Raw genomic sequence first — 57,034 nt, forward strand, 5'->3', positions numbered from 1 at the left:
TCGAGACCCTTTATCTAAGGTTCGGCTTAGTAGCTGCCGAACTTGTAGTTCAGGCCGGCGCGGACGACGGCGAAGTCGTTGTCGCGGCGGACGGTGTTGTTGAAGATGGTCGAGGTCGAGGTGGCGACGCCGTTCACGATCGGGGTCGCGCTGATGATGGTGCCGCCGGCGTTGGCGTAGCCGTAGCGGCTGTTGTTGCCATCGAAGTTCACGTACAGACCTTCGACCTTGAGCGTCACCGCCGAGGAGCGGAAGAAGTTCAGGAACGAGTCGGTCGGGAGCGCGTACTCGACGCCGCCACCAGCGGTGTAGCCGGTCTTGAAGTCGTCGGCGTCGACGGCCTGGCCGCCACCGAAGCTGCCGTAGGCGAAGCCGCCGGTGCCGTAGAACAGGACGCGGTCGAAGGCGTAACCGATGCGGCCGCGAACGGTGCCGAAGAAGTCGAGGCCCTGGAGACCCGTCGGGTTGAACAGGGTCACGCCCGGCAGCGGAGCGGCGCCGGCGCAGGCGATGCCGCGCGAACCGCAGACGCCGTTACGGCCGAAGCGGCCACCGAGGTCGGCGTACTGGGCGTCCGCCTCGATACCGACGACGACGCCGGAGCCCGGGGTGAACTGATAGTTGTAGCCGATCTGGCCACCGCCGACGAAGCCGTCGTTCCGGCTGCCGTTGCCGAAGGCGAACAGGCCGACATTGCCGCCCGCGCCACCGACGACGCGCGGGTCGTTGGTGCCGACGAGGGTCGAGCCGATGGAGTCCTCGACGCCGAAACCGTAACCGGCGTTGAGACCGGCGTAGAAGCCGGTCCAGGTGAACACCGGGATGGGCGTGAAGACCGGCGGCGGAGCAGCGCGGCGCGGCAGGTCGGCGGCGGAGGCCGCAGCGGTCAGCGCCGTGAAGGCGGCAAGAGAGGTCAGAAGCTTTTTCATTTTTTGATCCCCAGCAGAAACCCGATCGCCCAAAAGCTAGACCATTTCCTTGGCCCGAGATGTAGCGAGCAGGACACACCCGCCGCGCGACAATCAGGCTGACGAGCGGTTGCAATCCGTTTGCGGCGATGCCGAAACCAGATTTCGGGCCGAGGCGGACGACTTTGATGGGCCGTGAACAGAGCTGAGGGCCCGGGTGACTTGTCGAGCGACCGCGTCGAACGGGTTCCGGCCGGATGATCCAGCTTCAGGACGAGCCTTCGCCGGGCGGTGACCCGATGCGGGCACACCGTCATGAGATCCGGGCAAGTCGATCCCGGCTTTCGCCATCCGCGCGCGGCCGCCTTGCGGCGCGGATGTCCTGTCTCTGGTTCCGCGGCGGGATGCGTTCGTCTGCCGAGTGCCCGCTCTTGGCGAGCCAATAGCCTGTCAGACCGGTATTGTGCCGTTGGCCTCGAGCACGGCGCCTGCCAGGTAGAGCGAGCCGCAGATCAGGACGCGCGGCGGACGCTCGAAGATCGTGTCCGACAGACCTGCCAGCGCCGCCTCGACACTCGGGGCAACCTCCGCCGGAAGGCCGACCGAACGGGCAATTGCCGCCACTTCCTCTGCGGGCCGCGCCGCCATCTGCCCGGTGATCGGCACCGCGACGAGCGAGCGGGCGAGGCCGGCGAAGTTCTTCAGGAAGCCTTCCGCGTCCTTGGTGCCGAGCAGCCCGACGATCAGGACCAGCGGCGCGTCGCTGCGCTCGCCGAGATCGGCCATTGCGGCGGCGAGGATGCGACCGCCATCGGCATTGTGGCCGCCGTCGAGCCACAGCTCGGCGTCCCTGGGCATCCGATCGGCCAGCGCGCCGCGTACGAGGCGCTGGAGCCGGCCCGGCCAGTCGACGTTGCGCAGGCCCGCCTCGAGCGCCGCCGTGCCGATGTCGCCGAAGCCCGCCGCGCGAAGGGCCGTGATGGCGGTACCGGCATTGGTGAGCTGGTGGCGCCCGGCGAGCCGAGGACGGGGCAGGTCGAACAGGTCGGTTTCGTCCTGGTAGACGAGCCGCCCGTTCTCCTCGTGGACGGAAAAATCCTGGTTGCCGACGCGTACCGGCACCGCGCCGATTCGCTCGGCCTGGCCGCAGAGCACGGCATCGGCCCCAGCGTAGTCCTGGGCGGCGATCACCGCCGGGCAGCCGCGCTTGAAGATGCCGGCCTTCTCCATCGCCACTGCCTCGACGGTGTCGCCGAGATACTCGGCGTGGTCCCGCCCGATCGGCGTGACCACGGCGCAGGCCGGACGGTCGATGACGTTGGTGGCATCGACCCGTCCGCCGAGACCGACTTCGAGGAGCAGCACGTCGGCGGGGCTTTCCGAGAACAGCAGCAGGGCCGCCGCCGTGGTGATCTCGAACACGGTGATCGGATCACCCTTATTGGCCGCCTCGCAGCGGGCGAAGGCGTCGGCGAGCCGGTCCTCGGCGACGTAGTGGCCGCCGCCGATGCCCCCTAAGCGGATGCGCTCGTGGAAGCGCACGAGGTGGGGCGAGGTGTAGACGTGGGCGGCCAGCCCCCCCGCCTCCAGGATCGCCCTCATGAAGGCGATGGTCGAGCCCTTGCCGTTGGTGCCGGCGACGTGGATCACCGGCGGCAGGCGCCTCTCGGGATGGTTGAGGGCTGCGAGCAGACGCTCGATGCGCCCGAGCGACAGGTCGATCGTGCGCGGATGCAGGGCGAGGAAGCGCGCCATCAGCGCGTCTGAGGATTCCATCTCGCGCGAAGACCTTCTGTCGCGGATTGATCTCAGGCCGCGTCCGGCAGCGGCTCAGGCGCGGCCGGCACTGGCGGCGTTCCGGCAGGGGCCTGCCGCACGTCCATCAGCAGGCCGCAGAGCCGGCTGATCGTCTCTTTGAGCTGATGCCGGTGCACGACCTGATCGACCATGCCGTGCTCGCGCAGATACTCGGCCCGCTGGAAGCCGTCGGGCAGCTTCTCGCGTATCGTCTGCTCGATGACGCGGGGGCCGGCAAAGCAGATCAGCGCACCGGGCTCGGCCAGATGCACGTCGCCGAGCATGGCATAGGAAGCGGTCACGCCCCCCGTGGTCGGATTCGTCAGCACTACGATGTAGGGCAGCCGCGCAGCCCGCAGCCGGCGCACCGCGACCGTGGTGCGCGGCATCTGCATCAGGGAGAGGATGCCCTCCTGCATCCGCGCGCCGCCGGAGGCCGCGAACAGCACGTAGGGAGTGCGCTTTTCCAGGGCCGTCTCGGCGCCGCGGACGAAGGCCTCGCCGCCGGCCATGCCGAGCGAACCGGCCATGAAGCTGAATTCCTGCGCCGCGACAGTCATCGGAAGACCGCCGACGCGGCCGAAGCCGATCTTGAAGGCGTCCGCCATGCCGGTCTTGGCCCGCGCCTCCTTGAGGCGGTCGGCGTAGCGCTTCTCGTCGCGGAACTTCAGCGGGTCGGCCGGAACGTCGGGCAGCGGCACGTCGATCCAGGTGCCCTCGTCGAACATCATCTTCAGGCGCGCCGTCGCGCTCATCTTGAGATGGTGCTCGGAGCCGGGAATGACCCAGTGGTTCTGCTCGACTTCCTTATGGAAGACCATCTGGCCGGTGTCGGGGCACTTGATCCAGAGGTTCTCCGGCGTCTCGCGCTTGAACAGCGTCTTGATCCGGGGCCGCACGACCTCCGAGATCCAGTTCATCGGCTCGACCATGGCGTCGGACTCCCTGTCTGACCGCGTACTCTTGCCGCGTTCTCTTGCCACGCTGATATCGGATCGCCGCCCCCTCGATGCCAAGGGACTCTTCGAAGGGACTCTTCGAAAGGTCGTCCTGCAACGAGGATGGCGGAGTGAGGAGCGCTCAGACCTCAGTCGGCGCCTTCGTGGTGCTGCGCACACCCTCTGCCAGTTCGCGCACCAGGGCGGCGACCGCCTCCACCGTGCCGCTGCCCGCGCGGTCCCCCGGTTCGAGGCTGCGGGCCAGCGCATCGACCAGGGCCGAACCGACCACGACGCCGTCGGCGCCGCGGGCGATCTCGGCGGCGTGCGCGCCGGTCTTCACCCCGAAGCCGACCACGACGGGCAGGTCGGTATGCGCCGTGATCCGTCCGACGGCCTGCGACACCTTACCGAAATCGGGGGTCGCGGTGCCGGTCACGCCGGTGATCGACACGTAGTAGACGAAGCCCGCCGTGTTCGCGAGCACGGCGGGCAGGCGCTTATCGTCGGTCGTCGGGGTCGCGAGCCGGATGAAGGCGAGGCCCTTCTCCAGGGCCGGCAGGCAGAGCTCCTCGTCCTCCTCCGGCGGCAGGTCGACGACGATCAGACCGTCGATGCCGGCGGCCAGCGCATCGTCCAGGAAGTCGGGCACGCCGTAGGTATAGATCGGATTGTAGTAGCCCATCAGCACCACGGGCGTCCGATCGTCGCCCTCGCGGAAGCGACGGACCAGGGCGAGGGTGCCGCGCAGATCCTGACCCGCCTTCAGAGCCCGCAGACCCGCCGCCTGGATCGCCGGCCCGTCGGCCATGGGATCGGTGAAGGGTAGGCCGAACTCGACGATGTCGGCCCCGGACTTCGGCAGGGCTTCGAGCACCTTGAGCGAGGTTTCCGGATCGGGATCGCCCGCCATGACGTAGGTGACGAGGGCGGCACGTCCTTCCGCGCGGCAGCGGGCGAAAGCGGCATCGATGCGGGCGGTCATGGTTCTCGCTCCCGGCGGCACGTCCGGCCTTTAAGGCCCGGGGGATGGTGTCCCCGGGACCGGGCCGCCGCGCAGGGCTCGGCTTCCCCGGCCCATTCCCCGGCCAAGTGGGGGCGCCTACACCATCCGCTCGCGTCCGTGAAGCGGGAGCGCGTCAGGCTTACGCTTCACGGACACGGCGCTGACGCAACGACACCGTCCACCCAGTCGCGCAGCAGCAGGTGGGCGATGGCGGTGGCCGGCGGCACGGTCAGGCCCTCCGGGTGGTTGCCCGCGATCATCCGCATCACCTCGGAGCGCGTGAACCAGCGCGCATCCTCCAGCTCGTCCGGATCGATCCGGACCGCGTCCGTGAGCCCCTCCGCCACGCAGCCGATCATCAGCGAGGCCGGAAAGGGCCAGGGCTGAGAGGCGTGATAGGCAACCGCGCCGACCGCGACGCCGGTCTCCTCACAGGTCTCGCGGCGCACCGCGTCCTCGACCGTCTCGCCAGGCTCGATGAAACCGGCGAGGCAGGAATACATCCCCGGCTTGAAATGCGGGCCGCGCCCGAGCAGGCAGGCGTCGCCCCGCCGTACCAGCATGATCGCCACCGGATCGGTGCGCGGGAAGTGGTGCAGCCCGCAACTCGCGCATTCCCGTCGAAAGCCCCCGGCGGTGATGGCGGTCGGGCTGCCGCAATTGGCACAGAAGCCGTGACGCGCGTGCCACGCCAGCAGCGACTTGGCGGTGGCGATCAGCCCCTGCTCCTCTCGGGCGACGGCGCCCTCGGCGGCGAGCGCCCGCAGGTCGAGGGCCCGGTAGTCGGGCGCCGGGAACAGGGAGGCGGCCTCCTCCGAAACCGTGCCGGCAAAGACCGGCCGCCCCTCGGCCCGGCCGAGGAAGATCTCGACGGCGGGCTCGCCCGCCCGCTTCGCTTCGTCCGGTCCGAGCAGGGCCGTCCCGGCCTCCGCCGGGGCAGTGCGCAGGATCACCACCTCGCCCGCCATCAGCACGAGGCGAGCATCAGGTCCGGCCCCAGCGAGGGAGGGCGCCGGGCCGGACTCGGCGGAGTGGCGCACGAGGCGGCTCGCGGCGTAGGCGAGCGCATCCCGGCCGGTGATGTCGGGCGAGCCGGTCATGGCAGGCGCCTCACGCGGCCACGAACAGGGCGGCGGCCCGTTCGAGCAGGGCGGCACGGGCGTGCGGCGGATAGGGCTTTTTCTCGCCGACGCCCCAGACCGGTCCGGGCCAGGCGGGGTCGGAGCGGAAGCGGGCCACGACGTGGATGTGAAGCTGCGGCACCACGTTGCCGAGAGCCGCGACGTTCACCTTGTCCGGTCGGGCGAGCGCCTGCACGACCCCCACCGTCAGGCGGATTTCCTCGAAGGCGATCGCCGCATCCTCCGATGTGAGGTCGGTGAGTTCGCTCAGGGCCGGCCGCCGCGGTACGAGGATCAGCCAGGGAAAGCGCGCATCGTCCATCAGCAGGACGGAGCAGAGGGCGAGATCGCCCACGGGGTGGGTGTCGGCGGCGAGCCGCGGATCGAGGGAGAAGGCGTCGGTCATGCCGGGGATCTAGAGCACCGGTCCGAAAAGTGGTGGCCGGCTTGCGGCTTGCAGGGCGGATACGACCGCTCGAAGATCGGTCGTATGAATTCAAGATCGGTTAACCATGTTCAGGCACGCAAGGGGCAGCGATCGAGATTCGGCGCGCGGTGGGCCGCGTCGGGATCGCCGTGGATGACGCGATGACGGGCGGCGCGGAAGGAAGCGGAAACGCGGTCGTCGCCATCGTGGCGGCGCGAACTCCGGCCCCGCTCGTTCTTGCCCTGCGTGGCCAATCCTTCAGCGCCTGCATCGTCGCCCTCTCGGGGCGCGTCGTCGAGGATCTCGTCGCCGAGGCGCCTGCCGTCATCGTGGTCGAAGCCGAGCCGGAGCGCTTCGACGCCCCGGCCCTGATCCGCGCCCTGCGGGAGCAGGACAGCCTCGCCCGCACGCCGGTCCTGCTGGTGGCCGGCGGCGACGCGGGGACCCTGCGCCGGATCGGTCGGGAGGCCGGCGCCACCGACATGCTGTCCAAGCCCGTCGACGCTGTGGAATTGCAGGACCGGGTGGGTGTGCTGATCGAACTCGCCCTGGCGCGCCGGGAGAACGATGATCGGGCACAGGCGATGCGGCGCGACGCGGCGCGGGCGGCGGCCGACGCCACGGCCCAGGAGCGCGAGATCATCCGCCGCCTGATGCTGGCCGCCGAGTTCCGCGACGACCGGGCCGGCGACCATCTCACCCGCGTGGCCGGCTGCGTCATCGCCGTGGCCGAGGGGCTCGGCCTGTCCTCCGCGGAGGCCGATGACGTGGCGCTCGCCTCGACCATGCACGACATCGGCAAGATCGGGGTTCCCGACCACATCCTGATGAAGGCCGGCCCTCTCACCCCCGAGGAGTGGGAGGAGATGCGCCAGCACGCGCTGCGCGGCTACCATATGCTGCATGACAGCTCCTCGCGCCTGCTTCAGATCGCCGCCGAGATCGCGTTGACCCACCACGAGCGCTGGGACGGCACCGGCTATCCCCGGGGGCTCAAGGGCGAAGAAATCCCGTGCTCCGGCCGGATCGTCGCGGTTGCCGACGTGTTCGACGCGCTGATCTCCGCGCGCAGCTACAAGCCGGCCTGGTCGCTGGAACGGGCGCGCGCGCACCTGGAGGCGGAGGCCGGTCGGCATTTCGATCCGGCCTGCGTCGCTGCCTTCCTCTCGCGCTGGGAGGACATCGTCGCCCTGGTGGAGGAGCGGGCGGCGTAGGGGCTCGCCCCGTCAGCTTTGCAAACGATGGCGGATTGTCAGAGCGGCTCTACGCCGGTCGGTGCAGCGTCTCGACGGGGTGCAATGCAGTAGAGGACCGTCTCTCCCTCGCCGGCCGTATAATTTTCGAGAAAGAAGCGATAGCCCAGATCCAAGTTGGCAATAAAGTCAGGGATTTCGAAGTAATCGTCCCAACGATGATAGAGTGAGATCGCAAGCTTGGGTTGGAAGGTGCGGAGCGTCGTCTCTGCTCCCCGTAGAGCCGGCAGTTCAGACCCTTCGATGTCCATCTTAATGAAGTTCACTCGCGGGACGGCGCCCGCTGCCACGAGATCGTCGAGCCGCCGGACCGCCATGATCTCGCTGTCCGCGAAGCCGGGATCGACGCGGTCCGGCACGGGCGGAGCCTCGAAGGTGTGATCGCTTAAGCCGCTTTCAAACACCGTCACGTTCGAGAGGTTGTTTTGCCGGACATTGTGGTTGACGATCTTCACATGCGTTTCGAGGGGATCGAAGGAATAGACGTGGCCGGCCTCGCCGACGACGGTAGCGAAATCGATCGCTGTATCGCCGAAGCAGGCGCCGGCATCGACCACGTGGTCAGCCGCCTCGGGCTGCACCCTCACACCGTCGCGCTCGAAGATGTATTGCCGCAGGAAGAAGGTGAAGAAGATATTGGCACGCAGGCAATCCACGGTGAGAGTGTGCCCGGCATGCTCTATCGAGAAATGATGGAGCACGGCGGCACCGGATACGGCGGTGAAAGTCGATGGCGTGGCGGGGAAGATGTTGGAACGCTGACGGGCGTTCCGGTAGTCCTGCGTATGGCTGGCTAGCCGCACGTGATGGCAACCCAAGAACCGGAAAAGGATCAGATCGACGAAGAGGCGTCGCGAAGCGTCGTCCTCGAACCGGCCGTAGCTACGAGCCGTGCGCTCCCAGTTGCCGGTCAGGAAGGCGAGGAAGCGGGCGCGCTGGACGTCGAAGGCTTCCTTTCCGGCCACGACCTCGAACGGCGGGTAGGCGTGGTCGATGTTGTCCTCCTCGTTCCGGCCCGATGCCTCGACGAGTCGCTGGCAGACATGAAGCCGGAATGCTTCGACATCGTCGGATCGGAGAATCGGCTCGGGCAAAAAGTCCTCCTTGATCAACAGCGGAGTCGATCGTCCTATTCGTGCGATGACCTATTGTCGAACTGATGATCAGCTCGGCGAGCCGGGGCATATCCTCTCATGAAATCGGTCAAGAGTGTCGAGGGCCCGGAAAGGCGGGACGTCAACCGGTTGAGTCACTTCTGAACATGTACCTCCGGCGACCGATGGGCGAGTGTCCGCAGATCGAGGAGGGCGTAGCGCTGTGAGGTCCCGCCCCCGCGCAACGCCCCCGCGCGGCCGGCGTAGTGGTCGGCGCGCCCGAATAGGGTTAGAAGCGGCGTCCGATTCCGATCCGGCCGATCACCGCCGGTCCGAATTCGCCGACCTTTAAGGCGCATCTCCCTTGCCATTTCCGACACTGCCCACTCCCCTCGCGCGGGCGCTCACCGAGCGCAACTATGCCGAGCCGACCCCCGTCCAGCAGGCGGTGCTCGATGCCGCGCCGGACCGCGACCTGCTCGTTTCGGCCCAGACCGGCTCGGGCAAGACCGTCGCCTTCGGTCTCGCCATCGCCGGCACGCTGCTCGGACCCGACGAGACTCTGCCGCCGCCGGCCGCGCCGCTGGCCCTCGTCATCGCGCCGACCCGCGAGTTGGCGCTCCAAGTGCAGCGGGAGCTGACCTGGCTCTACGCGCAGACCGGGGCCCGCGTCGTTCCCTGCGTCGGCGGCATGGATCCGCGCCGCGAGGCCCGTGCGCTGGAGGCGGGCGTCCACATCGTCGTCGGCACTCCGGGGCGCCTGCGCGACCACATGGAGCGCGGCCGGCTCGTCACCGAGGGGCTTCGCGCCGTCATCCTCGACGAGGCCGACGAGATGCTCGACATGGGCTTCCGCGAGGATCTCGAATTCATCCTGGCGGCGACCCCGGAAGACCGCCGTACTCTGCTGTTCTCGGCCACCCTGCCGAAGGCTATCGTCGCGCTCGCCGAGAGCTACCAGCGCGACTCCGTGCGCCTCGCGGTCGCCGGCGAGACCCGCGGCCATGCCGACATCGTCTACCGCGCCGTGCGTGTGATGCCGCGCGAGATCGAGCACGCCGTCGTCAACGTGCTGCGCTACGTCGATGCGCCCGTGGCGATCGTGTTCTGCAACACCCGCGACGGCGTGCGCCATCTCCAGGCTTCGCTGACCGAGCGCGGCTTCTCGGCCGTGGCGCTCTCAGGCGAACTCGGCCAGGGCGAGCGCAACGCCGCGCTCCAGGCCCTGCGCGACGGCCGCGCACGCGTCTGCGTCGCCACCGACGTCGCCGCCCGCGGCATCGACCTGCCGGGCCTCGACCTCGTCATCCATGCCGACCTGCCGCACGATGCCGAGGTGATGCAGCACCGCTCCGGCCGAACCGGCCGCGCCGGCCGGAAGGGGACCAGCGTCGTCCTGGTACCGCCCGCCCGGCGGCGCCGGGCCGAGCAGATGTTCGCCATCGCCAAGCTGAGCCCCGATTGGAGCGGCCCGCCGAATGCGGACGAGATCCGCACCCTCGACCGCGAACGGATGATGTCCGATCCGCTGCTCGCCGAGCCCGAGACGGAGGAGGAGCGCGAGTGGGAGCGGGATTGGGCCGAGGCGCTGATGGAGCGCTGCCCGCCCGAGCGTCTCGCCGCAGCCTTCGCCCGGCTCTACCGCTCGCGCATTCCCGTGCCGGAAGAGGTGAGCGATCCCGCCTACGAGACCAGCCGGCGCCCGGATTCCCGCGGCGTCCCGGTCGGCGCTTCGCGTGTCGGCGAGGACGAGCCGGCCGCCTGGTTCCGGCTCAATCTCGGCCGCCGCGACCGGGCCGAGCCGCGCCGCCTGCTGCCGATGCTGACCCGTCGCGGACAGATCAGCCGCGGCGATATCGGTGCGATCCGGATCTTCGACAACGAGACGACCTTCGAGGTGCGCGCCAGCGCCGCGGAGGATTTCGCCGCGGCCTTCGCCCGGCGCGGGCCGGCGGATGTCCGCGTCGAGCGGATGCAGGGGGATGGACCTGCTCCCGCCAAGGCGCAGAAGAGTCCCCGCGCCCAGCGTCACCGCCGCGAGGCGACCAAGGTCGGGCGGAGCGGCTGAGCCGCGCCGCCGTCGCTCGGGCGACGAGCGGACGCTCTCCCGCGATGGAGTGAGGCGGACGACCGATCGCAATGTTCCGAGGTGGCCACCGACTTTCCCGAACGAGGTGGCGCGCTGCGGTCCCACACCCGGCTCGCTCGAGCCGGATCGCTCCACGGAAGGCGGCTACTCGCCGCCGGACTTGCCGCCGAGAAGGCCGTTCACGGCCGCATCCCAGCCTTCGCGGATCTGGCGGCCGCCCGGAATCCTGACACCGAGCAGTTCGGGCTCGTCCGCCGCATCCTGCGCCGGGTGGGCAGTGGCTGCCTGTGCGGTCGCGGTCTGCGTCGGCTTCGCATCCGCAGTCCGGCTGCGGGCGGCTGGCGCGGCCTTGCGGGCAGGTTCGGACCTTGCTTCGGCTTTGGCCTCACTCTTGACCGCTTCCTTGACCGCCTCGGGCTTCGCCTTCGGTGCGGGCAGCGAGACGAACTTGGCCGGCTGCTCCGCCTTGGCCCGGACCGTCTCGCTCCGGCTTGGAGGCAGCGGGACCGTGACCTTGGCGGGCGTCAGGGCCGTCGCGGTACGGGCTGCGGCTGGGACCGTGGCGGCGGGTTCGATCGGCAGGCTCGCCCGACTGGGCGCCGGCGGGGGCGGCGCAGCCTGGAGGGGCGCTGCGACTTGGTCGCGTGCTGCACCTTGGGTCTGCGCCGCGACAGGAGCCGGCGCCACGACTTGGGCGGGCGTCTCGGCCTGCACCGATGCAGCGGACGGAGGCGGTGCAGGTTCGGCGGTCGGGAGGCTCGCTTGGCGCGATTCCAGCGGAGATCCGACCGTGGCCGGCGCCAGCGCAGGAACACCGTCCTTCAGGTCGGGCCATTGCGAGGCGACGGGTGCGATCCGCGTCGGCCGGCTCCGAGGATCGGCGAGATCGGAGAAGAACGAGAACGCCCCGACGGCGAAGACGAGAAGGGCCGCACTCCCGCCTGCAATGCCCGCAATGACGGGCAGGCGGAACCGAGCGTGAGCCCTCACCTCGGACGGGCGGGTTTCGGACGGATGAATCGCAACCGACATGCGGTCGGCCTCTTGCACGTTGTACCCCTGCAACAACACGGCCTCGGCAATGCGGCGGCAAGATGTCCGTACGCCCTGAACAGAATTCAGGCGCCGTCCATCCACACGAATCTGGCGGAATTTGCGAGGCGGCTAAACCTGACCGGAAGGCGTGCGCCGCGGACAAGTCTCGCCCCGATCTGTTCTCGCAAACGTCCTTAACGGATGCGGTTTAACGGAGCGTGTAATTGGGACGGGCCCTCGCGCTGTTTTCGCGATCGGCGATCATAAGAGAAACATCAGTGGGCTGTGTGAGCCGGCGGCGCTGCCCCGGCATGGACTTTCCGCCGGGGATCGGCCACGGTGCCGCTCGTGCCGAAAGAGTAGAGATCTGAGACTTTTATCCGATGTCGGCTTGCCGAAAGATCCCGGACCTTGCCGGTCTGCGGCGCCCTCGGCGGACGGTGGCCTGATCGACCGCGAGGGCCCGTGCCAAATCCCGCCGCGACGCATTCCGTTCTGCCGCCGATGACGGCGCAACCGACGACCGATTCCAACGCTGACGAGGCTCGGGATCGGGCCGGTGGCGCGGCCGTTCCGTTCTGGGCCGGCTGGCCGACGCGTACGCGTCTGATCCTGATCGTGCTCGCCATCGATGTCGTCGCCGCCCTGGTCTCCTGCGGCGTGATCGTTCTGACCGCGCGCAGCGCCGTCCAGGTCGAGATGGCGGCCAGTCTCGCGACCGTCGAACCCTTGGTGGCCGATACCATCCGCTCCCTGCGCAGCCCGAGCCCCGAGAGCGTGCTCCACACCCTCGACCTGCGCTTTCAGGCCCTGCGCCACGTGCGCGTGACGATCCACGATGCGGAAGGGCGGCGCGTCGGCTTCGGTCCGTCCGAGCAGGGGCGCGAGCAGCGTACGGTGCCGCGCTGGTTCGTTAGGCTCATCGCTCCCGAGCCGCGTCAGCACGATCTGCCCATCGTCGTGAGAGGCGAGCGGATCGGCACCGCCGCGATCACGACTCAGCCCCTCGACGAGATCGAGGAGGTCTGGGGCTATGCGCGCTCGCTGGCTTTGGCCAGCCTGATCCTGAACCTCGCGGTGCTTGCCGCCCTCACCCTGGCGCTCGGGCGCATCCTGCGGCCGCTTGGGCGTCTCGCCGACGGGCTGACCCGACTGGAGCGGCACGACTACACCGCCCATCTCGACCCGCCCGCCTCCCGCGAGCTGGCGGTGATCGCCGAGCGCTTCAACCGCGTGGCCGGGGCGCTCTCCGAGGCGCGGGCCGCCAATGGCCGCCTCAACCGTCAACTCCTGACGGCTCAGGACGACGAGCGTGCCCGCATCGCCCTCGAACTCCACGACGAGTTCGGCCCGTGCCTGTTCGCGCTGGAGGCGAACGCGGCCTCCGTGGCGCGGCTCGCTGCCAGCCCTGGCGAGATCGACCGCGGCCGGCTCGCGGCGCGGGCCGGCGACATCGGCAGCATCGTCGGCCAGGTTCAGGTCCTCAACCGCGACCTCCTCAACCGTCTGCGCCCGCACGGGCTCGGCGAGGTGCCGCTCGCCGATTGCCTCAGCCTCCTCTTGCGCGACTTCCAGCGGCGCCACCCCGACACAAGCTTCGAAGGTGCGTTCGAGGGACTGGCGCGGGGCTACGGCGACATCGTCGATCTCACCGTGTTCCGTTGCATCCAAGAGAGCAGCACCAACGCCGTGCGCCACGGCGGCGCCCGCCACGTCCGAGCCCGGGTGGCGCAGGAGACCGACGCGGCCGGCCTGACGCTCCTGCGGCTGAGCGTCGAGGATGACGGCACCGGCATCGCGCCCGACCACCGCGTCGGCCTCGGCCTGTCCGGTATGCGCGAGCGGGTCGAGGCGCTGGGCGGCCATTTCGGCCTCGACACGGCTTCTCTTGACAACGGCGCTTCCGGAACCGTTGTCCGGATCACCCTCCCGATCGATCCCGAGCGTGACGGCAGCGAGGTTCCGCCTCCGCCCGCGCCGCAACCCAAGTGATGCGTGTAAGATGAACGCGCCGGTCAGCAGCCCCGTGATGAAAGCGGCGTCGAGTAAGGGCGGTCCTGTCCCCGTCCTGGTCATCGACGATCACCCGATCGTCCTGCAGGGCTGTCGCCGTGTGCTGGAGGATGCCGGGATCGAGACCGTGGTGGAGGCGACCGGCGTCGTCTCCGGCTACCGCGCCTTCCACCGCCTGCGCCCGCCGGTGGTGATCTGCGATCTGACCTTCCAGGGCAGCGGGCTCGCCGGCCTCGCTCTGATCCGGCGCATGCGCGCCATCGAGCCCGAGACCCGTGTTCTCGTCTTCTCGATGCACAACGATCCGGTCATCGTCTCCCGCGCACTGGAGGCCGGAGCGCTCGGCTACGTGCTCAAGGACCATGCCTCGAACGAACTGTTTCAGGCCTTCGATCGGGTGCGTGCGGGCGAGGTCTACCTCGACCGTCGTCTCGCCACCGAGGTCGCCATGCTGCGCGCCGATCCGCGCCGCACCCCGGAGACCCAGCTCACCCCGCGCGAGCAGCAGATCCTCGCCCGTCTGGCGCAGGGCAAGTCCTACGGCGCCATCGCCGCCGACCTCTCGGTCAGCTACAAGACCGTGACCAATGCCTGCTCGCAGATGCGCCAGAAGCTCAAGGTGCGCACGCTCGCCGAGTTGATCCATGTGGCGGTGACGCAGGCCCAGCGGCAGGGCTAGTTCTTTTCGAGCGACGGAGCGCTGTTCTTGGCCGACACCCCCTCTGCCCGGCGCTTCTCGGAGGAAGCCTGGGTCCGCAATCTCGCGGCCTACGAGGCCATCCGCACGATGCCGTTCAACGCTGAGCTCGCGGACGGCTCTCTGAGTTCCGAGCGCTTCCGCCGCTACATCGTGCAGGACGCACACTACCTCATCGGCTTCGGCCGGGCGCTGGCGCTCGCCGCCGCCAAGGCGCCGCACCCCGACCGGATCGTGCAGTTCGCCCGCGGCGCCGAGACTGCCATCGTGGTCGAGCGGGCGCTGCACGGCGGCTTCTTCCGGGAGTACGGCATCGATGCCGGGACCTTTGCGGCCACGCCGCTCTCGCCCGCTTGCGACCACTATGTCGCGTGGCTGACGGCCTCGGCCTTTGCTGAGCCCTACGAGGTCGTGCTCGGGGCGCTCCTACCCTGTTTCTGGATCTACGCGGAGGTCGGTCGCGACATCTTCTCCCGCGCGAGGCCGGACAATTCCTACCGTGCCTGGATCGACACCTATGCCGGCGAGGAGTTCGGCGAGGCGGTGGCCGCGATGATCGCCGCGACCGACGAGGCCGCGGCGGATGCCTCGCCTTCCTTACGCGCCCGCATGCACGCGGCCTACGCCCACGCCACCCGCCTCGAATACGGGTTCTGGGATGGGGCCTACCGCGACGTTTCCTGGCCGCTGTGACCTGAATCCGACAGCGAGCCGATACATCTTGGCCGCTTCCTTGCACGGTATTGTCACAGCCGGCCGTTGCGCGCGCGCCGGTTTCGCGGTTGATCTATCAGATGTGACATCGTGCAGGCCCTCTTACGAGGGACGGGGTCATCGAACGGGGGTGGGACGGATATGGCGTCAGGCTTGGCGAGTGATCTCTTTCGGATCAAGACGCTGGAACGGCTCAATGCCGACGCCGAATCCGGTGAGAACAAGCTGGAACGCCATCTCGGCCCCTGGAGCCTGATCGGCCTCGGCATCGGCGCGGTGATCGGCGCCGGCCTGTTCTCGCTCACCGGCATCGCCGCGGCCGAGCATGCGGGCCCGGCGGTGACGCTCTCCTTCGCCATCGCGGCGATCGGCTGCGCGCTCGCCGGTATGTGCTACAGCGAGCTCGCTGGCATGATCCCGGTGGCGGGCTCCGCCTACACCTACACCTACGCCACGATGGGCGAGTTCCTCGCCTGGATCATCGGCTGGGATCTCGTGCTCGAATACGCGGTCGGCGCGGCCACCGTCTCGGTGAGCTGGTCGCGTTACGTCACGCGCTTCCTGCGCGACACGCTCGGCATCAATCTGCCGGGCTCCCTGGTGCACTCGCCCTTCGAGACCTACCAGCTCGCCGACGGCACGGCAGCGCATGGCCTCGTCAACCTGCCGGCGATCCTGATCGTGATCGCGGCCTCGGCCCTGCTCATCGTCGGCATCCGGTCGTCGGCCCGGGTCAACGGCGTGGTGGTGCTGATCAAGCTCGCCGTGGTGATCACCGTGATCGGGGTCGGCCTGTTCTATATCAAGGCCCAGAACTACGACCCCTTCCTGCCGGCCAACACCGGCACCTTCGGCGAGTACGGCTGGAGCGGCGTGATGCGCGCGGCCGGCGTAGTGTTCTTCGCCTATGTCGGTTTCGACGCGGTCTCGACCGCGGCGCAGGAGGCGAAGAACCCCCAGCGCAACATGATGATCGGCATCCTGGGTTCGCTCGCGATCTGCACGGCCCTCTACATCGCCTTCGCGGGCGTACTGACCGGTCTCGTCCACTACGACGCCATGCGGGGCGACGCCGCGCCGGTGAACACGGCGATCGCCGCGACGCCCTATCCGTGGCTGAAGAGCCTCGTCACCTTCGGCGTGATCTGCGGCTTCTCGACCGTGATCCTCGTGCTGCTGCTCGGCCAGAGCCGGGTGTTCTACTCCATGTCCAAGGACCGCCTGCTGCCGGGCTTCTTCTCGGCGATCCATCCGAAGTGGAAGACGCCCTACCGCTCGAACCTGTTCTTCATGGTGTTCACCAGCGCGCTCGGCGGCTTCCTGCCGATCTCGCAGCTCGGCCACATGACGAGCATCGGCACCCTGCTCGCCTTCATCCTCGTCTGCGCCGGTGTCGTCATCCTGCGCCGCACCCAGCCCGATGCACCGCGTGCCTACCGCACGCCGCTGGTGCCGTTCGTGCCGATCCTCGGCGCGCTGTTCTGCCTGGGCATGATGCTCTCGCTCGACGGCGACACGTGGCTGCGCCTGATCATCTGGCTCGCGATCGGCCTCGTGATCTACTTCGCCTGGAGCCGCAAGCACAGCCGCATCGGCCGCGAGGAGGGCGCGAGCGTGACGACGGCGATCTGAACCCTGCCCGAGACCGGCCACTCGCATCGCTGCGAGGGGCCGCCTCTCTCAATCAGGTCAGCCATCTCGGAGTAAGCGTCGCCGTGCAACGCGTGGCGCTGAGCCGCGGTGACTTCCCGGCCATCAGGCCCGGCGAGCCAGCGCCAGCATCGGCGGTTCGGCAAGGCCGATGAGGGGACGGCCCACCTCGATCGACTGGCGCTCGCGGGCGATGAAGGCCGTCGGCATCTCGGCCTGCATCTCGGCCTCGACCTTGCGCAGTTGCACGTCCGAATGGGCGGGGTGCAGGTGGATGATGGCGAGTGCCTTGGCACCCGCCCCCTTGGCCAGCTCGACGCCCTTCTGCCAGGTCGAGTGGCCCCAGCCTTTGCAGCAGGGATACTCGCCCTCGGTGAACATGCCGTCGTAGACGAGGAGGTCGGCACCCTCGACGAAGCGGCACAGTTCCGGGTCGGGCCAGTTCGCGCCGTGCTCGATGTCGCTGATCACGCAGAGGCGCTTGCCGCCGTAATCGAAGCGGTAGCCGGTCGAGCCCTGCGGGTGGTCGAGCAGGATCGTGTCGACGCGGATGCCGTCGGCGAAGGTCAGCGGCTCGCCCGCTTTGAAACCGTGATGCCGGAACGTGCAGGGCAGCACGTCGAGGGTCACCGGAAAGAGCGGCGGCGAGAACAGCCGGTCGAGCGCGTCCTGCGCGCTGGCGCCGTCGAGATTCCCGCAATAGGTGTGGATCGTGTGGTCGCAGTTCATCACCGCCGGCTTGAAGAAGGGCAGGCCGGCCGTGTGGTCGAGATGGAGGTGGCTGAACAGCAGGTCGATGTCCTGCGGCAGCGCCTCGCGGCAGCTGCGCCCGAAGGCGCCGAGCCCCGAGCCGGCATCGATGACGAACAGGCGATCCCCGCAGCGGATCTCCAGGCACGGCGTATTGCCGCCGAACTCGGCGGTCTCAGGGCCACTGACCGGCGTGGAGCCGCGTACGCCCCAGAAACGCAGGACGAGGGCGTCGTCCTTGGCTGGATATGGCAGGGTCATGGATCGGCACCAATGCCCGGCTTCATGCCGGGCCTTCTCGGGTAGCAGCGGCGCCGCCGTGCGCATCCGCGCACGTCTTCGCGGCTGTCCTTCGGCCCCTCTTCGGGCACGGAGTGTACAGCGCTGAGATGGGGACCCGCCATTCGGGTCCGTGTGCGTGCTCGCACACGCCGTTTTGAGGAGGTCCAAGTCAGCGCTGCGCCACCTTCTCAATCGAGGGTTGTGAAAGCGTGAATTCAGGCGGGGGCATCTCCGCCTCGATGGCAGCGCGGGTCAGGCTCGTCCAAGTCTGTGCGTAGCGCGCGACGCGTGCCGCGAAGCGGTCCGTCCCAACCTCGTAGGGCGGCACGAAATCCGCGGTCCGCACCGCGAGGGATGGACTGTCGCGGCCGATCCAGGCGGCCCAAACCGCTTCCGGCACGGAAGGCGGAGGGGGCGGCCTGCGGCGGCCGGGGATCAGCACGACCTCCTGGCCGGCATAGGCCAAAGCCTCCGGACGGCTGATGTCGCCGACCGGAAAACCCTGGCGGATCCGCGCGGCCCAGAAGGCGTGCTGCCCGCCGTCGGAATAGGTCGTGCGCACGGCCGCGGCGCCCTCCTCGACCAGGGTGGCGATGCGGTCGGTCTCGTCCTTGTGCAGGGCGACGAAGGCCGCCTCCTTGGCCGGATCTGGCGAGGGGGCGAAGACGTAGCGTCCGCCCGACACACTCACGACCGGCTCCTCGCCGGTCGCCTCGAAGCGGTCGGAGCCCTCCTTCAGTTGGCGCCAGAAGGCGATGTTCGGGTCGGTGCGGTGCCGGGCCATGTTCGCGGCGGTCATGCGGAACGGGAAAGACTGGAACTGAAACGCGCGCTGCCCCCCGGAGAATGCCTCACGGGCAATGGAAAACAGTTCTCCCGCCACCGCATCTGTCATGGCGAAGCAGCCCATGGAGGAACATACGCCGTGGACCATCACCGCCGAGCCCGTGGAGCCGTGCGCCCGGTCGTAGGCATTGGGGTAGCCGACATCGAAGGAGAGATAGTAGCGCGAGTTCGGGTTCATCTGGCTCTTGGCCACGGTGTAGAACCCTTCCGGCGTCTGCCGGTCGCCTGTCTTGGTCTTCGGCCCGAGTTGCCCCGACCAACGGCAGATCGGATAGGTCTTGATCGGCACGTAGCGGCCGGCTGCGTTGCGCTTCCAGACCTCGATCTCGGATTCCTTCTTGTAGGCCCGCACCACGATCGGCGCGGCGGCATCGGTGCCGCGGGCGGCCATCAGTGCCAGAGTGGATGCCGGAATTGGTGCGTTGGCCTTATCGGCCCGCGCGGTCGCGTCCGAGAGGGCGACGATCAGCAGCCCGATCATCGCCGGCACGAAGGTGCGGAGGAGAGACCTCAACAAGCGTCCAGGGCCGTTCGGGGAAAGCATGCACCGTCTCGATCGAGGCCGGGTTTGACCGGCGGCGCCCGCGGGCGACGGAACCGGATTGTGCCCAAGCTTTGGGGCGGTTTTGCGGGAAACGGAAGCCGTCAGGCGGGGATCGCGGCCGTTTCCAGCGGATCACCCGCCACCACGGTGTTCCGCTCCACCCGCAGCACGGCGTCGAACGGCGCCTGCCGCTTCAGGGTGTCCTCGTCGGGCAGGCAGACGATGAGGGCCGCACCCGCGCGCAGTGCCCGCAGGCGCTCGATTCGGGCGGTGATCTCGTCGGGCTTGCGGTCGTCGAGCGAGAGGCCGACCACGAGGATGTCTGGGCGCCGCACGAGGCAGCGCACGAACTCGATCGCCACCCGCTCGCGCGGGCCGAGGGCGCCCTCCCCCAGAACCGCGCGCTGGCCCTGGCCGGCCACGGCGACGCCGGCCTCGATCCGGGCCGCGAGGCCGAGCCGGTAGACGGTGGGTTCGAGCCCCTGCTCGGCGAGCACCCGGCGCACCAGGGCGCGCACCCGTCCCTCGGCGCCCGCCTCGCCTTGGGTGATACGCCCGAACAGCAGATTCTCCTCCAAGCTCGCGGCGGCCGTGAGCCGAGAGGGATCGTAGAACTCGACCTTCTCGCGATAGCGCGGCGGCAGCATCGCCGCGAAGGAGTGGCGGGCGGCGACCAGACGCTCCTCGAGCGCCGCATCGATCAGGCCGAAGCGGTGACGCGTCTCGCTGTAGCGCAGCGCCAGCCCGATCAGCCGCTCGCGGTCGCGGTGGCCGGCGGGACCGCGCCGGAAACCGCGGGCCTCGGGCTGGCGCGCGACCAGATCCTCGAAATAGCCCCGCTCCGCCGCTGGAAACAGCGAGAAGGTCTCGAACAGCGGATGATCGTCGGGCAAATCCGAAAAGATCTCGACGGTGGAGCGGGCGACCTGAAGCCCGACATCGACCAGCGTCCGGGTCAGATCCTCCGCTTCCAGCACGGCGCGGAGATAGGGATGCGCCGCGAGCCGCGCTTGCGAGAAGGCCGGGCTCACCGCCTCGCCGAACAGGATGTTCTCGCCGATATCCGCCTGATGGTTGTAGCGGGCCGGGTCGAACGGCTCGACGAGGCGGGCCATGCCCTCGCTGGCCAGCGCGTCGCGGACGGCCCAGCGGGCAGCGACCACCGCCTGTGCCGTGGCGGGATCGTCCTCGGGATCGACGGACGCCTCCAGGCCCCGCTCGTAGACGAAGGCGTCGAGCCCGGTCAGCTTGAGGATGGCGATGCGCTCGGCGAGGCCCGACGCTTCCCGGTCGCCGCTGCGGGCGCCGTAGAGCAGGTTCTGGCGCAGCGTCCCCTCGATCAGGATCGCCTCGGAGCCGGCGAGCGCGATCCGCCGGGCGCGCTCGGCGGAGTCGAAGGCGCGCAGGTCGATGCCGCCATAGGTGACGGCCCCGGCTGTGGGCTCGATCTGCCCGGCGAGCAGGGCGGCGAGCGCCCGCGATCCGCTGCCGCGATGACCCACGATCGCCACATGCGCCGGCATCGGCAGGGCGAGGTCGACCCCGGTCAGTCGCTCGCCGCTGCCGGGATCGTAGGCGCCGACGCCGCGGGCGACGAGGGCGCCCGTCTCCGGGAACGGAGCTGCGCTGCGGGAGCGATCGCCCGGCAGGCGCGGATTGAGGGCATCCAAAGTCTCGGCGATGGTGCGGAACAGCGGGGAGACGACACGGTACTGGTTCCACAGGCGCAGGCTGATCGCGACCAGGGCAGCGGCCAGCGCGAAGGCGCCGGCGGCGGCGACCAGCGCTCCGGGCAGGACGTTGTCGGCCTCGGTGGCGGACTCGCCCTGCCACAGGGCGGTCGCGATGAGGAGGGCGGGCAGGATCACGACGAGGGCGAGCGCCGGGGCCCGGGCGTAGGCGAGCCGGGCCTCGGCCCGCACCAGCGCCGTGCGCGCCGCCCGCGCTCGCAGGCCGAGGCGCCGCCGCTCGAACGCTGCCGCCCCGTGGGCGCGCACGGCCGGCATCCGCCGGATCAGATCGCGCAGGCCCGCCTCCGTTGCGGCGGTGTCGGCCCGGCGCAGGCCGCGGCGGGCGGCGGTGCGGCTGGCGAGCAGGGCCCGGGCCAGCCCCACGGCGGCGAGCAGCAGGGCGATCACCGGGACGAGGCGCGGGGCGGCGAGTTCCGCCATGACGAGGGCGAGCAAGACCGCGGCCAGCGTCAGGCCGGGCACCACGATGCCGACCGCCGCGAGCGATCCCATCCGTGTCAGGGCTTGGCCGACGAGTCCGGGCAGTGCCCGCAGGTCCTCGCGGGCGCCGGGAGGCGAGGCCAGAATCGCCTCGGTGGCCCGCGTCCGCAGCCGCGCCGTGGCCCGGGCCTGGACGGAGAAGCACAGATAGGCGACCACCGCGCCGAGGGCGGCCAGAAGCAGGGCGGCGGCGGCGAGGAAACTCAGCGCGATCAGCGGCAGCTCGGTCGGCGAGAGGCTCCAGCCCTGGAACAGGATCGGCGCCTCGTTGCCGTGATGGCCCGGCAGCGGCAGGGCGATCCGTAGAAAGGGCAGGACGTCCGGGCTGCTGCGGGTGAGGACCGCGATGAGGTCGCGCAGGCACAGCAGCACGAACAGCGCCAGCGGTCCGCCCAGACCCACCGCCAGCCCGAGCGCCGCCGCGTGCCGGCGCGGCGACGAGGCCCAGGCGAACCGGACGGGATTACGCTCCATCGGCATTCCGAGCACCGGGCCGAGGCCTGCCAGGCGGGTTCGCTGCAGTGGGAAGCGGCATCGGAAGGACGTTACCGGTGAACTTGGGCTTCGGCGTTGTAAGGGGCGAGTCCGGCGGGCAGGCGCGTGAGGAAGCCGTGACGGACCGTCCTCTTCGCACGGAAACGTCGCGGCGCAAGCCCGCCCTGCCCGCGTGTCGCATTGCATTCCCGCGTGCGCGTTGCTCTTTGGTGCGGGAGAGCACATGGCGGGCGGGGCGTGCCTGCATCTTCCGCGCAGAGGGCCTGCCATTCGCGTGGTTCCCAGCCATTCCGTTCGGTGGGCCCATATTCTCCCCTCTCGACGGACGATGCCGGATGGTCGTGCGAGACATCCAAGCGCCTGCCCTATCCCTCCGGCTCCCTGGACGCCGGCGCTCTATGGCCGCCCGTTGAGCCGATGACCGAACCCGCGCTTCCGCCCGCCCCCACACCCGCTTTCCTCTACGGAATGCCGGTACTCGGCACCGGTGAGACGGTCTCCTCGATCGGTGCCGCGCTCACCGGTGCCGTGCTCGCACCTGCGGGTCGCCGCTGGCGGTTTGCTGTCGCCGGCACACTCGTCCTGATCCTCCTTTGGGCCGGCCTGCGCTCGGCCGTTCCCGCCGCCCTCGCCGCGGCCGGAGCCGGATGGTGGATCGGGCTCGCCTCGGGATGCCTGCTGATCTCGGGGCTGCTGCTGCTCGCGGGCGTCGCGTGGCGCTGCGGGATCGGCCGGCTGGCGCAGACCGCCGCCCTGCTCTGTGCTGGTCTCGCCGCCCTCCACCCGGTGCCGCTCCATTCAGTGAGCCTTGCGGCGTTGCTCGCGGCGGCCGGCGGATTCTGGGCGGCGGCGCTCCTGCCGGATCTGGCGGTTCTGCGCGACCGCCTCGCCGCGGAGCCGGATCGGCGATGGTCTCGCGTCTACCGCGTTCTGTCGGCCGGCTGGTCCGGCTCGGCGCTGCAATGGCTCGCCTGGGAGCGAGCGTCCCGAGGGTTCGCGTTGCTCGGCATCCTCGCGGCGGTGGCGGTGCTGATCGACCTCGCCCTGGCCGCGGCTTTTCGCACCGACCGGCACGACACCCTGCTCCCGGTCGCCCTGCTGGTCGAGGCGGTGCTCTCGGCTGCGGGGTTGATCGCGGCGCTCACCGTGACCCTGCGCCGGAGCCTCGGGCTTTACGGCCTCATCACCGGCCGGCATCTCGATATCCTGGGGAGGCTGATCCTCGCCTTCGGCCTCGCGGCCCTCTATTGCCACGTCACCGAGAACGTCACTGCGCTCCTCTACGGCGATTCGGTCGAGCGGGCACGCCTGACCCGCAGGCTCCTCGGCGACGAGGCACCCGCCTTCTGGACGCTCATGCTCGCCGGCCTTCTTCCCACGCAGTTGTTCTGGATCGCCCCCGTCCGCCGCAGCGCCATCGTCCTCGGCCTGATCGGCGCTCTCGTCGCCGCCGGCCTCGGCGCCGATCACGTGCTCGCCGCGCGGACCGGAACAACGGAAACGGATCTCGCCGACCTCGGGACCGCCGCAGCCGCCGCGATCGGGTCCGCCGGGCTGTTCGTCCTCGGCCTGCTCCTGCTCTTCCGTCTTGTGCCGCCGGTCTCGATCGCCGAGACGCGGCAACTCGCTCTCGCCCACAACCCGCATGCGGCGCTTGGGGCGCCGGAGGCAGAGCTCGAATTCAGTCGCGACCGATCGTCGGATCAGGGGCCGCGGCCGGGTCTTCTCGCAGTCTTCGCTTCGGAGGCCGAACTCGTCGAGGCCGTGCGAGGGCTTTCCGGGCCCGACGCACCGTCGCGGCTCGACGCTTACGGCCCCGTGCCGATGCCGGAGGCCGCGGCCGCCCTGCACGTGGGTGGCCAGCGCCTGAACCGCTTCGCGCTGTCCGGCGCCTTCCTCGGTGCCGCGGCCTTCCTCGCGGCCCGCGTCATCGGTCTTGCAGATGCGATGCCGGAGGGGCTCGCGGACGTGGCGGCGCTCGCCTCACCCGCCACTTGGCCGGTCTTCTGGCCGGTCTCTTGGCCGCTCTCATGGGCCATGGCGGCGGTGCCGGCCCTCTCCGCCGGAGCGTTGGGCGGGGTCCTCGGTCTTGGAGCCGCGCTCGTCGTGGCGCTCAGGGCCACGCGACGCGATCACCGGCCGCCTTCCGCCCTCGCCGGACGTTTCGTCCTGACGATCGATCCCTCGCGCGAGCCCGACGCCGCCCGGTTCAACCCGGCCGCCCTCGTGCGGCGCCTCAACGCGCTGCCGGAAGCGGCCGGACGCCCCCTCGCCCTGTATGGTCCCTCTGCTCCGGTGCGGCTGCGGTGAGTGCCGAGGAAAAGGGCGGCGCCGCTCGCAGGGCGGCAGGGGCGAAATCCGCAAGCGGCTACTTCCTCGATCCCGCCCGCCGCCCGGCGGCGGCGTTCGCCGTGGGGGTGGGATGCTTGCTGCTCGCGCTCCACCATGCCGGTCTGCCGCGTCTCGTGCCCTCCTATCTCGCCGCTTGGACCTGCCTCCTGGCCCTGCCTGCGGGGGCGCTCCCTGTCGTCATCATGATCGAGCGAGCGGACGCGTGGCGCCCGCAGCCCGAAACCGCCCTGTTGGAGACCCTGCGCGGCCTGCTGGTGCTGATGCCAGTGGCCGCCATCCTCGCTCTTCCGATCCCCCTCGCTGCCGGCCTGCTCTACCCAGGCCCGGACAGCGCCGGGCCGGACGGACCGCTCATCCTGTTCGGAAATGCGCCGCTGTTCCTCGCGGCCCGCCTCGGCCTCTACTTCGCCCTCTGGACCGGACTCGCCTTGCTCTTTGCCCGCCGCGGCGGCGAGCCCTGGGCCAAGGCCGGACGGATCGACGACGGGCGCGCGGTGCTCGGCCTCGGCCTCCACACGGTGGTCGGCACGCTGGCCGCCGACGATCTCGTCATGGCGGTCGGCACCGATCCCGGTCTGCGCTTCCACGCCAGCGCCTTCGGCCTGCTGGTGCTGGCGGCGTGGTCGAGCCTCGCGCTCGCTGCAGCGATCCTCGTCGCGCCGCCGGATGTCGGGCCGGCACGGCGCCGGCACGACCGCCTGACGCCGCTCGCCGTGCTGCTCCTCGTCTGGGCCGGCCTGCACGCGGTCCAATTCCTGATGCTCGGCGCCGCGGCCGATCCGGAGGCTGCCGCGTGGTACCGGTTGCGCTCGAGTTTCTACGGCCGCGTCTTGGCGCTGTCCGCGGCCGCCGTCGTGGCGCTCGCCGCCGCCCTGACCCTGCGCCCCGGCGAGAACCGCACACGGCTCGTGGCGGCGCTCGCTGTCGGAATCCACGGTGCCGAGCTGTTCTGGTTCGTCACGCCGGCCTTCCGTGGCGGCTTCCGCCTCGGTCTCACGGACCTTCTGGCGCTTGCCGGCCTTGCCGGTCTGGCCATGGGGCTGGCGCCCGCCGTCCGACGCCTGATCCCGGGGCTTGCCGTCACCCCCGCCTGGCCGGGCCGGCAGCGCGGGAGGGGGCATACGGGACCGGCGGCGGGGGACACACGCCGCAAATCGGTTGTTCGCCCTCCCGAAGCTTCCTAGTTTCCTCTCCCCACCCTCGACCTTGCGCGACGCAGAAGACCCCGGCGACCATGTGCGAACTGCTCGGAATGAGCGCGAATGTGCCGACCGACATCCGGTTCTCCTTCGCGGCGCTGGCCCGGCGCGGCGGCGAGACCGGGCCGCACGCCGATGGCTGGGGCATTACCTTCTACGAGGGACGCGGCTGCCGCTCCTTCCACGACCCGGAGCCGAGCGCCCGCTCCGAACTCGCCAAGCTGCTGCGCCGCTACCCCATCAAGAGCCGCATCGTCGTCGCCCATGTCCGCAAGGCCAATCGCGGGCGCGTCAGCTTGGAGAACACCCACCCCTTCTCCCGCGAGCTGTGGGGTCGGCCATGGACCTTCGCCCATAACGGCCAGCTGAAAGGCGTGAAGCGCCTGCCGCTCGGCCGGTTCGAGCCGGTCGGCACCACGGACAGCGAGCACGCCTTCTGCTGGATCCTGTCGCAGCTCCAGGAACGCTTCCCCAAGCCGCCGCGCACGGCCGCCCTCGAGGCGGCGATCGCCGAGTACGCCTTCACCTTGTCCGAACTCGGCGTGTTCAACATGCTGCTCACCGACAGCCGCGTGCTCTACGCCCATTGCGGCAAGCGGCTCTGCTACCTGACCCGCCGGGCCCCGTTCGGTACGGCGACGCTGATCGACGAGGATTGGCGGGTCGACTTCGCGCAGGAGACCACCAAGACCGATATCGTCACCGTGATCGCCACACGGGCGCTGACCCGAGACGAGACTTGGACCGAGCTGGAGCGCGGCGACACCCTGGTCCTGACCGACGGGGCCGTGCGGGTGCTGAAGGGTGTGTCGCGGCGGCGGTCGCGGCCGGCGCCAGAGATGCGTGGCGCGGCCTGACGCTGCTCGGACTGGGTACGCCGGTCTGGGCTGCCGCATTCACGCCGCAGGATCGACCGATCATCTCTCCCCTCGTGGGACAGCCGATCGTCTTGTGTGCAAGCGTGGCAGTATTTCGCGTGGCGCGGGTGTGCGGTGCGGGACCGATGCGCTACAACTATGTTAAACGCCTCGCCGGGGCTTTCTCCGCGTGCCGCGCCGCCCCGTCTTTTGCCGAAATGCCCCGATCGCGAAGTACCCGATGCGCAACGATACCGAAGCGACCCTGGATCGTCCCGCGATGACTGACGGCCGTCCCAAACTCTCAGACTCCATCCGCAGCCATCTCGGCGATCATCTTCGCAGCGTCTACGACACGCTCGGCGCGGGTGAGGATACACCGGTCCGCTTCTCCGAGCTGATCGGCAAGCTCGAAGAGGCCCTCAAGGCACAGGGCGAGCGGATCGATCCGGAGTTCCGCAACGGTCTGCTCGCCGCGGTGCCGTCCTTGCGCGCCTTCGCCCTGTCGCTGACCTCGAACCCCGCCCGCTCCGACGACCTCGTGCAGGACACCCTGCTGAAGGGCTGGCAGCACCGTGCCCGCTTCCAGCCGGGCACCAACCTCAACGCGTGGCTCTTCACGATCCTGCGCAACATCTTCTACTCGGACCATCGCAAGCGGGTCCGCGAGGTCGAGGATCAGGACGGCTCCTACGCCGCCCGCCTCGCCACCGCACCGCATCAAGGCGACCGGCTCGACGTCGAGGATCTCCAGACGGCGCTCGCCAAGCTGCCGCCAGACCAGCGTGAGGCTCTCGTGCTGGTGGGTGCCGAGGGTGTTTCCTATGAGGAAGCCGCGACGATCATGGGCTGCAAGGTCGGCACGGTGAAGAGCCGCGTCAGTCGCGCCCGCGGCCGCCTCGCCGAACTCCTCGGCTACGACGAGGAGGATCTCTCCTCCGACCGCTTCATCCAGTCGGCGATGCCGGACGCCTGACGGTCGCCAGGGCGTTCGAAGCCGGTCCTCACTGAACGGCGTGGGCTCGTGTATCGGGATTGCCCGGCTCCGTTGGCGAAACTTGAAGCTTCGCCCGGATCTTTGGGGCGGTGGCGGGCGATGTCGTCGGGTCGTCCGATGATCCTGGGCGGCTGAGAAAGCCGCTTCATCGGTCCATTCGCGACTTGGTCCGGTCGGGTTTTCACCGGCCGTCTTGCACCAAGTCGCGGAGCGCGTGAGGGGCGTGATCCAACCCGTCCCTTGCTGCCTGCAACCGGATTGTCGGCAACGACCGGTCGCAGCTCTCTGGCTGTCGACATCGGCGAGAGACGTTCGTCGCGATGAGCCGGCCGAATGTGAGCGGCACGCGACTCTGACTGCTCGGTGCTGATCTACCTGTCCGTCCGGTCGAACTTCGAGGCGGCCTCGGCAGCACTGACGACTTCAAGACCGGCTCGAACGCCGTCCCGCAGCCCGCCTTACTGGTCGGCCTCCGGGAGACCGGCAGGAGCGGATTGCCCTGCCGGTTCAAACTTTTACCGTCAGGCAGCCTTGCGCCGGCCGCCGGTCTTGCGCCCCTCGCCCGAAGCGGTGCCCTTGCGGCGCGGCTCGGCCGGCGCTTCCGAGACCACCTGGTCCACGGGCTCGGCGGCCTTCGCGGAAGACTTGCGACGCTGCTGGCCGAGGCCGAGATCTTTCGCGAGCGCCGAACGGGCGGCCGAATAGTTGGAGGAGACCGTCGGGTAGTCGGCCGGCAGGCCGTAGCGGCGGCGGTAACCCTCGATATCGAGGCCGTGCGTCGTCAGGTGGCGCTTGAGCGTCTTATAGGGTTTGCCATCGATGAAGGAGATCAGGGCGTCCGGCGTGATCGACTTCTTGATCTGAGCAGGCGAGGCCCGCTCGACTTCTTCCTCCTTCGGAGCCTGCGGCGTCGACAGGGCGACGAGCGCGGCATGAACCTGAACAATCAGGGCCGGGAGTTCGGGCGACGGCAGGGAGTTGTTCGAGACATAGGCCGACACGAGATCGGCAGCGAGCTCGATACGATCGATTTGTGAGACCTGACTTGTTTCAGACATTGTCCGTGATCCTGTTTGCCCCTCGTTCTTGTGAGCTAAAAGGATCTAGGAAAGTTTCAAGACCGGTTCTATGGGTTTTCCCGGAAAACGACTGCAAAATCGAGAAAAGGCCTCGATCTGGCCGATATTGCCAACGATCAGACCGGTCCAGGCGGCAGTTTGGGGTTTCTCAAGGTGGTTCGCACAAGCTGAGGTTCGATCAGAGGCGTGATGAGCGACGTCTGATTCGGTTTTTCAACAAATCGTGAGGGGCAAATTCGGGCTAGTCGCCGACTTCCGTTCGTGGAGTGGACCGGCTTTGGTGGATTGCGCCAGGTCAAGGCTCGCCCAAGGCCGTCGGTGCGGCCGGTTTCAGGCGGCCCGCGACCATGGTTACATGCCTGGCAGCGTCCTCTCATCGTCTTCGCGCCGTGTGGCGGGGCGGCGTTGCCTGCGGTGCTCCGGCTTCGGCGGCAGACTGCAGCGATAGATCACCGCGTCGGGTGGTCCCAGAGTAGCATTGAGCGGGACCGTGACAGTATCGCCGGAGAAGCGCCAGTTGCGGGTGCCGCGGTCCCAGTAGAGCCAAACCGTGGTGTCGTGGCCTTTCACGTCGAAGATGGCGGCCTTCTTCGACATCGCCCGAAGAGTTCGCGGTTCGTAGAGCCCCTTGCGGCGATAGGCGGCGCGGGAAGCCTCGTCCTGGCGATCGACGAAGGTGTTCTGGACGATCTGCAGCGTCGCCCCGGGCTTGCGGAGAAATTTCTTGAAATCGCTTAGAGACCGCAAGACCACGGGCATGGCGTCCATCCAATCGTCAAGTCACGGACTCGTCCTGCATTGTGCGGGGGCACCTTAGTTCCGCTGAGATGACGGTTGTTCGTCACGCCCAAAGGCAGCATTGGGCGATATCCACCGGAAAACGGCGTCGTCCACAGGTCTCGAAGACTCTTGGGCCGGCTTTCCGAAGAACGAGCGGTGCCGTCGTGCGGACCTCAAAGGGCCATCCGGCTTGACCTGCCGGTCGGGCTCGGGCGTTTAGGCCCCATGCTGCTGCAATTCTTCACGGGTCTGCGCGAGGCCCGCGTGCCGGTGTCCCTGCGCGAGTACCTCACCTTGCTCCAGGCGATGGAGAGCGACCTCGCGGACAAGCGGGTCGAGGAGTTCTACTTCCTCGCCCGCACCGTGCTGGTGAAGGACGAGTCCAACCTCGACCGGTTCGACCGGGTCTTCGCCTCCGTGTTCAAGGGTCTGGAGACGCTGGGCGAGGCGGTCGAGCCCGCCGCCATCCCCGAGGAATGGCTGCGCAAGCTCGCCGAGAAATACCTGACCGACGAAGAGAAGGCCGAGTTGAAGGCGCTCGGCTGGGACAAGCTGTTCGAGACCCTGAAACAGCGCCTCGCCGAGCAGAAGGGGCGCCACCAGGGCGGATCGAAATGGATCGGCACCGGGGGCACCTCGCCCTTCGGCGCCTACGGCTACAATCCGGAGGGCATCCGGATCGGCCAGGACGGCAACCGCAACTTCCGCGCCGTGAAAGTGTGGGACCGGCGCGAGTTCAAGGATCTGGACGATTCACGCGAACTCGGCACCCGCTCCATGCGAGTGGCGCTGCGCCGCCTGCGCCGCTTCGCCCGCTCCGGGGCGGCCGAGGAACTCGACCTCGACGGCACGATCCGCGAGAGTGCCCGCAAGGGCTTCATCGACGTGAGGCTGCGGCCCGAACGGCGCAATGCCGTGAAGGTGCTACTCTTCCTCGATGTCGGCGGTTCGATGGACTGGCACGTGGAACTCGCTGAAGAGCTGTTCTCGGCGGCGCGCTCCGAGTTCAAGCACTTCGCGCACTACTACTTCCACAACTGCCCCTACGAGGCGGTGTGGACGGAAAACCACCGCCGCCACGACGAGCGCATCCCGCTCCTCGACGTGATCCGCACCTACCCGTCGGACTACCGGGTGGTGTTCGTGGGCGACGCCTCCATGAGCCCCTACGAGATCGCCCATCCCGGCGGCTCGGTGGAGCACTGGAACGCGGAGGCGGGCGAGGTCTGGCTCGGCCGCGTCCTCGATCACTTCCCCAAAGCGGTCTGGCTCAATCCCGTTCCGGCCGAGCACTGGGGCTACACCCAATCGATCGGCATGGTCCGCCGGATCTTTTCGGAGCGGATGTTCCCGCTGACGCTCGAAGGATTGGATGGGGCGATGCGGGCGCTGCTGCGTTAGGCTTGGCCGCTCACGTCAATCTCGCCGATCGGCGCGGAGCGCGCCGCCTGAAAGGCCGCCAGGGCTGTGATGAGAACCGAGAGCGGCAAGGCGCCGTAGACGGCATATCCTGGTTCGAACGGCGTCTGGACGTATTCGTCGCCGCAGGGCGACCATTCGAACGGCAGCGTGTCCCGTTCGAGAGCAGCGTTCATCATCGGAACGCATGCGGTGAGCAGACCGGGATGAGGCCTGAAAGCCAGATCAGCGCCGCCTCCCCTGCCGCAGGGTTCCCACCCGCACGCCGCTGCGAATGCCGTGCCAGCCCGACGAATGCGGTCGCGAAGGGAACGCTGAGGACCGCGCCGGTCAGGAAGGGATCGATGTCGTTCTGCGTGCAGGTTCCGTGTAGCCCAGCCCTTGCGGGAGCGGGACGGGCAGGAACGGCAGGAGTGCAAGAGCGGCCGCCATGGGCGCGGCGGACGGCGCGCCTCGTGACCGGCGCGCTTCAGCCCTGGCGGGCCGGTGTCGTCACGACGAGGCCGTCGAGTTCGGGCGTCACGCGGATCTGGCAGCACAGGCGCGAGGTCGCGCGCACGTCCGAGGCGAAGTCCAGCATGTCCTGCTCCATCGGCTCGGCCGGTCCGACCTTCTCGGCCCAGGCCTCGTCCACGTAGACGTGGCAGGTGGCGCAGGCGCAGGCCCCGCCGCACTCGGCATCGATGCCCGGAACGTTGTTGCGGATCGCCGTCTCCATGACGGTCGAGCCGACCTCACCGTCGATCGTGCGGGCCGTGCCGGCGTGATCGACGAAGGTGATCTTGGGCATACCTTGCTCCGGGACGTGTCGGCGTCCGCCTGCAATCCTTCGGGGGGGCGGCGTGGCGCCTGCTTGCGGGCGGCGGCGCAAGAATGCAAGCGGGAAGCCGGCGCTTTTCCGTCGCGCCGGCAGCAATGGTCCGCCCTCGCCTGCCGCCCGGAAGCGCAGCATTTGATATGCTAAGGATCGTCAGCCCTCACCGGAGCCGTGTTGCACGGCGCAACGCCATGTCCGCGAAGGCGGCGCCCGTGCGCCGTCGGTTCCCGAGAGGATGAGGCGATGGCATGCAGCCGGGCAGACGCCGCAGAGACGTGGTCCGCGATCCTCACCGATCGTCGTCGCAGCGAGGGAACCGCGTTCAGCCTGGAGGAGCGCCGGAAGCATGGCCTCGAAGGACTGCTCTACAAGCCGGAAGACTGAAGGTCTTCACGCCTCCAGGCCGAAGGAAGCGAGTGCATCCAGTGTCTGCGCGACGGCGTTCCGCAGAGCTCCGAGATCGGCCTCGCCGGCTTTGCGGAGCCCCGTCTCGACGGTCGCGCTCGCCTCCGCGACCCGCATCGCTCCGACGCCCAGGGCTGCGCCCTTGAGCGTGTGGGCGAGGTCGGCCCGCTCCTCCGCCGAACGGCCCTCCTCCGCCAGCGCCGGCAGGAGGCGATGGCACTGACCCTCGAACAGGCTCAGCACCTCCCGGGCCAGATCCGCATCGCCGAATGTCTGTGTATCGAGGTGGGAACGATCGAGCAGAGGAGCGAGATTTTTCTCGACGTTCACGTCCGTCCTCATCGACTGCTTCTTCATCTGCGTTCGGGATGAAACCGACGTTCGACCCGCCCGGCTCCGCGGAATAGGCTCGGCGCGGCGACCTGCCTGTGGGCGGCGCGGACTATCCACAGCGCAGGGCCGCCCGGGGCGTACCGGTTTATGCCAGCAAGCGTCAGAACTTGGGGCGAGTGCCGGATCACGGGACCCGGTTTGGTAACCATTCCGTTAAGGTTTCTTGGGTGCGCCGGGCCGATCGGGTATCGGGTGCGGGATCCAAGGGACTAAGATCCCGTGGGACGTTGGGTAAATCCGTCTCCGCTGCGGAGGGCGCGTGCTCCGCAGCGGACGGCGATGCGTACGAGGGTTGCATGGCCACCGAGAAGAAGCTGAAGGATCCGGCAGAGGCGGCCCTCTCCGCGATCGAGCAGGCTTTGAATCTGGACATTCCGGCGCCGGGCGACAGCGCCCGCGTCGAGCCGCGCCTTCCCGATGTCGGTGACGGGGATCCACTGGCCGATCCCTTCTCCGAGGCCGGGGGACGCCGCACACCGACCCTCGACATCGATCCCGCCACCTCGGAGCTTCCCCTGCCGGAGCGCGGCCGCTCGCGCCGCGAGGGGGGCCTGCTGCCGCCCGACCGCTCGCTGGTGGCCAACGACGACCGCCAGAACATCGGAATCCTGCAGCAGACGCTTCGGGTGCGGCCCTCGCGCAAGCCGTACCTCGTCGCGGCGATCGCCTCCTTCCTCTGGCTCAACGGCCTCGTGGCGCTGGCCTGGAACCAGTCCGGCGGCGACCTGAAGGCGTTCATCACCGGACTCACCGCACTCCAGGCGGCGGTGGTGGCCACCGCGATTGCCGGGCCGATCGTGCTGTTTCTCATCACCGCGATGCTGGCGGTGCGCGCGCACGAGATGCGCCTCGTCGCCCGCGCCGTCGGCGAGGTGGCGATCCGGCTGGCCGAGCCCGAGAGCTTCTCCACGGACGCGGTGCTGACCATGTCGCAGACCGTGCGCCGCGAGGTTGCCGCCGTCGGCGACGGTGTGGAGCGGGCGCTCGCCCGAGCGGGCGAACTCGAGACGCTGGTGCGCGGCGAGATTTCGACCCTGGAGCGCGCCTATTCCGACAACGAGATCCGAATCCGCAGCCTCGTCGATGAGCTGATCGCCCAGCGCGAGTCCATTGTCGGCAGCGCCGACCGGGTGCGCGGGGCGATTGCCGGCTCGCACGAGAACCTGTCGAGCGAACTCGAGGGCGCAGCCGAGCGCATCGTCGCGGCGATCAACGGCGCGGGCGAGCGGGTGACCGGGGCGCTCGACGCCCGCGGCGAGGCGATCACCACCGCGCTCGGCGAAGTCGGCGAACGGGTGGTCGGCAACGTCTCGACCCGCGGCGACGACCTGATCCGCCAGCTCACCGCCACGAGCGAGGGCGTGCGCGGCGGCCTGGAGGAAATTGGCACCAACCTGACCAGCGCGCTTCAGCAGCGCGCCGACGAGGTGACCCAGGCCTTCGAGCGTACCGGCGGGGCGCTGACCCGCACGCTCGCCGACAACGCCGGCGCTGTCGCTCAGTCACTGTCCGAGACCGGCACCGGCCTGATCGAGGCGCTCGACCGCCAGGGCGGCGCCGTGCGCGAGACCTTCGAGCGCTCGACCAAGGGCCTGGAAGAGGCCTTCCTGTCGCGCGGGACCGAGCTGACCGAACGCTTCGCGCAAACCGGCGGCGCGATCACCGCCCGCTTCGCCGAGACCGGCGAGGGCCTGAGCCGTCACTTCGCCGCCACCGGCGCGGCGATCTCCGAGGACATCGCCGCCCGCGGCGCCTCGCTGCGCACCGAGATCGAGGCCGCCGGCGCCGGCGTTTCCGAACTGATCGAGGGCCGCGGGCGCGACGCGCAGGCCGCCCTGGCGCTCGCCGCCGGCAGCGTCGCCGACGACTTCTCCACCCGCGTCGATCGCGTGCGCGAGGCGTTCCTGGCCTCTGCCACCCGCGCCGCCGAGACCATGGACGGCCCTGGCCTCGAACTCGCCGGCCGTATCGAGGCGGCCGCCTCCCGTGTCGACGATGTCATCTCCGTCCAGGGCGGCGCGCTCGCGTCGAACCTCGACGCGGCCGGTGAGCGCGTCGTCGGCCTGATGACCGACCGCGCGGCGCAGGCCGCCGCCGCCGTCGAGCAGGCGCTCGCCGGCCTCGGCTCCGGCTTCGCCGCGAGCGCGAACGGCACCGCCGAGAGCCTGCGCGAGACCGTGGCCCGGTTGGGCGACGACCTCGACGTTCGGGCCGCTGCGGCTCACGACGGCATCCGCCGCAACACGGAGACTGCGACCGGATCCGTCGGCGCCAGCGTCGAGGCGCTGGAGCGTCGCCTGCGCGAGGCCGCCGAGACCGTGAGCGGCCTCCTCGCCGAGCGCACCGCCGAGTCCACCGCGCGGATGCTGCACACCGCCGAGGAAACCTCGGGCGCCGCGCAGGCGCAGGCCGCCGCGATCGCTGCGCGCTTCGCCGAGGCCGCCGAGACGCTGCGCCGAGCGGCCGACGAGGCCGCCGCCACCGTCGAGACCCGTTCGGACGATGTGGTTGGCCGGTTCCACGCCGCTGCCGAGCGCGTCGGAGGCGAGCTGGGCAGCCGCAGTGAGAGCGCTTCTCAGACGCTCCACGCCGCGATCCAGCGGATGGCCGACGAACTCACCGCCCGCAGTGCCGAAGCGACCGGCGCGCTGGCGCTCGCCGCGGCCCATGCTGGCGGCGAGATCAGCAGCCGCACCGACCAGTCGATGCAGTCGCTCCAAGATCTCCTGCGGCAAGTGGCCGACGAGATCGCTGTCCGCGGCTCCGAGGCGAGCGTGGCCCTGTCGCTGGCAGCCGCCCAGGCTGGCGGCGAGATCGGCAGCCGTGCCGATCAATCGGCGCAGAGCCTGCGCGATCTGCTGGGGCAGGTCCGCGCGGAGATCGACGGCCGCAGCGCCGAGGTCGCGGAGGCGCTGGCGCGGACCGCCGAGCGCGTTGGCGGCGAGGTCGGCACGCGCACCGAGGCGTCGCTGCGGAGCCTGCGCGACGCGCTGGACCGGATCGGCGAGGAGCTGTCCGTCCGCAGCGCCGAGACCACCGCGGCCCTTGCCCGCGCGGCCGAGCAGGCCGGCGGCGAGGTCGGCGGCCGCACCGAGAGCGCCCTGGAGGCCCTGCGCGAGACGCTGCGCCGGCTCGGTGACGAGGTCGCCGCTCGCGGTGAAGCCACGGCCCAGGCACTGTCGCGTACTGCGGAGGGGGTCGGCTCCGAGTTGGATGCCCGCCTGGGCACCCTGGAGGAGAGCTTCGACCACCATGGCCGCGGCGCCGCCGCGCTCATCGCCAGCCAGTCCGACGAGGCCCAGGCCCGCCTGGAAGGCGCTGGACGCGAGGTCGCCCTCGCCATCGACGCTCACGTGTCGCAGGTCGGCGACGCGCTCCACCAGAGCCATGCTGCCTTCGTCGAGACCGCCGACAGCCGTACCCGCGCGGTGGAGGAGGCGCTGGGCAGCCGGCTCGCGGCCCTCCAGGAGACCATTGCCCGCGGCGACATCCTGGCCGACCGGATCGCTGGGAACGCGCGGACGCTCGGCGACACCCTGGATTCGCGCCTCACCGAGATCGACCGGATCATCGCCGTACAGGGTAATGCCCTGGCCGATTCCCTGGCCGAGCGCGCCCGCCTCGCCGGCGAGACTGTCGAGGCACGCATCGGCGAGATGGAATCCCTGTCCGCCCGCCGCGCCGCCGAGATCGGCGAGAGCTTCGCTGCGCTGGTCGGCCATGTCGACACGCGGCTGGGCGCCCGCGCCAACGCCCTCAACGAAACCCTGGTGTTGCGCACTTCCGAGATCGCCCGCACCCTGGATGAGGGCGACCGCATCCTTGTCGAGGCCCTCGACCGGCGCATCGAAGGCTCCGCGCAGGACATCGCCAACCGCGGCCGCGCCGTGGGCGACGTCCTCGCCACCCGCGCCGCCGAGATCGCCGAGCGGCTCGAACGCACGACGCAGGATCTCGCCCGCCGCCTCGACGAGGGCGCCGAGCGCCTCGATTCCGGCGTCGTTGCCCGTCTCGACTCCCTCAGCGGCACGCTGGAGGAGCGCACCCGCCACCTCGACGAATCCTTCGGTATCCAGGCGCTCGAAGCGGTGCGCCTGATCGAGAGCCGCACCCGCACCATCGACGGCGAGCTGACCGGCCGGATCCGCGACCTCGTCGCTTTGCTCGAGCGCCGCAGCGGTCTCGCGGTCGAGGCGCTGGGCGGCCATGTCGAAGCGATCGCACGCCTGTTCGACGAGCGGTCCGAGAGCCTCAACCATCTGTTCGACGAGCGCGGCGGTGCGCTCGCCGCCGACCTCGATCAGCGCAGCCGCGCGACGGTCGCGAGCCTCGAGGGGCGCCTCTCCGACATCACCCAGGCTCTGGAACAGGGGGGCGCTTCTCTGGGTGGTCTGCTCGACCGTCGCGGCACCGCCCTGCTCGCCGCCCTGCGCGACCTCGTGGGGCAGGTCGATGGCCTCCTCGGCGAGGGCGCGGGCCGCCTCGGCAACACCCTCGAAACCCGTGCGGACGAGATCCGCACCCTGCTCGACAGCCGCGCGGACGATCTGCGTGGCCTGATGGAAGGCAGCGCCGGCCGGGTGCGCGGCGAACTCGAAGCCGGCTTCGGCGCCTTCGAGACGGTACTGGAGGAGCGTCTGCGCACCGTGCGCGACCTGCTCGATGCCCGCAGCAACGAGATCCGCGACACCTTCGACCACCGCACGGACGACCTGCGCGGCCTGATGGAGGGCGGCGCAGGCCAAGTGCGCGGCGCCTTCGATGCCAGCCTCGGCGCTCTCGAGACGGTGCTTGACGAACGTCTGCGTACGGCGCGCGACTTGCTCGATGCCCGCAGCAACGAGATCCGCGAGACCCTCGACAGCCGCACCGGCGCGCTGCGCGGACTCGTGGACGGCAGCGCCGGCCATGTCCGCGGCGAGTTCGAGTCCGGACTCGACGCCCTGCGTGCCGCTCTGGAGGAGCCGGCCCGCACGGTGCAGGATCTGCTCGACAGCCGCGTCGGCGAGATCCGCGCCATGCTCGACGCCCGCAGCGACGACCTGCGCACGACGTTGGAGGAGCGCGCCCGCACGGTTCAGGACATCCTCGACCACCGCACCGGCGAGATCCGCGGGCTGCTCGACGGCCATGCCGGCCGCCTCGACGAGGGCTTCCAGGGCCGTATCCTGCCGCTCCAGGCCGCGCTGACCGAGGGCGCACGCCTGTTCGTGGAGACGCTGGAGGGCGGCATCGGCCGCGCGGCCGGCGAGGTCGATGCCCGCACGCGCGGGCTCGCCCACCTGTTCGACGAGCGCCTCGGCGTACTCGGGGACCTCGTGGACGGACGTGGCCAGCAGGTCGCGCAGACCGTCGAGATGCGGGCGCAGGAACTGCGCAGCCTGTTCGACGAGATCCAGGCCCGCCTCGGTGCCCTGGTGGACGAGCGCTCGACGGCGCTGACCGGCCGCTTCGACACCCAGACCCAGGCGCTGGCAGCCCTGTTCGACGAGCGGATGCGCAGCCTCGACGGGCTGGTCGAGAGCCGCGGCGGCGCTTTCGCGCAGCTCGTGGAGAACCAGGCTGCCGCGCTGGCGCGGACGGTCGATACCCGCAGCGAGGATTTCACCAGCCGCATCGACGCCCGCCTGCGCGCCTTCGCCACCGTGGTGGCAAACCGCGCCAACGCGCTGGCCGACGCCTTCGACGAGCGCCAGGACGCCTACGCCACCCAGATCGACGAGGGCACGGCCCGCATGGTCGCGGCGCTCGACGAGCGCGCCCGCCAGCACGCCGCCCAGTTCGAGACGGTGGAGGAGCGCCAGAGAGCCGTCTCGGCCCTGGTCGAGGAAGGCACCGCCCGGATCGCGGCGGCGCTGGACGAGCGGGCTCGTCAGCAGGCCGCCCTCACCGAGGCCTTCGACGGTCAGCGGGAATCGTATGCGAGCCTGGTCGAGCAAGGCACGGCCCGCATGGTCGCCGCGCTCGAAGAGCGGGCTCACCGCCATGCGGCTCAGGCCGAGACGCTGGAGGAGCGTCAGCGGGCTGTTGCGGCGCTGATCGAGGAGGGCACCGGCCGCATGGTCGCGGCTCTCGATGAGCGCGCCCAGCGGCAGGCCGCTCTGACCGAGGCCTTCGACGGGCAGCGCGAAGCCTACGCTACCCTGATCGAGCAAGGCACGGCCCGCATGGTCTCCGCGCTCGAAGAGCGGGCCCGCCGCCACGCGGTGCTGGCCGAGGCGTTCGACCGCCAGAAGGAGGCCTATGCCGCCCTCATCGACGGCGGCACGGCTCGGATGGTTGCGGCCTTGGACGAGCGTGCCGAACGGCAGGCGGCACTGACCGAAACCTTCGACGAGCGCCAGACGGCCTACGCGGCGCTCGTGGAGGACGGCATCGCCCGGATGGGCCGGATGCTGGAAGAGCGCGCCCAGCGTCACGCCGCCGAGGTCCAGGCCCGTGCCACCGCGCTGGCCGAGGCGTTGGACCAGCGGAACGGGGCGCTCGCCCGCATGATCGACGGACCGGCTGCGGCCCTGGCCGGCGCCCTCGCTGAGCGGGAGCAGGCTCTCGACCGGCTCATCACCGACAAGGGGACACCGCTGGTCGAGGCGCTGCGCGAGCGCACCGACGCCATCGTCGTCCGGACCGTCGAGTCGGTCAAAGCCCTGCGCGCAGCCCTGGATGAGGGTGCGGCAGCCTCCGCCGACACGGTGGCCCAGGCGAATGAACGGGTCCGCCGCGACGTCGCGGGCTTCCTCACTCGGATCGAGAGCGCCAACGGCGCGCTCAAGGATCTCGTCGGCGGCGCCTCCGAGAACCTCACGGCCGTCGAGCAGGGGCTCGCGGCCCGCGTCGAGCAGATCCAGTCGGCCCTCGACCGGGTCGCCTCGGAAGCGGCGCAGGCCTCCGATCGGGTCTCGACGCAGGTCGTGGCGCTGCGCGACGCCTCGCAGGGCGCCCTCGCCCAGGCATCGGATCTCGCCGAGACGCTGGATGCGCGCGGCAAGGCGCTGGTGGAGCGCACCGGCACCCATGTCGGCGCGCTCTCCGCGGCCGCCGGCAACCTGGAGGTGGTGGAGACCCGTCTCGCTGAGAGCCTGTCGAACCGGCAGGCGGTGGTCGAGGCGGTGCTGTCCCGCCTCGAAGAGCGCAGCCAGGCCATCGAGGCTCAGACCGGCCGCTTCGGCAGCGTGATCGAGGAGACGCTGCGCGCGGCCGAGACCCGCGCCCGCGAACTCAGCGAGAGCGTCGCCCGCGCCGTCCGCGAGGCCGGAAGCTCCGTGGCGGGCGACTTCGAGCGCCTGCGCAGCGGCGCCGATGAGGAGAGCGCCCGCACCGCGGCCGCTGTGCGCAGCACCATCGAGGCGGCTTCGGCCAAGATGATGGAGAGCTTCACTGCCGCCTCCGGCCAATTCGGCGACTCGGTCGCGCGGATGAACGCGATGGCCGCTGAGATCCGCCGCGAACTCGATGCGACCCGCGCCGACCTGCAGCGCGGCGTCCTCGACCTGCCCCGCGAGACGCAGGATGCGACGAGCGAGATGCGTCGAGTGGTGGCCGAGCAGATCGACGCGCTGAACGAGCTGGCTGCCTTGGTCGCCCGTTCGAACCGCTCGGTCGATGTCGCCCAGCCGGCGGCGCAGGCTCGCGCGGTCGAGCAGCGCCGCACGGCCGAGGCCGGTCGCGGCGCCTCCGCTCCCGTCTCCGCGCCGCAGACCGCGCCTGCGCCGGTCCGCAGCGCGGCGCCGACGGCGGCCCGACCCCAGACGCCGGCCCCGTCCTCCGCCCCCGTGCGTCCGGCGAGCCCGGCTGCAGTCCAGGGTGGAGGCCAGGGCGTGGTCCAAGGGCGGCCCGGCACCCGCGACAACCGGGGCTGGCTGTCCGATCTCCTGACCCGCGCCTCGCTCGACGATGACGGTGCCGAGGCGATCCCCGCTCCGACTCCTGGACCGGCTCCCGAGACGAAGGGGCCTGTGGAGCGGATCTCGCTCGACGCGATCTCGACCGACATCGCCCGGATGGTGGATCATCAGGCTTCGGTCGAGTTCTGGCAGCGCTACCGCCGGGGCGACGCGAACCTGTTCGATGGCCGCCTCTACACGGTTCAGGGCCGGCAGACCTTCGAGCAGATCCAGCGCCGCTACCGAGCGGATGTGGAGTTCCGCCGCACGGTCGATCGCTATGTCGGCGAGTTCGAGCGACTGCTCGGCGAGGTGACGAAGAACGACCGCGATACCAAGCGCGCGGACGCCTACCTCACCTCGGAGACGGGCAAGGTGTACACCATGCTCGCCCATGCCAGCGGCCGGTTCGACGAGGCCTGAAGCCGATATTCCGGCGAGCGTGGGCTCGGGGTCTCCGAGCCCGCCTCCTGACGCATCGACCGGGTCGTTCGATGAAAAAGGCCCCCTCCGCTCTCAAGCCGAGGGGGCCTTTTTCATGTGACGTGGTCGTCCCGACGGGCCGGCCGGCGCCGGATCACTCCATCACGGCGGCTTTCATGATAACGACCATCGTTGCCCGGCCCGGCCCATCGCCGAGGCAGCGGATGCTGTGGGGGCGGTCGCAGCGGTAGCGCAGGGTCTCGCCGGCATTGGCCCGCTGCACCTCACCGGCCACCTCGACCTCAAAGCTGCCCTCCAGCACCGAGAGCGACTCGACCGAACCGCGCTGATGCGCATCGGATTCGAGCACCCCGCCGGCATCGGCGGTGACGTCGTACCATTGCAGCCACTCGACCGTCTTGATCCAGCCGATGATGGCAAGCCGCACCTTGCCGTCGTCGGAGACCAGCCGCGGTGTGTCGGCCCGGGAGAAGCGCTCGATGAAGGGTTCCTCGTCGGAGGTCGCGAGCACCCGCTCGATCGAAACGTCGAGCGCCTGGCTCAGCCGCCAGATCGTGGCCAGAGTCGGGTTGGTCTCGTTGCGCTCGATCTGGCTGATGATCGACTTCGCCACGCCGGACTGTTCGGCGAGTTCGGAGAGGGAAAGGTTGTAGGCCTTGCGCAGGCGCTGGATCGTCTTGCCGAGCTGGCCCGAGAGCACCTGTGCACCGCTGGCGAGATCCTTTGGCCGTCCGCGCTCAAGGCTTGCCGCTATGTCTTGCATCACATCGGTCCGCTGAGAGTGCCTACCGAGACGTCCGCGCCGGACACACCCTCGCGGGCGGATCAGATCACGAAGTCGTGGGTGGGGCACCGAAAGGCGTTCCGTTATCCGAACGAGCGTTTGATCTGTCAAACGCAAAACGGGTCCGAAGGTCCGGTTTCGCTTCGGCGCGGGTCTACTGCCAGAGCGCGTAAAAGTGATGGAGCGGGCCGTGGCCGTGGCCGACGGACACGGAATCCGCGGCGCGGATCGCTGCGGTGACGTAGGTTTTCGCCCCACCCACCGCCTCGGTGAGCCCCTGGCCCCGGGCAAGCCCGGCCGCTACGGCGGCCGAGAGGGTGCAGCCGGTACCGTGGCTGTTGCGGGTCTCGATGCGCGGCGCCGCGAATCGGCGCAAAGTCCCGTCCGCGGCGATGAGGTGATCGACGCTCTCGCGGCCCTCGCCGTGGCCGCCCTTGATCAGCACCGCCCGCGCGCCGCGCCCCAGCAGCCGCCGCCCCTGCGCGACCGCCTCGTTCTCGTGGTTCGCCTGCTCCTCGTCGAGCAGGGTCGCGGCTTCGGGCAGGTTGGGGGTGACGACGGTGGCCAGCGGCATCAGCTCGCCGCGTAAGGTTTCGACGGCTTCCTGCGAGATCAGCCGATCTCCGCTGGTGGCCACCATGACGGGATCGAGCACGACAGGGATGCCGGGGGCATGCCGCCGCAGGCCCTCGGCCACGGCCCGGATCGTCTCGGGCCGCGAGAGCATGCCGATCTTCACCGCACCCACCGCGAGGTCGGCGAACACCGAGTCGATCTGCGCGGACACGAAATCGGCGGGTACGTCGTGGATCGCCTGCACGCCGCGGGTGTTCTGCGCGGTGAGCGCGGTGACGACGCTGGCGCCGTAGACGCGCAGGGCCGCGAAGGTTTTGAGGTCGGCCTGGATGCCGGCGCCCCCGCTCGAATCCGAGCCGGCGATGGTCAGGGCGATGGCGGTCATGGGCGTCTCCCCTCGTCAGTTCTTCTAGAGCATCGTCCTGGATATCGGATCCAGGACGATGCTCTGGCCTCTTGTTGTTGCATCGTCTTTTCCCGAAAGCCGGTGACCACCTTTCGGGACGATGTTCTAATGTTCCGCGTCGTCTCGCTTCGACGTGCCCGACGTGTCTCTCACAAGATCCCCGCTGCGCTGTCGCCGCCAGAGCGCGAACGTTCAGCGCCCGGACGTTTTGTGAGGCGCTTCAACGCGTGCCCGTGCTCCCGCGCTGGCTCAGCGCTTCATCGACCCGTGCCAGCAGGTCCCGCGCCTTGGCCTCGGTGGCGCCGCCCTTGAACAGCGCGCCGATCAGCGCCACGCCATCGGCGCCCGCCCGGATCACCGAGGCCGCGTTGCTGGCGTCGATCCCGGCGATCGCGCCGAGTGGAAGCGCTTGCCCCCGGGCGAGCCGGGCGCGGAACACGATCCGCTGCAGCCCGTCGAGACCGACCGGCGGGTCCGGGTTGTCCTTGCTGGTGGTGGCGAAGACGCCGCCGATACAGGCGTAGTCGATCGGAAGCCGGTAGAGTTCGTCGGCCTGGGCGCCGGTCTTCACGGTGAGCCCGATGATGGCGCGGGGGCCGAGCAGGCGACGCGCCTGTTCCGGGTGGAGATCGGACTGGCCGAGATGCACGCCCTCGACCCCGGCGGCCAGTGCGAGATCGACCCGGTCGTTGACGAGCAGCGGCGCGCGGCCGGCGACCGCCGCATGGATCGCCCGAATCCTCGCGAGGGCCGCGCGGGCATCGGTCAGATCCTTGTCGCGGTACTGGAGCAAGGTGGTGCCACCGGCCACGGCCTCCGCCGCCAGGGCGCCGAGCGCCGCCGAATCTCCCCCCAGCACGCCGACATCGAGGATGCCGTAGAGGCGCAGGTCCACCGTGATCCCCGCCGACGGCCGGGACAAACCGAGTCCTGCACCGAGTCCTGCACCGAGCCCTGTCCCGATGCTCATGCCGACCCCCCGTACCGTCCGAGCGCCATGGCCGCTCCCTTCGATGATCCTGCTTTCGGTCTAGCAGGATCGGCCTGCCGCGGCGACCGTGGCCGCACTTGCCTGCGGATGAGGCCGCAACCTCCGTTGACGGTGCCGGTGCCGATCCGGCAAGAGCGAGGGTTAAAGGCCGGAACCGCTTCCGCCGCCGAGGGGATGCCCGAGGAGAGGGGCTCGAGGCCGACGAACGCATGAGCACGGCCGAACCGGGTGTGATCGCCGCCGCAGCGGACAGGGGGACGCGCGCCGCCAGCGCCTCCTCGGTAGGGCTCGTCGCCGTGATCGTCGCGGCGACGGACGGAGAGCCGCGCGCGCTCACCGTGCAGGTCGGAGGCCAAGCCAAGGGCCGCGAGACCGCCCTGCCCGCGGGCCCGCTAGTGCCTGAGCATGCCACTCTGGAGCGGGGCCTTCGCGCCTGGGTCGAGCAGCAGACCCACCAGCGCCTCGGTTACGTCGAGCAACTCTACACCTTCGGCGACCGCGACCGGGAGGGCGGACAGCACGGCGTGCATCTACTCTCGGTGGCCTATCTCGCCCTGGTGCGCGAATTGCGCCCGGCGGGGCTCGCCGAGGCCGCGTGGCGCAACTGGTACCGCTACCTGCCCTGGGAGGATTTTCGCGAGGGCCGGCCGCCGGCGCTTGCTGAAATCGAGCCGCGCCTGATGGCCTGGGTCGCCGCCGCCTCCGAACCGAAGCTCCGGCGCCTGCGCGAAGATCGTGTCGGTCTCAGCTTCGGGATCGGCGGTGCCTGGAACGAGGAGCGCGTGCTGGAGCGCTACGAGTTGCTGTTCGAGGCGGGGCTGATCCCGGAGGCCAAGGGGCAGCACGGCGCCGCCGTGCCCGACGACCTCGCGATCACCGGCCAGCCGATGGCACTTGATCACCGCCGGGTGCTCGCCACCGCGATCGGCCGACTGCGCGGCAAGATCAAGTATCGCCCAGTGGTGTTCGAGTTGATGCCGCCCGCCTTCACCCTGCTCCAGCTTCAGCGCACGGTCGAGGCGCTCGCGGGCACGCGGCTGCACAAGCAGAACTTCCGCCGCCTCGTGGCGCAGCAGGGACTCGTCGAGGAGACCGAGGCGCTCACCAGCGGCAATGCCGGACGCCCGGCCCGGCTGGTGCGTTTCCGACGGGAGGTTCTCCTGGAGCGTCCGGCGCCCGGCGTGAGGCTCACTCCGTCGCGGCGGACGGTGTGAGGGGGCCGACGCGGGGTCATCATCCTGTTCCAAAAACCGCGTCCAGCTTTCGGGACGATGCTTAGCCCTGGAGGACGCGCCCGAAATGTTCGGGGCAGCCGGCAACGAGGATGGGGGCCAGGGGCAGATCGGCGCGGGTGCAGAGGGTGAAACCGTAATAGGCCGTCAGCAGGTCCGGTTCGGGAACGCAGACCCAGAGACGAACCATCGGCCAATCCTCGTGCACGCTGACGAGGAGCATCTGGCGCGAAGCATCGAAAGAGGCCGCCTGCTCGCGGAACAATAGCTCAACCGACCGGATCTCGTCGGCCGCAATTCGCCTTTGTGCCCAGACCATCGGCAAGCGCCCTCCTTTGGAGCGTTTGCCGGCCGAACGGCGGTTCCTCAATCGATCCTGGCGCAGGGCAGATCTCACAAATGCCCGCGGATGACGCTTTCACCGAAATCGTAGAAAGGTCCGGAGGCGCCGCGCCGTGCGGCCATGTGAGCCTGCGGCCGCCCGCCGCGTCGACGTGGGACCTGCTGTGAAACGCCTTTGGGCTCGGCATCGCCGAGCCCACATTATCCGAGCCGATGCGGCCTCGGGCTTACGCTTCCTTCTTGCGGCGCGGGGCGCGGCGTTTCTTCTCCGGAGCGGGCTCCGGCTCGGCAGCCACCGGTTCGGGCGCTGCCTCCGGCTCCGGCTCCGCGATCCGGCGCCGCTGCTGACCTAGTCCCAGGGCGCGCGCCAGTTCCGAACGCTGCTCCGAATAGCTCGCCGACGTCATGGGATAGTCATTGGGCAGGCCCCACTTCGCCCGATACTGCTCGGGCGAGAGACCGCGCAGGGTGAGGTGGCGGCGCAGCGTCTTGTAAGGCTTGCCGTCCTCGAAGCTGACCAGGAAGTCGTGGCTGATCGACTTGCGGATCTCTTGCGGCGTCGCCTTGGGCGGGCCCGTCTCGGCGGACGGGCGTCCGCTCATGGTGACGGAGCGGATCGCCTCATGCACCTCCCCGAGAAGCTTCGGAAGCTCGGCACTCTGAACGTGGTTGTTGCTGACATAGGCAGAAACGACGTCGGCCGTAAGGGTAACGAGGCGGGCCGTTTCCGCTTCCTGTTCACTGGTTTCCATGGCGCGATCTTCTGTGCGGGAGGATTACCTGGGAGACGGTAAGCTCAGAGCCGCTGAGGAGCAAGACATCGTTGTTGAATGCGAGCGCAATTAGGTCGAAGAGAATGGAGCGCCGCACGCGTTTCTGTGCAGCTCGAATGGAAAAATCATCGACGAGAAACTGCGAAAAAAAAGCATTGTGCCCACCTTACGGCTGTGCCGTACGAACCGAGATAAATATTTCAAATGTTAATAATGCAGCGGATAAGTCTCAGAAAATGACGGTGTTTCAAAGAGTTGAGTTTTCGTTCGGTGCGGCCGTTTCGTCGGCGGCGCTGTCAATCGATCGGCTTTAGGCTCTCGATGCCGCTTCCCTTGCACATAACACGGTTTGATTGCGACACGGCGCCGCAGGCCTACGTATTTTCTGTGGATTTCCTCGTCAGAATCGAAGGAGCTGGACGTTTTCGTCGCGTAAAACGTTCTGCCGCCGTTCTGAAGTGTCGAAGATTCGCTCCGATCACTCGGATGTACCGGGTCTGCTGCCAATAAAAAGGGGCTGGGCGCCGGAGCCGCCATTTGGTTGCCGGTGAGGGGGCGCTGCTCCAGCAGACGCGGGCTCAGATGCCGGGACCAAACATCTGGGTGACAGTGGTTCCGGGCGAAAGGGGGCCCGAGTTGTGCAGCTGACCCGCGGCCCTTTCTTGCGAGGCTTCACAGGATTGTTGGTGAAGGGGGAGCGTTTCTGTGCACGTGCTTGCATCGCCCGTCCTCGGGCCGCTTCGCCGACGTGCGACGACGGTGCTGCATGACGTGAACGGCACCGCTCCGACACCGCGCGTCCGCGCGGTGTCGGGCTCCCTCCGATCGAGCGGATGCTCGGGTGTGTTCTCCGGCTGGATTGGTCCGCAGATCAGTCGAGGCCGAGCATCAGGCCGAGGTTCTGCACCGCTGCTCCCGAGGCGCCTTTGCCGAGATTGTCGAGGCGACCGACCAGCACCGCCTGACTGTGACTGTCGGAGCCGAAGACCCGCAGTTCGAGCCGATCGGTGTCGTTGAGAGCTTCCGGCTCGATGCGCTCGCGGTGGGCGCCTTCTTCCGCGCCGCGCACGACCTTCACCAGCGGTGTGTCTGCGTACCAATCGGCAAGCGCCTCCTCCAGATCGCCCGGGTTCGGACGACCGGGCAGGGTACCGAGATGCAGCGGGATGCTGACCAGCATGCCCTGCCGGAAGTTGCCGACGGAGGGGATGAAGATCGGCCGGCGGGTCAGCCGGCTATAGGCTTCGATCTCCGGCAGGTGCTTGTGGCCGAAGCCGAGCCCGTAGAGCTGGAACGGGGCACCCTCCCCGCGCTCGTAGCTCTCGATCATGCTGCGGCCGCCACCGCTATAGCCACTCACCGCGTTGATGCTGACGGGATGATCCGATGGAATCAGGCCGCGCTCGACCAGCGGGCGCAGCAGCGCGATCGCCCCGGTCGGGTAGCAGCCGGGATTGGCGACCCGGCGCGCGGCGCGGATGGCGTCGGCCTGTTCCGGTGCCATCTCGGCAAAGCCGTAGACCCAGCCCGGCGCGATGCGGTGGGCGGTGCTGGCGTCGAGTAGCTTCGGGCCGCCCCTCGGCAAGCTGTCGGCGAGGGCCGCGGTCTCGCGGGATGCGTCGTCGGGCAGGCAGAGCACGACGAGGTCGACCTCTTCGAGGATCGCCCGCTTCACGCCCGCGTCCTTACGGCTCTCATGCGGAATGCTGACGAGGCGCACCCTGCCCTCGCGCTCCAGGCGCTCGCGGATGCCGAGGCCGGTGGTGCCGGCCTCGCCGTCGATGAACACCTTCGGGGCGCTGACGCCGTCGGACATCGCAACAATCCTCACTCGGCCCCAATTCGGGCCGCTCTGAACACATGGCGGGCGCTGCGACCCGGCCGTGGGGTGCCGCCTGCGACACGCTTCGTCGGTGGCGCGGAGGTGGAAGCTTCGTCTTCCCCTGTCAACGCCTTCGGCGACCGCGCGCTCGTCTCGGCCGCTGCCGCAGACCTTTGTCCTTGGACAGACTCAGTGCGGCCGGAACTCAGGATGACGCCTTCTGTTGACAGCCGAATGTCGCTCAGGAGGCGAATCCGATGTCAGGAACAGCGAAGAAGACCGACCCGAAGCTCTGGGACAAGGTCAAGAAGGACGTCACGCAATCGTCCAAGGGCGGTAAGCCCGGCCAGTGGTCCGCCCGCAAGGCGCAGATGGCCACCAGTGAATACAAGAAGGAGGGCGGCGGTTACGCCGGCAAGAAGTCCGACGACAACCATCTCAAGCAGTGGACCGACGAAGAGTGGAATACGAAGTCCGGTGAGACGAGCGGCAGGACCGGTGAGCGCTACCTGCCCAAGAAGGCGCGCGAGAAGCTGTCCGACTCGGAGTACGCCCGCTCGACGGCCAAGAAGCGCGCCGATTCCGCCAAGGGCCAGCAGCATTCGAAGCAGCCCGCCGACGTCGCGAAGAAGGCGGCCTCCGCCCGCAAGACCGGCGGCAGGACCGGCAGGACATTGGACAAGAAGACATCGAACAAGGGCGGTCACGGTGGCACGACCAAGGCCGAGCTGATGCAGCGGGCCCGCAAGCAGGACATCCCCGGCCGCTCGAAGATGACGAAGGGCGAACTGGAGCGCGCCCTCACCTCCTGATCGGAGCGAATCGGTGGCGAAGGCGGAAGCGTCCGCCCCGCCTTGCTCAGGAGCGCTTCTCGGCGCCGATCACGACGAAGCCCTGACGCTCGAAGATGGGGCGCGCGGCGGGGCTTCTCAGGAAGCTCAGGAACGACGCAGCGCGATCCGTATGGGCCGCATCCTTGGTCAGCGCGATCGGGTACACGATCGGTGGGTGGCTGTCGGCGGGGAAGGTCGCCACGATCTCGACGCCGGGATCGCTCGCCGCATCGGTCGCGTAGACGATGCCGAGCGGCGCCTCACCGCGGGATACGAGCAGGAGGGCCGCCCGCACGTTCTCGGCCTGGGCGACGTGACCCTTCACCCCGTCCCAGGCGCCGAGCTTCTCAAGGGCGGCCTTGCCGTACTTGCCGGCCGGCACCGCATCGACATTGCCCATGGCCAGCCGGCCGCCGGCCAAAGCGGCGGCGAGGTCGGTGCCGGGCGCCAAGGCCACCCGCTTGCCGGATCCCTTGGCCGCGACGAGGACGATGGCATTGCGCAGAAGGTTGACGCGGCTGTCGGCGCGGATCGTGCCGTTCTTCTCCGCGTAATCCATCCAGGCGAGGTCGGCGGAGATGAAGAGGTCGGCCGGGGCGCCGGCCTCGATCTGCTTGGCCAGCGTGTTGGAGCCCGCATAGGAGATCCGGCTCGTCCCGCCCGTCTCCTTCGCCCAGGTGGTGCTGGCTTCGTCCAGGGCGTTCTTGAGGCTGGCGGCGGCGAAGATCACGATCGGCTCGTCCGCGGCGCGGGCGGCCATCGACCAAGGTGTCAACGCGAGGAGGAGACCGGCCAGCCAGGCGCGACATGTCCGAACGAAGCGCGGCTTTGTCATGGCGATTCCCTCGCAATGTCCGCAGCGGCCGATGCGGATTCTCCGGCACCGACGTCCTCACGCCGCTGCCGAGTCGGTGGCGCCTGTGAGGTGCGCGATGCCGCTTCTAGCGGAGCCGGGATGCCACGGCCATGCCTCTGGCGCGTTCGAGGAAGGGGCCTGCCGGCCGTCAGTTCTCGGAGGGGCCGGCGGCAGAGGGCTCGGGCTCGCCGGCGGTGTAGCCTTCAAGCCAATCCAGGCTCTCCTGCGAGCCAGCCTCGTAAGGGTTGGCGGAATCGGGCTGTCCCGTCGCTTTCGCGGCTCTACCCTCTTCGAAGATCTTGCTCGACACCACGGCCATCGACCGATCCTTTCTCCATGCGGGCCCGGATCACCACGGGGCTGGAAAGCGCGGGAACAGAAGCGATCCGGAGCAGTGGCGGTTCCCGCGGGTGCTTCGGCGGCGTCAGGCCACGGAATCGGATTCCGGTGCGGCCCTGACCTCGGCGCGGTGCAGCCGGCTCAGCAGCACGAGCAGCGAGCCGGGCAGCGGCGCCTCGAGCGTGTCCGGTGCGAGAATATCCGCGCTCGCGGCCCGGCGGCGGTCGGGCCGCGGCTCGCGCTTCACGACGACGGGTGAACGACGACGGACGGATCTGGGTGTCATGACGCGATGGAACTCAAAAGCGCATGATGAACGATACTGAGAAGCGCCTCTCGCAAGGCCCGACCATTGGGCATGGCCCCGTCGACCAAGGGATCGACGAGCGGCATGCGCGAGACGCTTCGGACCGTGAGAACGCCGCCTTCCGGCTCCGGTTCCGCAGGCTTCGTCTAGAAATTACACATTATGCCTGTGGATTAAGCAGAATTCGTCTTGCCTGTGTTGTCCTGGTCGCATACGGGCCGCCGCCCGTTCGGAGTAGGGCGGGCGTGAAGCCCGTGGCCCTCACGGCGCGCGGGTGGTAGAGGGCGATCATGCTCGAAGGTCTGCCGCCGCACCGACCCACGCACGTCCTGCGTCTGATCACGGACGAGCCCTCCGCTCGCGCGATGACCGAGCTGCTGGGCGAGATGTTCGACCCCATGGAGACGGCGGTGGCTGCCTTCGAGGTCGAGGAGACCGGGGCGTGGCGGCTGGAAGCCTACTTCTCGGAGGAGCCCGACGCGGAGATGATCCGTGAACTCCTCCGCCCGGTCGTCGGCGCACAGGCGGATGAAGCTGCGTTCGAGACCATCGATCAGCAGGATTGGGTGCGCGCCTCGCTGGAGGGGCTGAAGCCGGTTCGCGCCGGGCGCTTCCTCGTCCATGGCGGCCACGACCGGCATCAGGTGCGGGCGAACGACCTCGCCATCGAGATCGAGGCGGCGCTCGCCTTCGGCACCGGCCATCACGGCACGACTTTGGGCTGCCTTCGGGCTCTGGTCGCCGAGCTGAAGCGGCGGCGCCCGGCCCACGTGCTCGACGTCGGTACCGGCACCGGCATCCTGGGCTTTGCCGCCGCAAAGGCGCTCCATACACCGGTGATTGCCGGCGACCTCGATCCGGAAGCGGTGGCGACCGCCCGCGGCAATGCCCGCCTCAACGGGCTCGGACCCTACATGCGCTTCTACCACGCGCCGGGCGTGCGCCACGCTCTGGCGAACCGGCCCCGCGGCTTCGACGTGGTGTTCGCCAACATCCTGGCCCGCCCGCTCAAGCGGCTCGCGCCCTCGCTCACCGCTGTGGTCGCCGATGACGGCGTGCTGATCCTGTCCGGTCTGATCGAGCGCGACGTGCCGGGCGTGCTCTCGACCTACCGCCACCGCGGCTTCCATCTCGCCCGCTCCGGCGTGATCGAGGGATGGGCGACGCTGGTGCTGCGCCGGGGCGGGGCGGCGGCGCGTCCGCGCTGAGGTGGCTGTCGCGGCGGCGTTCGACGCGGTAGGTTTCCGCCATGACGACGTCCCCTTCCCGCTTCCAGACCTTCGACGATCCGAGCCACGCCAAGGGCCCTGAGCGCATCGAGGCCCTGCGTGCCGCCCTGCGCGAGATTCGAGCGGACGGCTTCGTGGTCCCGCGGGCCGACGAGCATCAATCCGAGTATGTGCCTGCCAATGCCGAGCGGCTCGCTTGGCTGACCGGCTTTACCGGGTCGGCCGGCCTCGCCGTGGTGCTCGCCGACGAGGCCGCCCTGTTTGTCGATGGCCGCTACACCCTTCAGGCGCCGGAGCAGGTCGAGACCGGGACCGTCACCGTGGTGCCACTCGCCGAAGCAACGCCGGAGGCGTGGCTCGGCACGCATCTGAAGCCGGGCCAGACCCTCGCCTACGATCCCTGGCTCCACACGCCCGACGGCGTGGCCCGCCTGGAGCGCGCCGCCGCCAAAGCGGGGGCGTCGCTTCGCGCTGTGCCGGACAATCTCGTGGACGCGATCTGGGCCGGACGGCCCCGTCCACCGGTGGGCCGTGTCACGGCTCATCCCGACGATCTCGCGGGCGAGACCCGGGCTGAAAAGCTCAACCGCGTCCGTGCCGCTCTCGCCGAAGGCGGTATCGACGTCCTCGTCATCTCCGATCCCCACAATCTCGCCTGGGCCTTCAACCTGCGCGGGGCCGACATTGCACATACGCCCCTGGCGCTCGGCTACGCGCTGCTGCCCCGCGAGGGACGGCCCGCGCTCTACCTGACCTCCCAGCTCGTCGACGCGGATCTGTGCGCGGCCCTCGAACCGCTCGCGGACCTTCGCCCGCGGAGCGCCTTCGCCGAGGATCTGGCAAACCTCTGCAACAATGCCGCACGGGTGCGGCTCGATGCGGCGACGGGGGCGGCGGCGCTCAAGGATCGCGTCGAGGCCGCCGGGGGCGTCGCCGATGTCGGCGCCGATCCGGTCACGGCGATGAAGGCGGTCAAGAACGCCGCCGAGATCGCCGGCACCCGCGCAGCCCACCACCGCGACGGCCTCGCCGTGACGCGCTTCCTCGCCTGGCTCGATGGCGCGGTTACTGACGGGGTGAGCGAGATCGCCGCCGTCGAGGCGCTGGAGGACTTCCGCCGGGAGAGCGGCCTGCTGCGCGACGTCTCGTTCCCGACCATCGCCGGCTCGGGCCCGAACGGCGCCATCGTCCACTACCGCGTCACCCGCGCCACCGATCGCAAGGCGCGGCCCGGCGAACTCTTCCTGATCGATTCCGGCGCGCAATACGCCGACGGCACCACCGACATCACCCGCACCGTCGCCGTCGGCACGCCGACGGAGAAGATGCGCGACCGCTTCACCCGCGTGCTGAAGGGACATATCGCCATCGCCCGCGCCGTCTTCCCCGAGGGGACGACGGGCGCGCAGATCGACGCCCTTGCCCGCATCAGCCTATGGGAGGCGGGGCTCGATTACGACCACGGCACCGGCCACGGCGTCGGCGCCTTCCTCTCGGTCCACGAGGGGCCGCAGCGCATCGCCAAGACGGGCACGGTGGCCCTGAAGCCCGGCATGATCCTCTCGAACGAGCCGGGCTACTATCGCAGCCGTGCCTACGGCATCCGCATCGAGAACCTGATCCTGGTCGAGGAGCGAGCCATTCCCGGCGGCGACCGCCCGATGCTCGGCTTCGAGACCCTGACGCTCGCACCCATCGACCGCCGGCTGATCGATCCGGCCCTGCTCGGACCGGCTGAGACCGAATGGCTCGACGCCTACCACGCGCGGGTGCACGCGGCGCTCTCGCCTGACCTCGATGAGGAGACGCGAGATTGGCTGGCGGCGGCGACGCAGCCGCTTGGTGCCGGATAGGCTGAAGGGCTTCCGGGCCTCGATCGATGAAGCTCGTCTACGGCACCCATGCCTCGATACCCTCGCGGAGCGCGGTATCGAGGCATGGGTCGAGCGCACCCTCTCGTCACCGGAGAGCGTCGAGCCGGATCCGGTTCATCCGGATCGGATGCGGGCCTTCCGTGCACTGCCCGAGCGCGACGGGCGTGTGCTGCGTGTGGTATATGTTCCGATCCCCGGTGGCGCCCGCGTTGTGACGATGTTCCTCGATCGCGGCAGGAGGAGGAAGGCGTGAAGAGCCGCTACGATGCCGAGACCGATGCGCTCTATGTCCGCTTCACCGAGACGGCGATCGTCGAGAGCGAGGAGGTGCGGCCCGGGATCGTCCTCGACTTCGATGCCGAGGGCCGGATCGTCGCTCTCGAAATCCTGGACGCGACCGAGCATCTGGCGAGCGGTTCCGACCTCACTGTGCTGACGGCTGCCTGAGGGACGGCTCCCGACGATGGCCAAGCCTTCCGCCGTCCTGTTCGTGTGCCTGGGCAACATCTGCCGTTCGCCACTGGCCGAGGCCGCCTTCCGGCGGGAGGCAGCGCGGATCGGGCTCGAGGTCGCGGTCGACTCCGCCGGCACCGGCGACTGGCATGTGGGCGAACCGCCGGACTCGCGCGCGATCGCGGTCGCGCGGGCGAACGGCATCGATATCGCGGACTATCGCGGGCGTCAGGTCACGCCGGCCGATTTCGAGCGTTTCGACCACATCGTCGCCCTGGATGGCGCCAACCTCGCGAGGCTGCGCGCCCTCCGGCCGGCCGGGGCGCGGGCCGCGTTGAGCCTGCTTCTCGACCACGTGCCGGGCCGGGAGGGTGAGCCCGTGGCCGACCCCTATTACGGCGCGGACGAGGGTTTCGACACCACCTGGGCCGACGTGACCGCGGGCACCCGAGCGCTCGCCCGGCGGATCGCGGGGCCGGAATGAGCGACCTCGCCCGGCGTGCGGCGGACCTGCTCGGCGTCCCCCTCGCCGAAGCGCAGCCGATGGCGGGCGGCAACCTGTCCCAATGCGTCCGCCTGAGGCTGGAGAATGGGCGGGAAGCGGTGGCGAAGACCGGGCCGGCGCCGCAAGAGGAGGCCCGGATGCTCGCGGCCATCGCCGGGGCCGGTGCGCCGGCACCCGCCGTGCTGGCCGCGGACGCGGGGCTGCTCGTCCTCGAATGCCTGCCCGATACGGGCGCCGGGCCAGGCGCCGAGGCCGATCTCGGCCGGGTCGTCGCTCGCTTGCACGCCGCCGAGGGCGAGCGCTACGGCTGGCACGCCGATTACGCCTTCGGCCCTGTCGCCATTGAGAATGCCTGGAGCGACGACTGGCCCGCCTTCTGGGGAGAAAACCGCCTGCTCTGCCATGCCGGCCACCTCCCCGCTCCGCTGTTCCGGCGGGTCGAGCGGCTGGCGGCGGACCTGAACAACCGCCTGCCCGGGCAGCCCCGCGCCGCCCTGCTCCACGGCGACTTGTGGGGCGGCAACGTCCTCTACGCATCTAACCGGGTCTCGGGGCTGATCGATCCGGCCTGCTATCACGGCCATACCGAGGTCGATCTGGCGATGCTGAGCCTGTTCGGCCGGCCAGGCTCGGACTTTCGAGCGGCCTACGGACCGCCCGAGCCCGGCGCCGTGGAGCGCATGCCGATCTACCAGCTCTGGCCGGCCCTGGTGCATTGGCGCCTGTTTGGCGACGGCTATCGCGGCATGGTCGAGGGGTTTCTGGAGGCGGCCGGCGTCTGACCGCCACCTCCGACCACTGCGCTTTATCCCTACTCCGCCGGAGCCGGCATGGGCGATAGGCGCGGCTCGAAACGGCCCTCGCCGGTCGGCTTCATCTCGATGCGCCGGTCGTGGTGCTTGTTCAGGGTCGAGCGGTGGCCGATCGAGACGATGGTGGTGCCGGGCAGGTTCTCGCGCAGCATCCGGTAGATCTCGGCCTCGGTCTCCTCGTCGAGGGCCGCGGTCGATTCGTCGAGGAACAGCCAGTCCGGCTTGGCCAGGATCGCGCGCGCGATGGCGAGGCGCTGCTGCTCGCCGCCTGACAGGCGGCGGTCCCAACTGTCGACCGCGTCGAGCTGGTCGGCGAGCTGCGGGAGCCGCGCGGCGCGCAAGGCGTCGCGGATCGCCTCGTCGGAGAAATGATCGACGGTCTGCGGATAGGCCACCGTGCCGCGTAAGGAGCCGAGCGGGAGGTAGGGCCGCTGCGGCAGAACCAGCGCCGACTGTCCGGCGGGCACGTCGATCCGGCCCTTGCCGAACGGCCAGATCCCGGCAATCGCCCGGAACAGGGTCGACTTGCCCGAGCCGGAGGGGCCGGTGACCAGGGTCGCCCCGCCCTTCGGTAATTCGAGCGTGCCTGCCCGCACGATCTCGCGGCCGTCGGGCAGCGCCAGCGTCAGGTCGCGGGCGGTCACGTTGCCGGCGGTGTCGTTGCCGTTGGCGAGGCCGTAGCCGGCCCCGGCCAGAGCCTCGGCCTGGGTCATCGCCCGCTTGAACGAGCTGAGACGGATCGTGTTCGCCTTGTAGGCGGCGAGGATGGTGTAGGAATTGATGAAGAAATTCAGTGAGTTCTGGACGTTGCTGAAGGCGTTCGAGGTCTGCTGCAGGGCGCCGAGGGTGATCTTCTTGGCGAAGAACGACGGTGCGGCGATGACGAGCGGGAAGATCGCGCTCGCCTGCCGGTAGCTGAACGTGAAGGCGATCAGCTTGATGCGCCGGAAGATGATGCCGACGTAGTTGTCGACGATGGCGTGGAACAGGGTGGCCAGCCGCGAGGACTCGGCCCGCTCACCCCGTAGAAGGGCGATCTGCTCCGAGTAGATGCGGTTGCGCGCCAGGGCGAAGCGGAAATCCGCCTCGACCTGCTCCTGCCGGTAGTCGAGGCCGATGAGCGGCTTGCCGATCAGATGGGTGAGCCAGGTCCCGACCACCGCATAGGCGATCACCAGCCAGACCAGGAAGCCCGGGATCACGGTGTCGGTGAACGGCAGCACGAAGTCGCGCGAGAGCGTCCACAGGATGACGATGAAGGAGACGAGCTGCGCGGCCTGCGACAGCAGCCGGGTCGAGAGCGTCGTGGTCTGGGCGATGAAGTTGTTGACGTCCGACTGGATGCGCTGATCCGGGTTGTCGGCGTGCTCATCGACGAAGGGGATGCGGTAATGCGTGCCCTGTCCCAGCCAGCGTTCGTAGAGGTTATGGGTGAGCCAGGTGCGCCAGCGGAGCTGCAGCCCTGAATCGACGTAGATGTCGACCATGCCGATCACGACGTTGAGGATCGCGAGCGGTACGAAGATGTAGCCGAGCTGGTACCAGAAGGTCGGGGCATCGAACTCCTGCAGCGCGTTGTACATGTCGCGGTAGAAGAAGTTGAAGCGCAGCGTCAGCGCCACGTCGGCGAAGTTCACGAAGATCGAGAGCGCCACGAGGTTGCGGCCGATCTGCCCTTCGGTGCGCCCGAAGCGGCGGAACATGCCGATTTCCCGGCTCGGGGCGTCATGGGTCGCGAAATAGGGGTCGGCGATCAGAGTGATGTCCCGGATCGGCTTCCAGTGCGAGACGGCGAGCACGATGCCGCCGAACACCACGGATCCGGTCGCCGCGAAATCCGGTGGCAGTAGCGCCACGACGGTGGCGGGCAATGCGCCCATGGCGGCGAGCGTCTTGGCGCCCGCGAGCACCAAATAGCCGATTCCGTAGACTGAGACGAAGATCCTGAGATAGGCCGAGAGGGTGTTCGAGGCGATGAGGATGCCGGCCATCGCAAAGCCCGCGAGCGAGACGTAGAGCGGCGGGCTCGGGATCCCCGGCAAGATGACTGGGATGGCCAGCAGCAGGAGCGCGAAGAACGCCGTGAGCACGGCCTGGATGCCGAGCCTGCTCTTGAATGCGGCCACGCGGATCACTCCTTCTCGCTGCACCGGCCCTGCCGATCCCCATACGGGGTGGCATGCCGGCGGACGGGTTCAATCGCCGAATGCGGCGCCCCTGGCTATCCGTCGTGGCGAGAACGTGGCGTGAGGCCGCGCCTGTCACGTGAAATTTCCGTCATGCCGCGGGTCGAAGCAGTGATCTTCCAGCGTGGCGGATCGCCGGGTGCGACACCGTGGACTGCCCATGGGCGCGCTTCGGGGTCGCTGCGGTCAGTTCGCGTCC

47 protein-coding genes (1 of these 47 only partly in view) are annotated in these 57,034 nt (G+C 69.5%); 20 read left to right on the plus strand and 27 right to left on the minus strand.

The features are described from left to right. Positions 1-26 precede the first annotated feature (26 nt). The 6 genes from FHU13_RS21330 to FHU13_RS21355 all read right to left on the minus strand — a co-directional run bounded on the left by FHU13_RS21330 (position 27) and on the right by FHU13_RS21355 (position 6,176). Positions 27-929, minus strand: coding sequence for an outer membrane protein (locus tag FHU13_RS21330; protein ID WP_183437854.1), 903 nt, complete (start codon positions 927-929; stop codon positions 27-29). 429 nt (positions 930-1,358) lie between these two features. Continuing rightward, positions 1,359-2,684, minus strand: a complete 1,326-nt coding sequence (locus FHU13_RS21335; protein ID WP_183437855.1) for a bifunctional folylpolyglutamate synthase/dihydrofolate synthase — start codon at positions 2,682-2,684, stop codon at positions 1,359-1,361. Between the two features lie 32 nt (positions 2,685-2,716). Continuing rightward, complete coding sequence (accD, locus tag FHU13_RS21340) at positions 2,717-3,637, minus strand: acetyl-CoA carboxylase, carboxyltransferase subunit beta (protein ID WP_183437856.1); 921 nt, start codon at positions 3,635-3,637, stop codon at positions 2,717-2,719. 148 nt (positions 3,638-3,785) lie between these two features. After that, entirely contained in the window at positions 3,786-4,628 is an 843-nt protein-coding gene (gene trpA, locus FHU13_RS21345; protein WP_183437857.1) for a tryptophan synthase subunit alpha, read from the minus strand. Between the two features lie 167 nt (positions 4,629-4,795). Further along, positions 4,796-5,749, minus strand: a complete 954-nt coding sequence (nudC, locus tag FHU13_RS21350; protein WP_183437858.1) for an NAD(+) diphosphatase — start codon at positions 5,747-5,749, stop codon at positions 4,796-4,798. Positions 5,750-5,759: 10 nt separating this feature from the next. Further along, entirely contained in the window at positions 5,760-6,176 is a 417-nt protein-coding gene (locus FHU13_RS21355; RefSeq protein ID WP_183437859.1) for an HIT domain-containing protein, read from the minus strand. Positions 6,177-6,358: 182 nt separating this feature from the next. Here FHU13_RS21355 and FHU13_RS21360 point away from each other — a divergent pair, with 182 nt between their 5' ends. Next, positions 6,359-7,411 (plus strand): HD-GYP domain-containing protein, encoded by a 1,053-nt coding sequence (locus FHU13_RS21360; protein WP_183437940.1) that lies wholly within the window; start codon positions 6,359-6,361, stop codon positions 7,409-7,411. Between the two features lie 38 nt (positions 7,412-7,449). Here the strand turns inward: FHU13_RS21360 and FHU13_RS21365 are convergent, their stop codons facing one another. Next, on the minus strand, positions 7,450-8,415 hold the full coding sequence (locus tag FHU13_RS21365) for an FkbM family methyltransferase (RefSeq protein ID WP_183437860.1): 966 nt from the start codon (positions 8,413-8,415) through the stop codon (positions 7,450-7,452). A gap of 493 nt (positions 8,416-8,908) precedes the next feature. Here FHU13_RS21365 and FHU13_RS21370 point away from each other — a divergent pair, with 493 nt between their 5' ends. Beyond that, entirely contained in the window at positions 8,909-10,612 is a 1,704-nt protein-coding gene (locus tag FHU13_RS21370) for a DEAD/DEAH box helicase (RefSeq protein ID WP_183437861.1), read from the plus strand. A 165-nt stretch (positions 10,613-10,777) separates the two neighbouring features. Here FHU13_RS21370 and FHU13_RS21375 read toward each other — a convergent pair whose 3' ends face one another. Further along, positions 10,778-11,665, minus strand: a complete 888-nt coding sequence (locus tag FHU13_RS21375) for a hypothetical protein (RefSeq protein WP_183437862.1) — start codon at positions 11,663-11,665, stop codon at positions 10,778-10,780. A 468-nt stretch (positions 11,666-12,133) separates the two neighbouring features. Here FHU13_RS21375 and FHU13_RS21380 point away from each other — a divergent pair, with 468 nt between their 5' ends. From FHU13_RS21380 to FHU13_RS21395, 4 genes are all read left to right on the plus strand, one after another. Next, entirely contained in the window at positions 12,134-13,660 is a 1,527-nt protein-coding gene (locus tag FHU13_RS21380) for an ATP-binding protein (protein ID WP_183437863.1), read from the plus strand. Between the two features lie 10 nt (positions 13,661-13,670). After that, the gene (locus FHU13_RS21385; RefSeq protein ID WP_183437864.1) at positions 13,671-14,360 is read left to right on the plus strand and encodes a response regulator transcription factor; all 690 of its coding nucleotides are present in this window, start codon (positions 13,671-13,673) and stop codon (positions 14,358-14,360) included. A gap of 27 nt (positions 14,361-14,387) precedes the next feature. Further along, positions 14,388-15,071 (plus strand): TenA family protein, encoded by a 684-nt coding sequence (locus FHU13_RS21390; protein ID WP_183437865.1) that lies wholly within the window; start codon positions 14,388-14,390, stop codon positions 15,069-15,071. A 162-nt stretch (positions 15,072-15,233) separates the two neighbouring features. Beyond that, positions 15,234-16,724: an amino acid permease gene (locus tag FHU13_RS21395; RefSeq protein ID WP_183437866.1), complete on the plus strand. Its 1,491-nt coding sequence runs from the start codon at positions 15,234-15,236 to the stop codon at positions 16,722-16,724. A gap of 123 nt (positions 16,725-16,847) precedes the next feature. Here the strand turns inward: FHU13_RS21395 and FHU13_RS21400 are convergent, their stop codons facing one another. From FHU13_RS21400 to FHU13_RS21410, 3 genes are all read right to left on the minus strand, one after another. Then, positions 16,848-17,753 (minus strand): MBL fold metallo-hydrolase, encoded by a 906-nt coding sequence (locus FHU13_RS21400; protein ID WP_183437867.1) that lies wholly within the window; start codon positions 17,751-17,753, stop codon positions 16,848-16,850. A 190-nt stretch (positions 17,754-17,943) separates the two neighbouring features. Next, on the minus strand, positions 17,944-19,101 hold the full coding sequence (locus tag FHU13_RS21405) for a murein L,D-transpeptidase family protein (RefSeq protein WP_246714787.1): 1,158 nt from the start codon (positions 19,099-19,101) through the stop codon (positions 17,944-17,946). Positions 19,102-19,265: 164 nt separating this feature from the next. Then, complete coding sequence (locus FHU13_RS21410; protein ID WP_183437869.1) at positions 19,266-21,869, minus strand: ABC transporter ATP-binding protein/permease; 2,604 nt, start codon at positions 21,867-21,869, stop codon at positions 19,266-19,268. Positions 21,870-22,307: 438 nt separating this feature from the next. Between FHU13_RS21410 and FHU13_RS21415 the strand changes: the two genes are divergently transcribed. The 4 genes from FHU13_RS21415 (at position 22,308) to FHU13_RS21430 (ending at position 27,274) form a co-directional block, all read left to right on the plus strand. Continuing rightward, positions 22,308-24,200: a quinol:electron acceptor oxidoreductase subunit ActD gene (locus FHU13_RS21415; protein WP_183437870.1), complete on the plus strand. Its 1,893-nt coding sequence runs from the start codon at positions 22,308-22,310 to the stop codon at positions 24,198-24,200. Then, positions 24,197-25,426 (plus strand): hypothetical protein, encoded by a 1,230-nt coding sequence (locus FHU13_RS21420; RefSeq protein WP_183437871.1) that lies wholly within the window; start codon positions 24,197-24,199, stop codon positions 25,424-25,426. Before FHU13_RS21415 ends, FHU13_RS21420 begins: the two co-directional genes overlap by 4 nt. Before the next feature lie 50 nt (positions 25,427-25,476). Beyond that, positions 25,477-26,298 (plus strand): class II glutamine amidotransferase, encoded by an 822-nt coding sequence (locus FHU13_RS21425; protein WP_183437872.1) that lies wholly within the window; start codon positions 25,477-25,479, stop codon positions 26,296-26,298. Between the two features lie 241 nt (positions 26,299-26,539). After that, entirely contained in the window at positions 26,540-27,274 is a 735-nt protein-coding gene (locus FHU13_RS21430; RefSeq protein ID WP_183437873.1) for a sigma-70 family RNA polymerase sigma factor, read from the plus strand. A gap of 542 nt (positions 27,275-27,816) precedes the next feature. On the opposite strand, the gene FHU13_RS21435 is transcribed toward FHU13_RS21430, so the two are convergent. Then, positions 27,817-28,353 carry a MucR family transcriptional regulator gene (locus FHU13_RS21435; RefSeq protein WP_183437874.1) on the minus strand — a complete coding sequence of 179 codons (537 nt, stop codon included), beginning with the start codon at positions 28,351-28,353 and terminating at the stop codon, positions 27,817-27,819. A 372-nt stretch (positions 28,354-28,725) separates the two neighbouring features. Continuing rightward, the gene (locus FHU13_RS21440) at positions 28,726-29,133 is read right to left on the minus strand and encodes a hypothetical protein (RefSeq protein WP_183437941.1); all 408 of its coding nucleotides are present in this window, start codon (positions 29,131-29,133) and stop codon (positions 28,726-28,728) included. 246 nt (positions 29,134-29,379) lie between these two features. On the opposite strand from FHU13_RS21440, the gene FHU13_RS21445 reads away from it, so the two are divergent. After that, complete coding sequence (locus FHU13_RS21445) at positions 29,380-30,555, plus strand: vWA domain-containing protein (protein ID WP_183437875.1); 1,176 nt, start codon at positions 29,380-29,382, stop codon at positions 30,553-30,555. Here the strand turns inward: FHU13_RS21445 and FHU13_RS21450 are convergent. Together FHU13_RS21450 and FHU13_RS21455 are read right to left on the minus strand one after the other, a co-directional pair. Further along, on the minus strand, positions 30,552-30,749 hold the full coding sequence (locus FHU13_RS21450; RefSeq protein WP_210287775.1) for a hypothetical protein: 198 nt from the start codon (positions 30,747-30,749) through the stop codon (positions 30,552-30,554). The genes FHU13_RS21445 and FHU13_RS21450 overlap by 4 nt on opposite strands. Positions 30,750-31,042: 293 nt before the next feature. Then, complete coding sequence (locus FHU13_RS21455; RefSeq protein WP_017483666.1) at positions 31,043-31,363, minus strand: 2Fe-2S iron-sulfur cluster-binding protein; 321 nt, start codon at positions 31,361-31,363, stop codon at positions 31,043-31,045. Positions 31,364-31,633: 270 nt separating this feature from the next. Here FHU13_RS21455 and FHU13_RS21460 point away from each other — a divergent pair, with 270 nt between their 5' ends. After that, positions 31,634-31,774: a hypothetical protein gene (locus FHU13_RS21460; protein WP_183437877.1), complete on the plus strand. Its 141-nt coding sequence runs from the start codon at positions 31,634-31,636 to the stop codon at positions 31,772-31,774. A 6-nt stretch (positions 31,775-31,780) separates the two neighbouring features. On the opposite strand, the gene FHU13_RS21465 is transcribed toward FHU13_RS21460, so the two are convergent. Then, positions 31,781-32,152, minus strand: a complete 372-nt coding sequence (locus FHU13_RS21465) for an Hpt domain-containing protein (RefSeq protein WP_210287776.1) — start codon at positions 32,150-32,152, stop codon at positions 31,781-31,783. A 332-nt stretch (positions 32,153-32,484) separates the two neighbouring features. On the opposite strand from FHU13_RS21465, the gene FHU13_RS21470 reads away from it, so the two are divergent. Further along, positions 32,485-40,494, plus strand: a complete 8,010-nt coding sequence (locus FHU13_RS21470; protein ID WP_183437879.1) for a hypothetical protein — start codon at positions 32,485-32,487, stop codon at positions 40,492-40,494. Positions 40,495-40,648: 154 nt separating this feature from the next. On the opposite strand, the gene FHU13_RS21475 is transcribed toward FHU13_RS21470, so the two are convergent. The 3 genes from FHU13_RS21475 to FHU13_RS21485 form a co-directional block, all read right to left on the minus strand. Continuing rightward, positions 40,649-41,278, minus strand: coding sequence for a helix-turn-helix domain-containing protein (locus FHU13_RS21475; protein WP_183437880.1), 630 nt, complete (start codon positions 41,276-41,278; stop codon positions 40,649-40,651). A gap of 175 nt (positions 41,279-41,453) precedes the next feature. Next, entirely contained in the window at positions 41,454-42,260 is an 807-nt protein-coding gene (thiD, locus tag FHU13_RS21480; protein WP_183437881.1) for a bifunctional hydroxymethylpyrimidine kinase/phosphomethylpyrimidine kinase, read from the minus strand. A gap of 241 nt (positions 42,261-42,501) precedes the next feature. After that, complete coding sequence (locus tag FHU13_RS21485; protein ID WP_183437882.1) at positions 42,502-43,251, minus strand: thiamine phosphate synthase; 750 nt, start codon at positions 43,249-43,251, stop codon at positions 42,502-42,504. 230 nt (positions 43,252-43,481) lie between these two features. Here FHU13_RS21485 and FHU13_RS21490 point away from each other — a divergent pair, with 230 nt between their 5' ends. Next, positions 43,482-44,486 (plus strand): NrtR DNA-binding winged helix domain-containing protein, encoded by a 1,005-nt coding sequence (locus tag FHU13_RS21490; protein WP_210287777.1) that lies wholly within the window; start codon positions 43,482-43,484, stop codon positions 44,484-44,486. 61 nt (positions 44,487-44,547) lie between these two features. On the opposite strand, the gene FHU13_RS21495 is transcribed toward FHU13_RS21490, so the two are convergent. From FHU13_RS21495 to argC, 3 genes are all read right to left on the minus strand, one after another. After that, positions 44,548-44,727, minus strand: a complete 180-nt coding sequence (locus FHU13_RS21495; RefSeq protein WP_246714779.1) for a hypothetical protein — start codon at positions 44,725-44,727, stop codon at positions 44,548-44,550. Positions 44,728-45,073: 346 nt separating this feature from the next. Then, positions 45,074-45,598: a MucR family transcriptional regulator gene (locus tag FHU13_RS21500; RefSeq protein WP_183437884.1), complete on the minus strand. Its 525-nt coding sequence runs from the start codon at positions 45,596-45,598 to the stop codon at positions 45,074-45,076. A gap of 892 nt (positions 45,599-46,490) precedes the next feature. Next, positions 46,491-47,435 carry an N-acetyl-gamma-glutamyl-phosphate reductase gene (gene argC, locus FHU13_RS21505; RefSeq protein ID WP_183437885.1) on the minus strand — a complete coding sequence of 315 codons (945 nt, stop codon included), beginning with the start codon at positions 47,433-47,435 and terminating at the stop codon, positions 46,491-46,493. A 263-nt stretch (positions 47,436-47,698) separates the two neighbouring features. On the opposite strand from argC, the gene FHU13_RS21510 reads away from it, so the two are divergent. After that, on the plus strand, positions 47,699-48,253 hold the full coding sequence (locus tag FHU13_RS21510) for a DUF5872 domain-containing protein (RefSeq protein WP_183437886.1): 555 nt from the start codon (positions 47,699-47,701) through the stop codon (positions 48,251-48,253). A 46-nt stretch (positions 48,254-48,299) separates the two neighbouring features. Here the strand turns inward: FHU13_RS21510 and modA are convergent, their stop codons facing one another. From modA to FHU13_RS21525, 3 genes are all read right to left on the minus strand, one after another. Beyond that, positions 48,300-49,109: a molybdate ABC transporter substrate-binding protein gene (modA, locus tag FHU13_RS21515; RefSeq protein WP_183437887.1), complete on the minus strand. Its 810-nt coding sequence runs from the start codon at positions 49,107-49,109 to the stop codon at positions 48,300-48,302. A 169-nt stretch (positions 49,110-49,278) separates the two neighbouring features. Further along, positions 49,279-49,449: a hypothetical protein gene (locus FHU13_RS21520; RefSeq protein ID WP_183437888.1), complete on the minus strand. Its 171-nt coding sequence runs from the start codon at positions 49,447-49,449 to the stop codon at positions 49,279-49,281. Between the two features lie 105 nt (positions 49,450-49,554). After that, entirely contained in the window at positions 49,555-49,755 is a 201-nt protein-coding gene (locus FHU13_RS21525) for a hypothetical protein (protein WP_183437889.1), read from the minus strand. A gap of 311 nt (positions 49,756-50,066) precedes the next feature. On the opposite strand from FHU13_RS21525, the gene FHU13_RS21530 reads away from it, so the two are divergent. The 5 genes from FHU13_RS21530 to FHU13_RS21550 all read left to right on the plus strand — a co-directional run bounded on the left by FHU13_RS21530 (position 50,067) and on the right by FHU13_RS21550 (position 54,619). Beyond that, positions 50,067-50,984, plus strand: a complete 918-nt coding sequence (locus FHU13_RS21530; protein WP_183437890.1) for a 50S ribosomal protein L11 methyltransferase — start codon at positions 50,067-50,069, stop codon at positions 50,982-50,984. Positions 50,985-51,025: 41 nt separating this feature from the next. Further along, entirely contained in the window at positions 51,026-52,858 is a 1,833-nt protein-coding gene (locus FHU13_RS21535) for an aminopeptidase P family protein (protein ID WP_183437891.1), read from the plus strand. Between the two features lie 270 nt (positions 52,859-53,128). Next, positions 53,129-53,326: a DUF2283 domain-containing protein gene (locus FHU13_RS28430; protein WP_183437892.1), complete on the plus strand. Its 198-nt coding sequence runs from the start codon at positions 53,129-53,131 to the stop codon at positions 53,324-53,326. A gap of 16 nt (positions 53,327-53,342) precedes the next feature. Continuing rightward, a complete protein-coding gene (locus tag FHU13_RS21545; RefSeq protein ID WP_183437893.1) occupies positions 53,343-53,816 on the plus strand; it encodes a low molecular weight protein-tyrosine-phosphatase in 474 nt (157 codons plus the stop codon). Beyond that, positions 53,813-54,619, plus strand: coding sequence for a fructosamine kinase family protein (locus FHU13_RS21550; RefSeq protein WP_183437894.1), 807 nt, complete (start codon positions 53,813-53,815; stop codon positions 54,617-54,619). Before FHU13_RS21545 ends, FHU13_RS21550 begins: the two co-directional genes overlap by 4 nt. Before the next feature lie 29 nt (positions 54,620-54,648). Here the strand turns inward: FHU13_RS21550 and FHU13_RS21555 are convergent, their stop codons facing one another. After that, entirely contained in the window at positions 54,649-56,775 is a 2,127-nt protein-coding gene (locus tag FHU13_RS21555; RefSeq protein WP_183437895.1) for an ABC transporter ATP-binding protein/permease, read from the minus strand. Positions 56,776-57,021: 246 nt separating this feature from the next. Continuing rightward, positions 57,022-57,034: the 3' end of a hypothetical protein gene (locus tag FHU13_RS21560; RefSeq protein WP_183437896.1), read on the minus strand. Its footprint extends 317 nt past the window's final position; the window shows 13 of its 330 coding nt (coding positions 318-330); its start codon lies off the right edge, out of view; the stop codon is at positions 57,022-57,024.

It is taken from the genome of Methylobacterium sp. R2-1 (assembly GCF_014191355.1).
Lineage (GTDB): Bacteria > Pseudomonadota > Alphaproteobacteria > Rhizobiales > Beijerinckiaceae > Methylobacterium.

Excerpts from the sequence above, each read along its gene's own strand:
- FHU13_RS21330 (WP_183437854.1), bottom strand. The coding sequence starts at position 929 with ATGAAAAAGCTTCTGACCTCTCTTGCCGCCTTCACGGCGCTGACCGCT.
- FHU13_RS21335 (WP_183437855.1), bottom strand. The coding sequence starts at position 2,684 with ATGGAATCCTCAGACGCGCTGATGGCGCGCTTCCTCGCCCTGCATCCG.
- accD (WP_183437856.1), bottom strand. The coding sequence starts at position 3,637 with ATGGTCGAGCCGATGAACTGGATCTCGGAGGTCGTGCGGCCCCGGATC.
- trpA (WP_183437857.1), bottom strand. The coding sequence starts at position 4,628 with ATGACCGCCCGCATCGATGCCGCTTTCGCCCGCTGCCGCGCGGAAGGA.
- nudC (WP_183437858.1), bottom strand. The coding sequence starts at position 5,749 with ATGACCGGCTCGCCCGACATCACCGGCCGGGATGCGCTCGCCTACGCC.
- FHU13_RS21355 (WP_183437859.1), bottom strand. The coding sequence starts at position 6,176 with ATGACCGACGCCTTCTCCCTCGATCCGCGGCTCGCCGCCGACACCCAC.
- FHU13_RS21360 (WP_183437940.1), top strand. The coding sequence starts at position 6,359 with ATGACGGGCGGCGCGGAAGGAAGCGGAAACGCGGTCGTCGCCATCGTG.
- FHU13_RS21375 (WP_183437862.1), bottom strand. The coding sequence starts at position 11,665 with ATGTCGGTTGCGATTCATCCGTCCGAAACCCGCCCGTCCGAGGTGAGG.
- FHU13_RS21385 (WP_183437864.1), top strand. The coding sequence starts at position 13,671 with ATGAACGCGCCGGTCAGCAGCCCCGTGATGAAAGCGGCGTCGAGTAAG.
- FHU13_RS21395 (WP_183437866.1), top strand. The coding sequence starts at position 15,234 with ATGGCGTCAGGCTTGGCGAGTGATCTCTTTCGGATCAAGACGCTGGAA.
- FHU13_RS21400 (WP_183437867.1), bottom strand. The coding sequence starts at position 17,753 with ATGACCCTGCCATATCCAGCCAAGGACGACGCCCTCGTCCTGCGTTTC.
- FHU13_RS21405 (WP_246714787.1), bottom strand. The coding sequence starts at position 19,101 with ATGATCGGGCTGCTGATCGTCGCCCTCTCGGACGCGACCGCGCGGGCC.
- FHU13_RS21410 (WP_183437869.1), bottom strand. The coding sequence starts at position 21,869 with ATGGAGCGTAATCCCGTCCGGTTCGCCTGGGCCTCGTCGCCGCGCCGG.
- FHU13_RS21415 (WP_183437870.1), top strand. The coding sequence starts at position 22,308 with ATGACCGAACCCGCGCTTCCGCCCGCCCCCACACCCGCTTTCCTCTAC.
- FHU13_RS21425 (WP_183437872.1), top strand. The coding sequence starts at position 25,477 with ATGTGCGAACTGCTCGGAATGAGCGCGAATGTGCCGACCGACATCCGG.
- FHU13_RS21430 (WP_183437873.1), top strand. The coding sequence starts at position 26,540 with ATGCGCAACGATACCGAAGCGACCCTGGATCGTCCCGCGATGACTGAC.
- FHU13_RS21435 (WP_183437874.1), bottom strand. The coding sequence starts at position 28,353 with ATGTCTGAAACAAGTCAGGTCTCACAAATCGATCGTATCGAGCTCGCT.
- FHU13_RS21440 (WP_183437941.1), bottom strand. The coding sequence starts at position 29,133 with ATGCCCGTGGTCTTGCGGTCTCTAAGCGATTTCAAGAAATTTCTCCGC.
- FHU13_RS21445 (WP_183437875.1), top strand. The coding sequence starts at position 29,380 with ATGCTGCTGCAATTCTTCACGGGTCTGCGCGAGGCCCGCGTGCCGGTG.
- FHU13_RS21450 (WP_210287775.1), bottom strand. The coding sequence starts at position 30,749 with ATGAACGCTGCTCTCGAACGGGACACGCTGCCGTTCGAATGGTCGCCC.
- FHU13_RS21455 (WP_017483666.1), bottom strand. The coding sequence starts at position 31,363 with ATGCCCAAGATCACCTTCGTCGATCACGCCGGCACGGCCCGCACGATC.
- FHU13_RS21460 (WP_183437877.1), top strand. The coding sequence starts at position 31,634 with ATGGCATGCAGCCGGGCAGACGCCGCAGAGACGTGGTCCGCGATCCTC.
- FHU13_RS21465 (WP_210287776.1), bottom strand. The coding sequence starts at position 32,152 with ATGAAGAAGCAGTCGATGAGGACGGACGTGAACGTCGAGAAAAATCTC.
- FHU13_RS21470 (WP_183437879.1), top strand. The coding sequence starts at position 32,485 with ATGGCCACCGAGAAGAAGCTGAAGGATCCGGCAGAGGCGGCCCTCTCC.
- FHU13_RS21475 (WP_183437880.1), bottom strand. The coding sequence starts at position 41,278 with ATGCAAGACATAGCGGCAAGCCTTGAGCGCGGACGGCCAAAGGATCTC.
- thiD (WP_183437881.1), bottom strand. The coding sequence starts at position 42,260 with ATGACCGCCATCGCCCTGACCATCGCCGGCTCGGATTCGAGCGGGGGC.
- FHU13_RS21485 (WP_183437882.1), bottom strand. The coding sequence starts at position 43,251 with ATGAGCATCGGGACAGGGCTCGGTGCAGGACTCGGTGCAGGACTCGGT.
- FHU13_RS21490 (WP_210287777.1), top strand. The coding sequence starts at position 43,482 with ATGAGCACGGCCGAACCGGGTGTGATCGCCGCCGCAGCGGACAGGGGG.
- FHU13_RS21495 (WP_246714779.1), bottom strand. The coding sequence starts at position 44,727 with ATGCTCCTCGTCAGCGTGCACGAGGATTGGCCGATGGTTCGTCTCTGG.
- FHU13_RS21500 (WP_183437884.1), bottom strand. The coding sequence starts at position 45,598 with ATGGAAACCAGTGAACAGGAAGCGGAAACGGCCCGCCTCGTTACCCTT.
- argC (WP_183437885.1), bottom strand. The coding sequence starts at position 47,435 with ATGTCCGACGGCGTCAGCGCCCCGAAGGTGTTCATCGACGGCGAGGCC.
- FHU13_RS21510 (WP_183437886.1), top strand. The coding sequence starts at position 47,699 with ATGTCAGGAACAGCGAAGAAGACCGACCCGAAGCTCTGGGACAAGGTC.
- modA (WP_183437887.1), bottom strand. The coding sequence starts at position 49,109 with ATGACAAAGCCGCGCTTCGTTCGGACATGTCGCGCCTGGCTGGCCGGT.
- FHU13_RS21520 (WP_183437888.1), bottom strand. The coding sequence starts at position 49,449 with ATGGCCGTGGTGTCGAGCAAGATCTTCGAAGAGGGTAGAGCCGCGAAA.
- FHU13_RS21525 (WP_183437889.1), bottom strand. The coding sequence starts at position 49,755 with ATGACACCCAGATCCGTCCGTCGTCGTTCACCCGTCGTCGTGAAGCGC.
- FHU13_RS21530 (WP_183437890.1), top strand. The coding sequence starts at position 50,067 with ATGCTCGAAGGTCTGCCGCCGCACCGACCCACGCACGTCCTGCGTCTG.
- FHU13_RS21535 (WP_183437891.1), top strand. The coding sequence starts at position 51,026 with ATGACGACGTCCCCTTCCCGCTTCCAGACCTTCGACGATCCGAGCCAC.
- FHU13_RS21545 (WP_183437893.1), top strand. The coding sequence starts at position 53,343 with ATGGCCAAGCCTTCCGCCGTCCTGTTCGTGTGCCTGGGCAACATCTGC.
- FHU13_RS21550 (WP_183437894.1), top strand. The coding sequence starts at position 53,813 with ATGAGCGACCTCGCCCGGCGTGCGGCGGACCTGCTCGGCGTCCCCCTC.